This window comes from Paenibacillus sp. JNUCC-31 (genome assembly GCF_014844075.1).
Classification (GTDB): Bacteria; Bacillota; Bacilli; order Paenibacillales; family Paenibacillaceae; genus Paenibacillus.
Window position 1 is genome coordinate 2,996,787 of the sequence record NZ_CP062165.1, and the last position, 57,671, is coordinate 3,054,457.

Annotated in this window: 54 protein-coding genes and 1 pseudogene (1 of these 55 only partly in view); 9 read left to right on the forward strand and 46 right to left on the reverse strand. The window is 48.9% G+C overall.

Translation table 11 applies throughout. The annotated features are described in order from the left end of the window. From JNUCC31_RS12890 to JNUCC31_RS33815, 4 genes are all read right to left on the reverse strand, one after another. Positions 1–495 carry the 5' portion of a carbohydrate ABC transporter permease gene (locus JNUCC31_RS12890; RefSeq protein WP_192271655.1) on the reverse strand. It extends 372 nt beyond the left edge of the window, so 495 of the gene's 867 nt are visible here — the first part of the coding sequence; it begins with the start codon at positions 493–495; its stop codon lies beyond the left edge, outside the window. 25 nt (positions 496–520) lie between these two features. Next, positions 521–1,759 (reverse strand): ABC transporter substrate-binding protein, encoded by a 1,239-nt coding sequence (locus JNUCC31_RS12895; protein ID WP_228469640.1) that lies wholly within the window; start codon positions 1,757–1,759, stop codon positions 521–523. 260 nt (positions 1,760–2,019) lie between these two features. Then, positions 2,020–2,514, reverse strand: coding sequence for a signal peptidase II (gene lspA, locus JNUCC31_RS12900; RefSeq protein WP_192271656.1), 495 nt, complete (start codon positions 2,512–2,514; stop codon positions 2,020–2,022). Between the two features lie 76 nt (positions 2,515–2,590). After that, positions 2,591–2,719: a hypothetical protein gene (locus JNUCC31_RS33815; RefSeq protein WP_267132509.1), complete on the reverse strand. Its 129-nt coding sequence runs from the start codon at positions 2,717–2,719 to the stop codon at positions 2,591–2,593. A 41-nt stretch (positions 2,720–2,760) separates the two neighbouring features. Between JNUCC31_RS33815 and JNUCC31_RS12905 the strand changes: the two genes are divergently transcribed. Beyond that, the gene (locus JNUCC31_RS12905; RefSeq protein WP_192272973.1) at positions 2,761–3,228 is read left to right on the forward strand and encodes a heme-degrading domain-containing protein; all 468 of its coding nucleotides are present in this window, start codon (positions 2,761–2,763) and stop codon (positions 3,226–3,228) included. Positions 3,229–3,299: 71 nt separating this feature from the next. Here the strand turns inward: JNUCC31_RS12905 and JNUCC31_RS12910 are convergent, their stop codons facing one another. The 15 genes from JNUCC31_RS12910 to JNUCC31_RS12980 form a co-directional block, all read right to left on the reverse strand. Continuing rightward, positions 3,300–4,247 carry a nucleoside hydrolase gene (locus tag JNUCC31_RS12910; RefSeq protein ID WP_192271658.1) on the reverse strand — a complete coding sequence of 316 codons (948 nt, stop codon included), beginning with the start codon at positions 4,245–4,247 and terminating at the stop codon, positions 3,300–3,302. A 60-nt stretch (positions 4,248–4,307) separates the two neighbouring features. Then, a complete protein-coding gene (locus tag JNUCC31_RS12915; RefSeq protein ID WP_192271659.1) occupies positions 4,308–4,712 on the reverse strand; it encodes a DUF350 domain-containing protein in 405 nt (134 codons plus the stop codon). After that, positions 4,712–6,091 carry a glutathionylspermidine synthase family protein gene (locus JNUCC31_RS12920; RefSeq protein ID WP_192271661.1) on the reverse strand — a complete coding sequence of 460 codons (1,380 nt, stop codon included), beginning with the start codon at positions 6,089–6,091 and terminating at the stop codon, positions 4,712–4,714. Before JNUCC31_RS12920 ends, JNUCC31_RS12915 begins: the two co-directional genes overlap by 1 nt. Positions 6,092–6,096: 5 nt before the next feature. Further along, the gene (locus JNUCC31_RS12925; protein WP_192271663.1) at positions 6,097–6,372 is read right to left on the reverse strand and encodes a hypothetical protein; all 276 of its coding nucleotides are present in this window, start codon (positions 6,370–6,372) and stop codon (positions 6,097–6,099) included. Further along, on the reverse strand, positions 6,372–6,839 hold the full coding sequence (locus JNUCC31_RS12930; protein ID WP_192272975.1) for a hypothetical protein: 468 nt from the start codon (positions 6,837–6,839) through the stop codon (positions 6,372–6,374). Before JNUCC31_RS12930 ends, JNUCC31_RS12925 begins: the two co-directional genes overlap by 1 nt. 547 nt (positions 6,840–7,386) lie before the next feature. Then, on the reverse strand, positions 7,387–9,378 hold the full coding sequence (abc-f, locus tag JNUCC31_RS12935) for a ribosomal protection-like ABC-F family protein (protein WP_192271665.1): 1,992 nt from the start codon (positions 9,376–9,378) through the stop codon (positions 7,387–7,389). Between the two features lie 98 nt (positions 9,379–9,476). Continuing rightward, complete coding sequence (locus tag JNUCC31_RS12940) at positions 9,477–9,638, reverse strand: hypothetical protein (protein ID WP_192271667.1); 162 nt, start codon at positions 9,636–9,638, stop codon at positions 9,477–9,479. Between the two features lie 109 nt (positions 9,639–9,747). Continuing rightward, on the reverse strand, positions 9,748–10,035 hold the full coding sequence (locus JNUCC31_RS12945) for a YesK family protein (RefSeq protein WP_192271669.1): 288 nt from the start codon (positions 10,033–10,035) through the stop codon (positions 9,748–9,750). 194 nt (positions 10,036–10,229) lie between these two features. Beyond that, positions 10,230–11,138 carry a ketose-bisphosphate aldolase gene (locus JNUCC31_RS12950; protein ID WP_192271671.1) on the reverse strand — a complete coding sequence of 303 codons (909 nt, stop codon included), beginning with the start codon at positions 11,136–11,138 and terminating at the stop codon, positions 10,230–10,232. Positions 11,139–11,202: 64 nt separating this feature from the next. Next, entirely contained in the window at positions 11,203–12,294 is a 1,092-nt protein-coding gene (locus JNUCC31_RS12955) for a PTS fructose transporter subunit IIC (RefSeq protein ID WP_192271673.1), read from the reverse strand. Positions 12,295–12,310: 16 nt separating this feature from the next. Further along, positions 12,311–12,628 (reverse strand): PTS fructose transporter subunit IIB, encoded by a 318-nt coding sequence (locus JNUCC31_RS12960; protein WP_192271675.1) that lies wholly within the window; start codon positions 12,626–12,628, stop codon positions 12,311–12,313. Positions 12,629–12,691: 63 nt separating this feature from the next. Then, the gene (locus JNUCC31_RS12965; RefSeq protein WP_228469641.1) at positions 12,692–13,159 is read right to left on the reverse strand and encodes a PTS sugar transporter subunit IIA; all 468 of its coding nucleotides are present in this window, start codon (positions 13,157–13,159) and stop codon (positions 12,692–12,694) included. Beyond that, positions 13,119–15,152 carry a BglG family transcription antiterminator gene (locus JNUCC31_RS12970; protein ID WP_192271677.1) on the reverse strand — a complete coding sequence of 678 codons (2,034 nt, stop codon included), beginning with the start codon at positions 15,150–15,152 and terminating at the stop codon, positions 13,119–13,121. The genes JNUCC31_RS12965 and JNUCC31_RS12970 overlap by 41 nt, the downstream gene beginning before the upstream one ends. A 294-nt stretch (positions 15,153–15,446) precedes the next feature. Next, positions 15,447–16,445 carry a glycosyltransferase gene (locus JNUCC31_RS12975; protein WP_192271679.1) on the reverse strand — a complete coding sequence of 333 codons (999 nt, stop codon included), beginning with the start codon at positions 16,443–16,445 and terminating at the stop codon, positions 15,447–15,449. Positions 16,446–16,514: 69 nt separating this feature from the next. Further along, entirely contained in the window at positions 16,515–17,675 is a 1,161-nt protein-coding gene (locus tag JNUCC31_RS12980) for a phosphotransferase family protein (protein ID WP_192271681.1), read from the reverse strand. A 114-nt stretch (positions 17,676–17,789) separates the two neighbouring features. Between JNUCC31_RS12980 and JNUCC31_RS12985 the strand changes: the two genes are divergently transcribed. Together JNUCC31_RS12985 and JNUCC31_RS12990 are read left to right on the forward strand one after the other, a co-directional pair. Further along, positions 17,790–18,386, forward strand: coding sequence for a TetR/AcrR family transcriptional regulator (locus JNUCC31_RS12985; protein WP_192271683.1), 597 nt, complete (start codon positions 17,790–17,792; stop codon positions 18,384–18,386). A 222-nt stretch (positions 18,387–18,608) separates the two neighbouring features. Continuing rightward, positions 18,609–19,190: an NAD(P)H-dependent oxidoreductase gene (locus tag JNUCC31_RS12990; RefSeq protein ID WP_192272979.1), complete on the forward strand. Its 582-nt coding sequence runs from the start codon at positions 18,609–18,611 to the stop codon at positions 19,188–19,190. Between the two features lie 561 nt (positions 19,191–19,751). Here the strand turns inward: JNUCC31_RS12990 and nikE are convergent. The 11 genes from nikE to JNUCC31_RS13045 all read right to left on the reverse strand — a co-directional run bounded on the left by nikE (position 19,752) and on the right by JNUCC31_RS13045 (position 31,837). Further along, positions 19,752–20,549 (reverse strand): nickel import ATP-binding protein NikE, encoded by a 798-nt coding sequence (nikE, locus tag JNUCC31_RS12995; protein WP_192271685.1) that lies wholly within the window; start codon positions 20,547–20,549, stop codon positions 19,752–19,754. Between the two features lie 161 nt (positions 20,550–20,710). Beyond that, positions 20,711–21,517: an ABC transporter ATP-binding protein gene (locus JNUCC31_RS13000; protein ID WP_192271687.1), complete on the reverse strand. Its 807-nt coding sequence runs from the start codon at positions 21,515–21,517 to the stop codon at positions 20,711–20,713. A gap of 38 nt (positions 21,518–21,555) precedes the next feature. Beyond that, a complete protein-coding gene (gene nikC / locus JNUCC31_RS13005; protein ID WP_192271689.1) occupies positions 21,556–22,386 on the reverse strand; it encodes a nickel ABC transporter permease subunit NikC in 831 nt (276 codons plus the stop codon). Then, positions 22,383–23,327 carry a nickel ABC transporter permease subunit NikB gene (gene nikB / locus JNUCC31_RS13010; protein WP_192271691.1) on the reverse strand — a complete coding sequence of 315 codons (945 nt, stop codon included), beginning with the start codon at positions 23,325–23,327 and terminating at the stop codon, positions 22,383–22,385. The genes nikC and nikB overlap by 4 nt, the downstream gene beginning before the upstream one ends. 36 nt (positions 23,328–23,363) lie before the next feature. Next, positions 23,364–24,998, reverse strand: a complete 1,635-nt coding sequence (nikA, locus tag JNUCC31_RS13015; protein ID WP_192271693.1) for a nickel ABC transporter substrate-binding protein — start codon at positions 24,996–24,998, stop codon at positions 23,364–23,366. 220 nt (positions 24,999–25,218) lie between these two features. After that, on the reverse strand, positions 25,219–26,181 hold the full coding sequence (locus JNUCC31_RS13020) for an acetylxylan esterase (protein WP_192271695.1): 963 nt from the start codon (positions 26,179–26,181) through the stop codon (positions 25,219–25,221). A gap of 197 nt (positions 26,182–26,378) precedes the next feature. Next, positions 26,379–27,320, reverse strand: a complete 942-nt coding sequence (locus JNUCC31_RS13025) for a glycoside hydrolase family 113 (protein ID WP_192272981.1) — start codon at positions 27,318–27,320, stop codon at positions 26,379–26,381. 240 nt (positions 27,321–27,560) lie between these two features. Next, a complete protein-coding gene (locus JNUCC31_RS13030; protein WP_192271697.1) occupies positions 27,561–28,598 on the reverse strand; it encodes a glycoside hydrolase family 130 protein in 1,038 nt (345 codons plus the stop codon). A 23-nt stretch (positions 28,599–28,621) separates the two neighbouring features. After that, complete coding sequence (locus JNUCC31_RS13035) at positions 28,622–29,461, reverse strand: carbohydrate ABC transporter permease (protein ID WP_416234406.1); 840 nt, start codon at positions 29,459–29,461, stop codon at positions 28,622–28,624. After that, on the reverse strand, positions 29,458–30,345 hold the full coding sequence (locus JNUCC31_RS13040) for a carbohydrate ABC transporter permease (RefSeq protein ID WP_192271700.1): 888 nt from the start codon (positions 30,343–30,345) through the stop codon (positions 29,458–29,460). The genes JNUCC31_RS13035 and JNUCC31_RS13040 overlap by 4 nt, the downstream gene beginning before the upstream one ends. A gap of 178 nt (positions 30,346–30,523) precedes the next feature. Continuing rightward, a complete protein-coding gene (locus JNUCC31_RS13045; protein WP_192271702.1) occupies positions 30,524–31,837 on the reverse strand; it encodes an ABC transporter substrate-binding protein in 1,314 nt (437 codons plus the stop codon). A gap of 221 nt (positions 31,838–32,058) precedes the next feature. On the opposite strand from JNUCC31_RS13045, the gene JNUCC31_RS13050 reads away from it, so the two are divergent. From JNUCC31_RS13050 to JNUCC31_RS13060, 3 genes are all read left to right on the forward strand, one after another. Then, positions 32,059–33,240, forward strand: a complete 1,182-nt coding sequence (locus tag JNUCC31_RS13050; RefSeq protein ID WP_192271704.1) for an AGE family epimerase/isomerase — start codon at positions 32,059–32,061, stop codon at positions 33,238–33,240. 2 nt (positions 33,241–33,242) lie between these two features. Continuing rightward, positions 33,243–34,427, forward strand: coding sequence for a glycoside hydrolase family 130 protein (locus tag JNUCC31_RS13055; protein ID WP_192271706.1), 1,185 nt, complete (start codon positions 33,243–33,245; stop codon positions 34,425–34,427). A 203-nt stretch (positions 34,428–34,630) separates the two neighbouring features. Beyond that, on the forward strand, positions 34,631–35,644 hold the full coding sequence (locus JNUCC31_RS13060; RefSeq protein ID WP_192271708.1) for a LacI family DNA-binding transcriptional regulator: 1,014 nt from the start codon (positions 34,631–34,633) through the stop codon (positions 35,642–35,644). A 156-nt stretch (positions 35,645–35,800) separates the two neighbouring features. On the opposite strand, the gene JNUCC31_RS13065 is transcribed toward JNUCC31_RS13060, so the two are convergent. Together JNUCC31_RS13065 and JNUCC31_RS13070 are read right to left on the reverse strand one after the other, a co-directional pair. Beyond that, entirely contained in the window at positions 35,801–37,228 is a 1,428-nt protein-coding gene (locus JNUCC31_RS13065) for a pectate lyase family protein (protein WP_192271710.1), read from the reverse strand. A gap of 246 nt (positions 37,229–37,474) precedes the next feature. Next, complete coding sequence (locus JNUCC31_RS13070; protein ID WP_079348022.1) at positions 37,475–37,990, reverse strand: DUF2179 domain-containing protein; 516 nt, start codon at positions 37,988–37,990, stop codon at positions 37,475–37,477. Between the two features lie 344 nt (positions 37,991–38,334). On the opposite strand from JNUCC31_RS13070, the gene JNUCC31_RS13075 reads away from it, so the two are divergent. Continuing rightward, positions 38,335–39,543, forward strand: a complete 1,209-nt coding sequence (locus tag JNUCC31_RS13075) for a Leu/Phe/Val dehydrogenase (RefSeq protein WP_192271712.1) — start codon at positions 38,335–38,337, stop codon at positions 39,541–39,543. A 52-nt stretch (positions 39,544–39,595) separates the two neighbouring features. Here JNUCC31_RS13075 and JNUCC31_RS13080 read toward each other — a convergent pair whose 3' ends face one another. The 12 genes and pseudogenes from JNUCC31_RS13080 to JNUCC31_RS13135 form a co-directional block, all read right to left on the reverse strand. Further along, complete coding sequence (locus JNUCC31_RS13080; protein ID WP_192271714.1) at positions 39,596–41,254, reverse strand: hypothetical protein; 1,659 nt, start codon at positions 41,252–41,254, stop codon at positions 39,596–39,598. A 1-nt stretch (position 41,255) separates the two neighbouring features. After that, complete coding sequence (locus JNUCC31_RS13085) at positions 41,256–42,041, reverse strand: ABC transporter ATP-binding protein (RefSeq protein ID WP_192271716.1); 786 nt, start codon at positions 42,039–42,041, stop codon at positions 41,256–41,258. Between the two features lie 235 nt (positions 42,042–42,276). Then, positions 42,277–43,682: pseudogene (locus tag JNUCC31_RS13090) on the reverse strand (RICIN domain-containing protein). A gap of 449 nt (positions 43,683–44,131) precedes the next feature. Then, positions 44,132–44,758: a PepSY domain-containing protein gene (locus tag JNUCC31_RS13095; RefSeq protein ID WP_192271718.1), complete on the reverse strand. Its 627-nt coding sequence runs from the start codon at positions 44,756–44,758 to the stop codon at positions 44,132–44,134. A 181-nt stretch (positions 44,759–44,939) separates the two neighbouring features. Next, the gene (locus tag JNUCC31_RS13100) at positions 44,940–45,740 is read right to left on the reverse strand and encodes a PepSY domain-containing protein (protein WP_192271720.1); all 801 of its coding nucleotides are present in this window, start codon (positions 45,738–45,740) and stop codon (positions 44,940–44,942) included. Between the two features lie 75 nt (positions 45,741–45,815). Then, the gene (locus tag JNUCC31_RS13105; RefSeq protein ID WP_192271722.1) at positions 45,816–47,192 is read right to left on the reverse strand and encodes a sensor histidine kinase; all 1,377 of its coding nucleotides are present in this window, start codon (positions 47,190–47,192) and stop codon (positions 45,816–45,818) included. Beyond that, positions 47,189–47,938, reverse strand: coding sequence for a response regulator transcription factor (locus tag JNUCC31_RS13110; protein ID WP_192271724.1), 750 nt, complete (start codon positions 47,936–47,938; stop codon positions 47,189–47,191). The genes JNUCC31_RS13105 and JNUCC31_RS13110 overlap by 4 nt, the downstream gene beginning before the upstream one ends. 54 nt (positions 47,939–47,992) lie before the next feature. Then, positions 47,993–48,637: an SDR family oxidoreductase gene (locus JNUCC31_RS13115; RefSeq protein ID WP_192271726.1), complete on the reverse strand. Its 645-nt coding sequence runs from the start codon at positions 48,635–48,637 to the stop codon at positions 47,993–47,995. Positions 48,638–48,976: 339 nt separating this feature from the next. Beyond that, positions 48,977–50,158 carry an NAD(P)/FAD-dependent oxidoreductase gene (locus tag JNUCC31_RS13120; RefSeq protein WP_062322892.1) on the reverse strand — a complete coding sequence of 394 codons (1,182 nt, stop codon included), beginning with the start codon at positions 50,156–50,158 and terminating at the stop codon, positions 48,977–48,979. A 23-nt stretch (positions 50,159–50,181) separates the two neighbouring features. Further along, the gene (locus tag JNUCC31_RS13125; RefSeq protein ID WP_192271728.1) at positions 50,182–50,628 is read right to left on the reverse strand and encodes a DUF1641 domain-containing protein; all 447 of its coding nucleotides are present in this window, start codon (positions 50,626–50,628) and stop codon (positions 50,182–50,184) included. 667 nt (positions 50,629–51,295) lie between these two features. Further along, positions 51,296–53,107 (reverse strand): RNA polymerase sigma factor, encoded by a 1,812-nt coding sequence (locus JNUCC31_RS13130; protein ID WP_192271730.1) that lies wholly within the window; start codon positions 53,105–53,107, stop codon positions 51,296–51,298. A 37-nt stretch (positions 53,108–53,144) separates the two neighbouring features. After that, complete coding sequence (locus tag JNUCC31_RS13135; protein WP_192271732.1) at positions 53,145–54,077, reverse strand: hypothetical protein; 933 nt, start codon at positions 54,075–54,077, stop codon at positions 53,145–53,147. Between the two features lie 191 nt (positions 54,078–54,268). On the opposite strand from JNUCC31_RS13135, the gene JNUCC31_RS13140 reads away from it, so the two are divergent. Further along, positions 54,269–54,442, forward strand: a complete 174-nt coding sequence (locus JNUCC31_RS13140) for a CsbD family protein (protein WP_192271734.1) — start codon at positions 54,269–54,271, stop codon at positions 54,440–54,442. Between the two features lie 149 nt (positions 54,443–54,591). Here JNUCC31_RS13140 and JNUCC31_RS13145 read toward each other — a convergent pair whose 3' ends face one another. Further along, positions 54,592–55,608, reverse strand: a complete 1,017-nt coding sequence (locus JNUCC31_RS13145) for an NAD-dependent epimerase/dehydratase family protein (RefSeq protein WP_192271736.1) — start codon at positions 55,606–55,608, stop codon at positions 54,592–54,594. Positions 55,609–55,757: 149 nt separating this feature from the next. Here JNUCC31_RS13145 and JNUCC31_RS13150 point away from each other — a divergent pair, with 149 nt between their 5' ends. Beyond that, positions 55,758–56,276, forward strand: coding sequence for a cupin domain-containing protein (locus tag JNUCC31_RS13150; protein ID WP_228469644.1), 519 nt, complete (start codon positions 55,758–55,760; stop codon positions 56,274–56,276). Between the two features lie 306 nt (positions 56,277–56,582). On the opposite strand, the gene JNUCC31_RS13155 is transcribed toward JNUCC31_RS13150, so the two are convergent. After that, positions 56,583–57,656 carry a DUF1835 domain-containing protein gene (locus JNUCC31_RS13155; protein WP_192271738.1) on the reverse strand — a complete coding sequence of 358 codons (1,074 nt, stop codon included), beginning with the start codon at positions 57,654–57,656 and terminating at the stop codon, positions 56,583–56,585. Between the last annotated feature and the right edge of the window lie 15 nt (positions 57,657–57,671).

A 57,671-nucleotide genomic window follows, 5' to 3' on the forward strand; every position in this document is an offset into this window, starting at 1 on the left:
CGCGACCGATTGCCACACCGCCACAATGACGATTCCGATCCATGCCAGGCTTTCGCTGCCCAGAATGTTGGTGGATAGGGCGCTGATCCCCAGGTTCTGTCCCCAGATCGGGAACACATTGGAGAACAGGTAGTTAAATATGTAACCTACAATCAATACACTCAGAATATTCGGCAAAAAGTAGATGCCACGGAAAAAGTTACGGAACTTGATCTTGGCATTCAGCCCCAGTGCAATGAGCAGGCTCAGAATATTCGTCAGGATCGTCACAACGATCGCAAATTTGAAGGTAAACCAGTAGGCGTTGCCCACATTGTCATCCTGAAAGAGATTGAAATAGTTTTTGAATCCAACAAAATCATAGCCTTTTCCGAAACCATTGTAATTCGTAAATGAATAATAGATCCCCTGAAGGGCCGGCAGCGTCATAAATATGAAGAACAATACTACCGCCGGAACCGTCATCCAGTAATAAGGCGCGATGCGCTTGTTCATACTCCATCCTCCTTCAGACAAGGCATTATCGCCGATTCGCTACCTTGTCCCATTCTTTGTCGAGTGTATTCAGATAGTTGTCGATGTTCTTGTTTTGTAAAAAGGACTGTACGATGGAATTCAGCTGCACCGCAGCCGGAATGTAGTGATCGGCGAAGTCGATAACCTTGCCCTGCTCAATGTAAGGGGTTAGTTCCTGTACAGCAGGATCGTCCTGTTTTACACCTTCCACCGCAGAGAACAGCGTCTGTTCCTTGATATACTTGCCTATATGTTCAGGCTCCACCAGAAACGCCAGGAACTGCTCTGCCTGCTCTTTATGCGGCGTGTCGGCTGCAATGGTAAACAGGGAGTCGATTCCATTTACCAGCTTGATCTGGCTTGGATCGTTGCCCGTCGGGAACGGGAAGAAACCAATGTCCACATTCGGGTTCGCTTTGCGAATCTCGGAGATCGCCCAGGTTCCCTGGATGTACATAAATGCTTCACCATTGGCAAAGGCCCGGTTACCATCCGAATACGCCTTACCAAAGTTATCGCCGTGACCGTAATTCATCAGCTCCAGCTGTTTCTCGGCGACCTCGCGATATTTCTCCTTGAAGGTCACCTTGTTCTCGCGGCGCTCCAGATAGAAATCAATACCGACCAAGTTAGGTCCGAGTGCATTGAACGGCAGATTCGTTTGCCAGTCATCCTTGTATGTGAAGTAAAACGGAATTTTACCCGCATCCTTAATTTTTTGGGCTGTAGCAATCAGCTCGTCCCAGGTCTTGGGTACATCCAGGCCCATTTCCTTAAACAACGTTTTGTTGTACATGATGCCGTTTGCATTTGTTGCGTAAGGTACGCCCGTCACTTTATCCATACCCGTGACATCCTTCAGCATCTGTATGTAGTTGGGATCGATCGTTTTTAACAATGGACTGTCTGTCAGATCCGCGAAAATATCACTCTGTGCAAGAATGGAATAGGTATCCGTTGCCCCCATCGCCATAATATCGGGCACATCATTCTTCACCACACGTGTCTTCAGCACCGTCTCCGCGTCTGGTGGATTCACCTGAGTGACTTGAATATCGGCGTGTTCGGCGTTGAATGTTTTGATTAACTCGTCAAAGGTTCCTTTGGCTTCGGGTTTGTTCTGAAAAAATTCAATCTGTACTTTGCCGTTGGCGCTTTTCCCGCTTGTACAGGAAGATAGAAGCACAGCCGTTATTCCACAAAGCAGCATAATCCCGAGTGCCTTGGTAAGCGATGTTCTCATGTTGTACCTCCCTCAGCTTATATACGTAAAGATTTACCCATTAAATTAGTGAATTAACCATATGGTTAATCCTTCCACAAACTCATACTATGAGCGTTGACTATAATGTACTCTATTATTCCTAAAACGATTTCGACAAAATTGAATCAAGCCCCCTGACCATGCATCCGGTTATCCGCATAACAAAAAAGGACATCGGAAAATGTCCAATGTCCCTCATTTTTTCAATTACGATTACTCACAGCAAAGCTGTGATTGCCTCATGATGAACGCCCGATTTTCGGCAAAGTATTGCGTGAACGCTTGGCCCGATAACTCTGAAATGCGCGAATCAGCATGCCAATTACCAGTAGAACAACACCCACATTGATCGCAACATCCGCCAAATTGAGTATCCCGCGTCCTGACGGAAATACGAGGAAATCCGTTACGCGTGCGTATATAAAACGGTCAATCGCATTCCCCAGCGCACCTCCAACCATGAAGCCGGCACCCGCCTGCATCCAAAAACCGCGAATTTCACCTTTTCTCCGATAATACATCATGCCCGCTATAAATAGAATGGCGACTACGCCGAACAGACGCGCATTCCCTTGGAACAGGCTGCCGGCCATCCCGCTGTTCTCATAATGCTGCAACTGCATTCCCGAGTCGCCAAGTCTCATCGTGTCGCCAACTTCCATATACATCCTCACCGCCATCTTAGTTCCCTGATCAACCAAGGTAACCAGCAGTGCTATAAAATAAAACAGCATATCGCCTCTCCTCCTGCCTGACTGCGCCATAACCTATGTATACCTCAAAGGATTCTGTTGTAACGTTACTTTCACTTTAACACACCCGAAGCAATGTCTCCAAATGATTGACCGTATAAGAACGAGTAAACGGGTAAAAACCCGGCTTATCGTCCTGCCTGCACGCAGCAGCAGGTACTTCATGATGCACGTCGAATGTAGACATGAACCACACACGCAAAGGAGCTGCCTAATTTGAACCTAACGATGACAGAAAAATTAAAGGAAATGCAGCAGGAAGAAAAGGACTTGATATTTCAGACATTCGATGCTGAAATGGCGCTCACACTCGGACTACATTTGGTCGAGGAAGCGAAACTTCGTTCCAAGGCGGTTACCCTGGATATCACCGTCAAGGGACATCGTCTTTTTTTGCATGCCATGGAAGGGACTCATCCCGACAACGAAGACTGGATTCGACGCAAGAACAACGTTGTGAATCACTTTTCCTCCAGCTCTTGGCACACAGCCCTTCGATTGAGAAGCGAGAATAAAACGCTTGAACATGATTTTAACCTGCCTTCCTCGGACTATGTGCTGGCTGGTGGTGCTTTTCCACTGATTGTGGAGGATGAGGGGCTAATCGGCACCATTACCGTATCCGGCCTGCCAGATGAGGAAGACCATGATCTGGTCACCTCCGGAATTCGCTCTTTTTTACTGCAGCAAGGCTAGATTGAGCAAACGAAAAAGCCCCCCTGATCTCATATGGATCAGGGAGGCTACACCTTCCAGCAAGCTTGAACCTATTGGATAGCTGAAAGCACATCCAGCAGCATGGACTTGAACTTCGGCCGGTCAATGGCCTCGCAGACACGTACGTTTGGCTCTTTGCCGAGACGTCCGTTGATATCCACAACGCTGTATCCGCGCGTTAATTCTCCTGCTGCTTCCACATCCACATAATACTGACCGGATTGGGTCATGAGCGACTCATCTGCGGCAACAGCCATTAACAAGGTGTCCGGGTGAGTGGTGCCATTCAGTTTATGTACCGATTTGTTGAACTGCATAACCACTTTGTTGATGGCGGTGAAGAAATCAGCGCCCGATGTGCCGAGAGCTGCAATCTCTGCATGATCGTCATCATCCATAACGGAGTATTGGGTACACATCTCCCAGCCTACCATGGTGATCGGAATGCCCGCGTGCAATACAATTTTGGCTGCTTCCGGGTCCACATAGAAATTGTACTCTGCGGCTGGCGTAATATTGCCCAGTGCATTATTCGTTCCGCCCATGATGTAGAGGTGAGCGATCTCCGGAATAATGGTTGGGTCCTTCTGAATGGCCATCGCAATGTTGGTCAGGGGTGCAATGGCCAGAAGCGAGATCTCGCCAGGCTGTGCGTGGACCTTTTCAATGATAAAATCAACCGCATGCCCTGCCTCGGGACGCTGGTCTGCCTTCGGGAAGTGGGCTCCACCCATACCGTCATCACCATGTACGTCTTCCACCGTGCGGTGTTGGGACTTTCCGTAGGCCATTAACGGACGTTCGCACCCTTTGTATACAGGCACCTTGCCGCCATGTCCAGCAACCTGTACGGTGTACAGGGCGTTTTCAACCTCTTGGTCAAACTGTACGTTTCCGCCTGTAATTGTAATGCCCTCCACCTGGAAATGGTGCAGTGCCGTCAGAATCGCAATCGTATCGTCTCCAGCTGTATCTGTATCGATGATGACTTTTCTCATGATGCCGCGCTCCTTCTTCGTTGGATTAATATTCATTCCAATTAAACACTAGGGTTCATTTTACATCAAAAACGTACCGATGACGATGGAAACGCCGATGATAATGGAACGCAGCAGCTGTGCAACCGCCATATTGCCTCGTGCGATTTCGTCACATACCCGCATTTTTGGCGTCAGGAAGTCAAATATAATATAGACCAGACACAAAATAATGATCCCCATCGCTGACCACAGCAGCATATCCAGCCACGAATGTGTGGAGAAGGACACCATGCCCACAATGATACACAGTCCCAGCAATTTACTGCCCATATACATACCCGCTGCCTCGTTGCCTTTCGCAATTTCCTCACTATCGTTATACCGGGTCAACTGGCTAAAAGCAAAATACCCACACACCAATACAACCAGCAGAATGCCAATACCTATCGCTACATTCAGCAGATTCAATCCCAAATTGTCCATTATTTCTCCTCCTCATCTTCCATCCGTTCATTGACCACAGCCGCACAATAATAGGCCATATCTCCGGTGACCTTCTCCCCGATCCGGGGCAGCACTCCGGCAAAGCGTCCACCAATGACAAACACCCCTGTAAGCAAATAGCCGCTGTACTCGCCATCCTCTGTCTGAATCACAGCTTGCTCCATCGGAACCAGCTGCTGATAAATTTTAGGCTGGTTATTATAATAGGCTGCAATCTCTTCATCTTCGTGCATTTCAGCTGTTATATTGGATTTTATGTGGACGTCCAGCTGATTAGAGACATCAGTTTGGCCAGCATTATGAACCGACTCCTCACCCAGCAGCGAGGTGCCCCGACCTTCGCGGCCCCAATAACTTTTGGCCACATAAGGCATCGCACTTAATTCAAATGGTCCAGCTTCAAAATAGGTAGGTAGCAGATACCGGGAGATCGCAGCCAACTCTGCATCGTTAAACAGCCGAAACCCGCAATATTCGGGGGTTTGTTCATTGCGTTCATAGAGCGACCAGATCGCAGCCATGAAGCCCTTGCTCTGCATCAGCACATGCTGTGCAGGATTCATCAGCCCTAAGCGCCCATCCTGTACCAGCCCAAGCAGCGCTGCACCGATGTCCACCCCCGTCGTTTCATCTCGATCATCGATCAGATACTCCAGAGGATAGAGACGGTACAGAAGGTTAATTTCACGCCCTTGATGGTAGAGCGCCTCCCCCGGAATAATCTCCAGCTCCTCCAGTGGAGCGTAGAACGTTTCAAATCCCGCTTCCTGACACCGTTTCATCAGGTACTCTGTATTGGTCCGATCCTCCACATGTTCACCAAATGACGTAAATGTCACCGGTCCCTTTAATCCCTGTTGAGCATAGGCGTCCAACCAGCTGTGAAAGCATTCCCGGAGACACCCATCCATCTCGGCAGACGGCGCAGTGAATGCTTCTTCCCCGGCCATGCCCACAAGTATGCCTTCCAGCGCAGCCGCTTCCGGAATCCCCGTTGGGGTATCCGTGTTATTTTCAATACATTTAATCCCGGCTTCCCCAATAATCCAGTCCTGCCGAGTGATTCCCCCTGTCACCATCTCCATACGTGCCGCTGGAATAAGGCCTGGATGTATACCCAACTGGTGCTCCAGAAAGGAGTCGGGCATGTACTGCTGGATAAAACGCATGACTTTGCAATAAATCCCGTCTACAGCCTCAACTGCTGTACGCAGTTCCCGCATCTCTGCAGGAGTATAAACCGTTAATGCAGGCACAGCATATTGCTTGCCATACATTCGGTGATAGGGAACCTGTTGCCCTGTTTCGCCCCTAAATACTTCTTCATGACTGAACGGCAGTTGGTAAACATGCCTCATCGGTTCTACCCTCCCGAACTGCGGAAGAAGCTGCCAAAGCCGCTCGATTTTGAACTGGATTTGCTGTAAGAGCTGCTGTCCTTATTGCTCCGATAGGATGATCCGCCACCGTAGTAATAGTGCCCACTGCTGGAGTCATATTCGCATCCGGTATCGTATTCCGGGTCACATTCGTCGCTATTGCTGCTACAACCGGCTAATACAGCTGGAACCGCAAGCATTAGCGAGAAGGCAACCAGCTTGGCGCGTGATCCGGGTTTGGGTTTGGGATTTTCTTCCATTACAGATCCACCTCCTTCATAAAAAACAACACTTTCTTGCGATCCGCATCCAGCACGGAATACACAAATTCATAGGTCGTACCGCCCCGGACCATGTAATGGTCCAGCAGCTGCTCGGCAAGCTCCATCGTGTACGATGAGGATTCTGCCAAATCCAATTCCTGAAATGCACTCCCATTCCACAGCATATATTCCGCACTGTACATAGAGGACATTTTGCACATTGCCAGTGCAGCATCCGCAATCGCTGTACCGTATTCTGCAGGTTTTTGATTGTCATACTCGGTCACGTAGACTGCATGCTCCCGACGATCCCCACATTCATTGGACAGATGCGCCCATAGCTTATTTTTCATCAGGGTAGCATCGACCAGCTTGCGCATGAACAGCTCATCGCGAGTAACCGACACCTGCTCCAGTACCCCCGTCTCCACCTGCCGGTCATCCGACCAGTTCCGATAAGTCAATGAATAATAAATAACGATAACCTGCCTTTCTGTGAGCTCTAAGAGGAGCCGTTTCAATACACACAAACGTATTTAACGCATGAGAAGGAAAAAAGTTACACTATTCCCGATGACATGTAAAAAAGAACAGGTTACCGATCTCGTTCCCAGAGTATGGGACTCAAGCGTTAACGAATCTCACCAGCCTTACATGGTGATTACATGTGAAATACAGATTTTAGCGAACCTGAGAGATGCTATTACGGAAAAAAAACGGCCTAAAACAACGATAATATCCACTTCATGAGGGATTAACATCTCTGTGGTTCATTAGATATTCGATGTGTGGATTTTGAAGCCAATAGGATCTCCTCGGTTCGTTAGAATGTCGGATACTTGAATCCGTTGAATCATTGGGAGTCGTCCCTGAAGCGCAAAAAAACTGTCCCAAAGCCAATGCATGACTTATGAGACAGCCTCCTTGCTTGCTCAAGATGCTAGCTCCTATTCTATTCCTATTGCTATTGCTGTTTCTGTTGCCAATGCCCTTCCAGCTTACACGTATGGTTTATAATTCGGCCCACTGGGCGAGCAGTTCATTGTATTCCGCCGACAGTTGCTCTCGCTCATTCCACATCTGTTCCAAAGCAAGCGGATCATTCGCCACCGTTTCGAGCTGTTGATCCAGTTCCCGGAGCCGGGTCTCCAGGTGTGCCATGACCTGCTCCAGTTTCTCCGCAGTACGCTCGCTGTCACGGCTCTTTCCAGTGTTCCCAGCCTGGAAGAAGGATGGATTGTTCAGCTTGCCTGATCCCGCCGCAGCCGCAGTCCCGTGAGAAGAAACTCCTGATCCTGCCCCAGCGGCAGTGCCCCGGGGTGACGCCTCGGCTCCTGCTGTAGCCTGATTTGCCGCGGCTGCGTGGGCTTGCAGATCAAGCTTCTTCTCCCGATAGGCTTCATAATCTCCAAGATAAGCAGTCATCCGCCCATTCTCCAGTTCCCACACACGGGAAGCGAGTCGATTGACGAAGTAACGATCATGGGAAATGGCAAGCACCGTGCCCTCAAAATCAACCAGCGAATCTTCGAGTGCTTCCCTTGAAGCAATATCCAGATGGTTGGTCGGTTCATCCAGCAGCAGCACATTCGGCTTGCGCTGCACCAGCAGTGCCAGCCTTAGCCGTGTCCATTCCCCACCAGATAACTGTCCTACCGAGCGAAATACATCTGCTCCATAGAATAGATATCGGGCCAAAATGCCGCGTGCTTCTCCTTCTTCCACGCCCGCTTCCAGACGGAAGTACTCCAGCACATTCAGCTTCGGATTGGAAGGCTCCTCCTGCTGGGCCAGATAGCCAACATCTACACGCGCACCCCACTCCAGGTTACCTGCACTTGGTTGTTCCTCGCCCAACAGCAGCTTGAACAACGTTGTTTTGCCTGAACCATTGCGTCCAATAAGGGCAATTTTGTCGCCATATTCAAGTAATCCCGAGACACCGCGCAGAATCTGGCGTTCTCCATAAGCCTTTTCGACTTGTTCTATCACAGCCACACGTTTTCCCGTACGGTCTGTAGGACGTACATCGAAGTCGGCGTTACGCCGCTCCAGTACCGGGCGCTTCACCTGTTCCATCCGTTCGATTGCTTTACGCATGGAAGCCGCACGCCGGAAGAACTTTTCATTGCCCCCGACTCGGCCCCATTCTTCCAGTTGGCGGATCGTTTCTTTCATTTTTTTGATCACCTTCTGCTGCTCCTTGAACGCCTCGAATTGCTGCAGCAGTCGTTGTTCCTTCACTTTCATATATTCCGTATAACCACCAGCTGACGTCTGCGCTTCTCCATCTTCCAGCTCCAACGTCCGGGATGCTACACGGTCCAAAAAGTAGCGATCATGTGAGATCAGGACAATCGTGCCTGTGTACTCTCTCAAAAATCCTTCCAGCCATTCCACCCGCTCCAGATCAAGGTGGTTGGTCGGCTCATCCAGCAATAACAGATCAGGCCTTACAATTAGCTGTGAAGCCAGCACAACCCGGGTCTGTTCACCACCAGACAACGAACCAAAACGCCATCCGTAATGCTCCTTCGCAATATCCAGACCGTCCGCCACCTGATCGATCCGGGCATCCATTTCGTATCCACCCTCACGCTCAAAATGGTCTTGCAGCGCTGCATAGCGTTTCAGCAATCGCTCCAATTGATCTGGATCGGCTGCACAGTCTGGATCGGACATCTGCTGCTCCATATCATTCATTTGACTCCGGCACGCCATAAGCTCCCTGAATCCAAGACTCAGCACATCCAGTACCGTGTAATCATCCATTCCCTCCGGCACCTGAGCCACGTAACCGATTCGTGTATCCTTCTTGATCATCAATTGTCCTTCATCTGGCTGGCTCAGTCGTGCCAACAGCCGCATTAATGTCGTTTTGCCGCTTCCGTTGCGGCCGATCAAGGCGACCTTGTCGCCTTCCATAATTTCAAACGTAATGCCGTCCAGCACCAAATGTGCTCCGTGGTATTGGGTCAGTTGTTGTGCGCTAATCATCATCATAATAAGGTTCCTCCTATAGGTTGGAAGATCCTGACCGCAACACAAAAAGAGCCGCAGGAGGTTAGCTCCGCGGCTCTTCAGAATTCAAGCAATATCGCTTATCGTCCGAATGAGGTCAAGGCAGGCATCTTCTCGCAAATGTTAACTTCCGTATATTCAAAATTGGACAGACTTCTCCCGTTGGTTGGAAAAGTATGAACAATGCCAGCCATAGCAATCGGCAGCTGGCTAATACGGTTGTTAAGCATCTCGTGATTCACCTGTCTTCACCTCCCTTGTCATAATTAATGTCAATATATCACAGACGAATGTATTCCTGCAACCGTCTGATCGCCCAATTCACTCTTTGTAGGGTAAAACCCATTCGTTCTATTCGTTCCTTCTGCGCCGCCGCATAACCAGGTCCACAATAATGACCGTGATCAGGGTAAGCAAGCCGGAAGTTACAATCGATACTCCCAGCAGAGCGTAGCCGATTCCGTTCCAGCCGCCAATATCGACGCTGATCATGATAACGATGGCTCCACCCAGCAAGGCCACACAAGGCAAAATATATTGAGCCCTTTTCATCTGCCGACCTTGCAATCGATAGATGAGCCATTCAATAAGCAGCAATGCGAGCCAAATAAGGAGTATCAATATAATAAGACCTTTCACTTATACGCCCCCTTCTCCTCCATACATTCCTCCGAATGACCACTGACACTCAGCATTCTGGATACGTGTAGAGTTTATCACATAATGAAGCCCTCCATTCACGATAAATCGAATTCGTGAATGAGGGCTTCAAGGAGGTTTCATGATATCAAATTGGCATATTTCTTAGGGATGCCTTGTTCCCTCCAACAGACTCAGTAAAGGCTTACACTTTCAGCCTGGCGTTGTTCATAACGCAGTCCCTTGTATAAATCCGCTTTGCCGATCGAATTGAACAGATTCATTTTATAGCGAATGACGCTTTGGGCCTCGGCAATGCATTCCGGATAAATGGCATTAGGGTCCCATAACTCCGTTGTACTCAAAATTTCACGAGCTTTTTTGAAGTATGAATATTTCATATCGCTGGAAATATTGATTTTACAAATACCCAGCTGAACCGAGTCGGAAACCTCCTGATCCGGGTTAGCGGACCCCCCGTGAAGAACGAGAGGGATGTCTACCAATTGATTGATTTCTCTCAGGATATCCATTTGCAGCTCCGGTTTAATATGCTTGGGATAGATACCATGGGCTGTACCGATGGCTACTGCTAACGTGTCGATCCCCGTACGTGCCACAAAATCTTCCGCCTGAGCCGGGTCCGTGTAAGTTACTACCGATACGCCGCCTTCGATAGAGTTACCGGTCTGCCCAATTGTTCCCAATTCCCCTTCAACAGAGACGCCGACGGCGTGTGCAATTTCCACCGCCTGTTTTGTAATAGCCACATTGTCTTCATAAGGGAGCAGGGAACCGTCAATCATGACGGAGGTGAATCCACACTTGATCGCCCGGATGATATCAGCAATGGACCCGCCATGATCAAGATGGATCACCAGTGGGACATGGCTGGCATGTGCACGCTGGCGGGCATATGCGAAAAACTCATCCGTCAAAAATTCAAGTTCCGTGGGGTGGATGGCGATGATAGCCGGTGAATTGGAATGTTCGGCCTCCTCAATCACCGCTCTCAAAAATGTACTGTCTGCCACGTTAAATGCGCCTACCGCAAATTTGTGTTCCTTGGCTACCTGTAGCAATTCCTTCATCGTAATCAACATAAGTTCACATCTCCTTTGGATTAGTGTATAGATTTAGTGGTAAGCGCTCTCATCTTGGTGGGCCTTACTCCACTTTGAACACAATGTCATCGAAGCTTACGCTTTCATCTTCCGTGTCGTCGAATTCTTCATCTATAGCCGTTACTGGCTTCTTTAATAGGGACAAGGTTATTCCACAGATTCCGGTACCAATGAGAAGAGACAGCATAAACAGCCATGGATGCGTAAAAAGGGGGACAACGAACAATCCGCCGTGCGGCACCGGAGCCTCAACGCCCCAGATCATAATCAGACCACCTGCTATCGCTGAGCCGATGACACAGGAAGTCACCACCCGGACCAGATCCCTTGCCGCAATCGGAATCACTCCCTCCGTAACCATACAGATTCCCATCGGAAATGCAGCCTTTAACGATTCCTTTTCCGCTGCTGTGTATTTGTTTCTCGTCAGGAAGTACGATAGGGTGATCCCCAGTGGTGGAATAATCGAGCCGACAAACTTGACAGCCTCAGGCCCATAGATACCTTGGACCAGCATTCCATCGGCAAACAGCGACATCGTTTTATTAACAGGTCCTCCAAAGTCAAAGGTAGCCATCAAGCCCAGAATGGCCCCGAGCGCAAATTTGGAACCCCCCTGCATCGATTCAAGCACATGGGTGAGGCTGTCCTGCAGCCAGACAATCGGCTGACCAATAACAAGGAAGATACATAACCCGGAAATCAATGTGGCCAGAAACGGAATAACGAGGACGGGCATTAGTCCCTGCATGGACTTTGGCAGCTTTACATATTTTCGGATGCCAAGAACGACATAACCCACGAGGAATCCTCCCAACATCCCACCGATGAACCCCGCCTGAATCTGACTGCATATAAAACCAACAATTAATCCTGGAGCAATTCCGGGACGGTCGGAGATCGAATAAGCAATCGCTGCGCAAATTAAAGGTACAACCAGCCCCATTCCCCAACCGCCGATCTGGTTAATCATATACGGAATGGTTCCTTCCGCCTTGCCCACATCGGCTCCTCCCAATATTTGACCCAGCGCGATACACAGCCCTGAAGCAACGATCAAAGGAATCATATAGGAAATTCCCGTTAACAAATGGCCTTTGATCACTGAACCTGCGTTATTGGATTTAGCGCTCATCGTCTCGCCTCCCTTTTTATGAGGATACCCCTAAAGACTGCTCCACCTTTTCAATGAATTTAATCGGCGCTTTAATAACCGTTTCGGTTTTCACCCGAATGATCCGCTTGCCTTTGAACCGTTCTTCTCCGCCGATCTTGATATCTGCGGCCACAATAACAACATCAGCAGCTCTGATCTCTTCCCTGGAAAGCTCGTTTTCAGTTCCTATAGTGCCTTGGGTCTCCACTTTAATCTCATGTCCACGGGCTTTCGCACCTTTGATCAATTTTTCCTTGGCAATATACGTGTGGGCAATACCAGCAGTGCATGCGGCTACAGCTACAATGTTCATCAGTATCCCTCCAAATGATGTAGGTGTGATCCATTTAATCGAAGCCAGAAAAGTGCCTTTTTCCTACGATACGCTTTCCCTACGGGCAAACAGATCCATAATCCGGGCCGGATCAGGCTCATGCATCAAACGTTCCAATACCTCCTCATCAGCAAGCATGCTGGCAACCTGGACCAACAGTTTCATGTGGGTTGTATTCCGGTCCACAAGTCGTACGGCAAACAAGATAACAACATGGACAGGTTTGCCGTCCAGGGTTTCCCATTCAAGCGGGTGCTTTGTCCGCCCGATGGTGAGCGAGGTTTTGAGAACAGCAGCCGACTTGCCATGAGGAATGGCAACATGATTCTCCAGACCGGTCTGACCTTCTCCCTCTCTTACATAAACGTCCTTGATAAACTCCTCCTTGGAGGAAAGAGCGCCATCCTTTTCCAGCAAATCTGCCAGTTCCTCAATAGCTTCATCCTTGGTCCGAGCTTGTAGATCCAGCTTAATCAACCGTTCGTTGATAATCTTGGTTATATCCATCATGGTCCTCCTCCTGATCGTGCTTCGACTGTAATATCCCGACAAGCTCCATAGGTGTAGTCACTCTCTTGATCTGTTCATACATACGCCTGCACATCAACAGACTCTGTATTTCGATCAGCAATTCAGTTATTGGTTCATCTTTCGAGAAAGCGATTACAATTTCCAGTTTGCTATTTGCCGTTTCACCTTGAACAATATTAAAACCGACGACTGGATTAACGTTCACATCACTACGGATCAGAAAAACCGACAAATGATTGTTCAGCTTGGCCTCGGCAAACGCCCGATTCTCCATGTTAGCGCCCACATGTTTGAGTATGGATGTAAACAACTTCAGACGGGACGCTGTCCCTTCTGCAAACGGTGCCTTCGTATTCGTTTCAATCTGCAAACAAGAAGGGTGAACATACGCCCCGAGCAGCGGAAATGAAAACACCTTGTTTTGATGCTGATTCAACTTCTCCTCGTTAAACTTGGCCTTGATTAAGCTGACATCCGTATCATTTAAGAGCGCCGAGACATACACAACCGGCAGATCCTGATGCTCCAGTTTAACGGTAGATATGATCAGATCAATGTCCGTCCAATCCTCCATACGCTTGAACCAGCTTGCCGAAATGACATCAACGACTTCCCATTCGGGAAATGTACGGTTGATCCGGTTTTTCAGCAAATGAGAGGTGCCTATTCCAGTAGAGCAGACCAGGATAACTCTTTTCTTTTTACTGCTTTTCTCAATGGATGCCTGAAAATAAAGTACCAGGTAGCTTATCTCATCATCACTAAACGAATTCAACCCGCAGGCTTGGGCAATGGGCAGCATCCCCAAACGGACCAGGGAGAAGATCTCGGCATACTCCTTGCGTATATCCTCCAGCAGAGGATTATTAATGGAAATGTTGTATTTTAGACGGTTCAGCATCGGTTTAAAATGAATAATCAGACCCTTGTACAACTGTTCGTCTTTTGTAAGATCACGTCGGATCATACCGGATACGGTCTGAATCAATTCCTTGACCATCACTTTGGACTCCGGACAAGCTTTGTCCATCAGACCTGACAACTCATGGTTAAGGGACGGAACACTCATTCCTGACGAAATCAGATATTGATAGATGAAATAGATCTCTTCACTTGGCAATTCCAATCCATATTGTTCCCTGATTCTGTTGGCCATGGCTTTCGCGATCGAATGCACAGTTGGGTCGGTTACTGGATGTTCAGAAATTCCGTCAGCCAGGCGAATGACTTTGCCACTCTTCAGTCTGCGGATACAAATCAGCAGGTGAGTCAGCATGTTGATATAATATGGGTCGCCTATGGTATATCCTAATTGCTGCTCGGTTTCTTCCAGAATGCATTGAATTCCTTTTACCGGATCGTAGCCAAAATGCTCGATCAACTCACCCAGTGTGTTTCCATCAATTCGGGACTGATGCTCTTGCTCTTGTTCTTGCCTCCGGTCTTCACTCACAAGCTCATGAATGAGAGAAGCCATGGCTTTGCGGATATCAATCTCCGAACCGATCAGACGGGTGCCGAGTTGGCTTTTTTCCAGTCGCAGATGAAAAGGTTCAATTCGTTCTTCAATAGCCTTGAGATCATTCACAATCGACGCTTTGCCAATAAAGTATTCTTCTGATAGCTTGTTAATCGAGGTTTCCTCAGGAGAATCATATAATAAATTCGTCAATATTTTGATTCTCCTCGCCTCTACGGAGAGGGTCGTCACCACCTTTTTTCCCGGAATGCATTGCGTGCTCCTCAGTTCCATCGTCTGTTCCTGGGTTAAAGCCAGCGCAATACCTGTTCCCGGCTTCCGTTCAAGGCGAATTCCGCGGGTATCCAAATTGTGCTCCAGAGCATTTAGCTCCCTGTAAATGGTTTTTTCGGACCAGTTCATGTGACTGGCTATTTCTTTGACCGGAACGAAATCCCTACGCTCCAATAGAAAATGCAAAATCTGATATTCTCTCGCAGACAGCGCCTTCATTTGGGAATCACTCCTTCCTTACGCTCACAGCATAACACCCCTATTTTTTTTGATAAATACTAAAATATGTCCATTTCATTCGGGTCAAATTAATATACCTCCTGTTCAGCGCTAGTGGAACACCCGTTGATTCAGGCACAAAAAAAGGCTTCTGATCGGATTCCCTACCCGATTAGAAGCCTTTTCCTCTCCGTTTTCGATCTACCGTCTGGATGCTGTGGCTGCGCGTCCTGCCGTTATTACTCAGATTAATCCATCGGAACCTCACACCGTTTATACCTGCATCTATATGGGTTACTTCAACCAGTTGGCGAAAAACTCCTGGTATCCCTCTTTCATGATCGTGCGTGAGAAAGCACCAAACGCATACTCCCGGTTGTCTTCCGACACACTGCGCGGCGCTGCAGCCGCCATGTTCACCAATTCAAACCAGTTATCCTCATTACCTGCAAAGGCATGGGTAGATCGAATGTGTCCGTAGCAGGCATGCTCTGGCTTCACAACCATTTTGCCCATCGCCATCGCTTCGGTCAGCGGCATCGCAAACGTATCAAAGGCTGAACAGCTCCAATATACCTTGGACGAGTTCATCAGGGTGAATACTTCATCCTGTGTCAGCGCAAATTGCAATTTTACATTGTCCGGAATGTTGTATTTCTTCATGCTTTCCTCATAGCGGCGGCCGCCGAATACCATGTATACTTCCTTGTCCGGGTTCTGCCGGGCATATTCCAGCACCAGATCCGGGCGACGATTCGCTTCATCCCGACCGATCCAGAGCACCCGATTATGCACAACCTGACTCGGGTCATAGTGCCGGTTCGCCAGTTCTTCGCTGAAACCAATCGGGATGACGTTCACGTCATGTACGCCAAAATTGCGGCCCAGTTCTGTTTTTAGGAACTCCGTCTGCACAATCGCTTTATCCACCATCGTATAAAATGGCTTCATCATCTCATACCCCGTCAGTGCCGGGTCGGGAAAACTGTGCGGGAACAACACACTCTTCGGTAGAAACATCTTCAGGAACGTAAACCCGGATACGGTGTAGATGACATGCTCTATATTTTGGCTATAGATCTGGTCCAGTACGATATCATAGTTCACCAGGTCACCTTTCTCATGCTCATAGCCCGGCAACCAGTCATACCCACTAACATGGCGCTCCGGCGAGATGAACACAATCTCCACACCCAGCTCCAGCCCAATCTGCTTCAAACGATCCGCAAATACACGCGGGCCCTGTGCTTCCGTGAATTGAATTTTACGCATGACGAGTCCAACTTTACGCATGTTCTGCCCCCTCATTTCTATTCCGCAAATTAGAGCGTTTTGCATAATTCGATTCCTGCCGCCTCTGATTTATGCAAAATCCCCAAATAACCGGTTCATGCACTGCCCTAGCGTCGCTGCCGTCTCATTCCACTGATTCCGCAGCTGTTCCTCCGGCCATACACAGTCTGCACTTCTCAGATCCCCATCAATCAGACGCAGCATCCAGAGCGAGAATACAATGGCATATGCACGGTACCACCTTTTAAAAGTAACCCGGTCAACCTGAACGCTATGCCGCTCCAGCCCGTCCAGATAAACATCAATAATCCGCTCCCGCAGCTCTGGCATAACGGTTCTCGGGAACAGCGGATGCGATAGATCCACCAGATGGTACATGTCCCAGAGAGCCGTATTCAGATGCGCATGCTCCCAATCGATAATGACCAGCCTGCCGTTCACATCCGCCATGTTGCCGGGATGCAGGTCACCGTGACACAAGACACGAGGCAACTCCTCCTCTGCCGTATGGATTAGTGCGGCGATGTTGTCCCAATCCGATGGAGAGAGCGTGATCTCCAGTTTGGTCAACAAATCAGCGGCGGATTCCTTCTGCACAAGCAAATCATCCAGCATGTCCCGGATTGGCGGTTTCTGACCCACGCAGGGCAGCTCACCCCAATCAGCAACAGATAACGTGTGCCACTCCGTCATATGTACAGCAGCAGCTAGCATGATCTCTTCCCGCGAGTCATGCACCAGTTCGCCCAGATCCTCATAGATGATCCAGCTCTGATCCGGTGTAGCTTCTCTGACCGATGAAGCGATGAGCCGGGGATAGATCGGCGGTAAATGCGCCAGCACATGTTCTGCCATCCACAGTTCACGCCCATGCTGCCCTTGATGGGTCAAAGGCTTAAAAATATAGCTCTCTCCGCCCGGGGCTGTGAATCGCTCGACATATCTGCCGTTCATGCCTTTGTACAGCCGTTCACGCTTGTATACATAACGGTCATTCAACATTCCTTGCGGGGTCACCCAGCAAGAAACATGTAATTCTGCATTCCCCTGGTCCACCATACTCCGTGTCCTCCGTAATTTCTCCGAATGAAAACGCCGGCATTTTGCATCATTAGCTTCCGCCACACCCGCAGGGACAAACTCCCGTTGAGCAGAGACGACTTGCTCTATATCGTTCAGTTTGTAAAGCGCACTCGGCAATGATGTAAAATGCTCATTTCTATCCATCATACGTTGACACTCATCAGGCTGCAAGCTTTTGAACAGAAGCGCTCTGGATGCAGGATATAAGGCAATTCATAAATTTTCGTTGCAATTTAGTTAGTAATCACTTACTATACAATCATGAAGAACAAACCTCATGTAGATAGCAAAAAGAAAGACATCCTACAAGCGGCGATGCGCTTGTTTGCAACCAAAGGCGTTGACGGCATTTCCGTCAAAGAGATCGGTGACGCCGCCGGAGTAACGGATGCGGCGATTTACAAACATTTTAAAAACAAAGATGCCGTTGCCCTTGAGGCCTTCACCCAATATTGCGCGGACTATACTGCATTAATTGACGGGTATGTTCGCCAGGATGGTCCGGTGCCGGAACGCTTTCGGCAACTGATTACCGAAGTTCTCCACTTGCACGATGAAGATCCTTACGGACTGCTGTTGATTTCACAGAATCACGAAATTTTCATTGAAGCTGGAAGCAGTGAAGATTACCGTCAGCCGCTGGATGCGTTAGTTGACCTGATTGATCAGGGGATTATACGGGGGGAGCTGCCGGATCAGGATTCACAACTCACGGCGGTTCTGGTCATCGGCGCCATAACACGCATGGCCGTCTCCAGTATGCAGGGTGAACTGCCCGAACTGCTTGTTCCGTACACCGGGGAAACCGTTCACCGCCTTGTTTCGATGTTGGGACAGGTATCGGCTGAATTGGGATAGAATCGACGACTATAGGCATTGCGAAGCCGTTCCGTTCTCGCAGTCTTGAAGAGACGGCTCTGATCAAGATGGGTTCCGTTGTAATATCATTCGTTTAAATGATACAAACCAGGTTCAACTACCTTCAGGAAAATTCCTGAACAGTTATCAGGTCATTCGTGACCTTTTCTTTTTACACATGAGGTTAGTGTTCATTAACTAAAATAGACAGGACGTGTCGTCATCATGAAGAAAATATTAATTATCCAAGGCAACCCCGTTTCTCCAAGTTACAATGGTGCAATCGCCGAAGCTTATCAAAAAGGGGCAGTTGCATCTGGTGCAGAAGTACGCATGCTTACCCTAAACGAGCTGGAATTCAACATGAATTTAGAGGGAGGCTATCGTAATAAACTGCCGCTTGAACCGGACTTGCTGGAAGCACAAGAGGCGATTAAATGGGCCGAGCATTTGGTATGGGTATTCCCGATTTGGTGGGGAGGACCACCAGCTTTGTTCAAAGGATTCATCGACCGCATCTTCATGCCAGGTTATGCCTTCAAATATCACAAAGGTAAACTTTTCCCGGATCAGCTGCTCAAAGGCCGTACGGCTCGCATGATTACCACTATGGATGGTCCGAATTGGTACTACAAATGGTTCCAGGGTGAGCCCGCACACAAAATGATGAAGATCTCCACCTTTGCTCTGATAGGCATCAAGCCTGTGCGCATAACACCTGTAGATCAAGTGGGGAAACAGTCCGAGGAACAGAGAAAGAAATGGCTGGAGAAGATTGAGCAGCTTGGGCGGAAGATGGGGTAAAAGCTTTTTTGAAAGGAAGCCTTCATCGGAAGTATGCTTCTCTCCAGATTTTCACCTTTGTAAAGTAAATCAAAAAATTTGGGGATAACCGCGATCGGAAGGTATATTTAATCCTAGTGGCGAGTGTGTTCTTAGTTTTCCAACTTATTTATGAAAGCAGAATAGTGCCTATTTCCAGATACAAAAAAGGGATGTCCTCACGTCAAGTTCAAGACGGGACACCCCTTTTAGCATTCATGCTGCTCTGACGAACCGTACGCACGCTATTAGCCCTAAATTGGACATATTCTCAATTTAACGAATCGTAGACGCATTATTTCCTCGGTCTGTATGTCATTTAGCAGTTTTCCCCTGGTTTTTACCAGGATAACTTCGCTGGGGTTCGTTACACTTTGCATTCCACACAATTCGCCATTTAACACTCACTCGGTTCATTAGCGACTTCCACGTTGAGAGACAGGAACCCGCCTCTGAATGGTCGCTTTTACATCAGTAATGCAATGGAACAACCATGGTAAGCAGCTCCAACGAACAGCCATCTACAACCATACAAGCAACCCATTACCCAAACGAAATACGACCCGATGGATGCTCAGGCAAAATAGATGTTACCAGCTGCTGGACAGCCGGATGATCCGACTGCATCACCGAATCCCCATCACCGCTATAGACAATCCTGCCCTGATCCATCACGGCAATGCGGTCACAGATCGTCATGGCGGCCCGAATGTCATGCGTGATAAATAGGTACGACAACCCGTAGGACGCTCTTAACTCCGCCAATAAGGATAGGATTTGCGTCTGGTGCACCATATCTAGGCTGCTGATTGATTCGTCCAGTACGATTAACTTTGGCTTGAGCGCGATAGCTCGTGCGATGTTAACTCGCTGTAATTGCCCACCGCTGAACTGGTGCGGAAGCTTGCTCCCATCCTCAGTTGTAAGTCCAACCTGCTCAAGCAGTTGTCCGATCTCACGAAGTTGTTCTTTTGCCGACAATCGCTCGTAATTATCCAGCGGCTCACCGATGATCTGCGCGGCAGTCATAAGTGGATTCACAGCCGAATAACAGTCTTGGAACACAACTTGCAGATCACGTCGTAATCCCTTAAGCACGGGTTTGCTGGATCGGTAGATATCCTGTCCTTGAAATAAAACCTGACCCTGGCTGGGCTTCTCCAGACCAAGAATAATTTTGCCCAAGGTACTTTTACCTGCTCCACTCGTACCTAACAGTCCCAGACAAACACCCTTTTCAATCGTAAGTGAGATGTCTGCCAGCACAGGAGGACGCGCTCCCGAACGATCCAGCCAATTGCGTTTGCCATAACTATGGCTTACTTCACGTACCTGAAGCATCAGGTCATCCCCCTCTCTTGTACTTGGCAGAAGCAATCTCCGAAGAAGCTGAAATTACACATCACCCTGCCCATTCCACCTCTACGACTACCCACTCAAAATACAGTTCATACCCGCTCTACATATACTCTCACTGAACGATTCATCTCATCTGTCATTCGCTATCGTCCCAAAGACATACTGGGTCTGGCATTTAACAACATCCGGGTATACTCATGCTGCGGGTGATCGAACAGTTGGTAAACATCTGCTTGCTCCACAATTCGACCCTTCTGCATGACCGCGACTTCATCCGCCATTTGCGAAATCACGCCCAGATCGTGGGAGATGAGCAAGATGGATGTGCCATATTCCATACGTAGCCGATCCAATTCCTGAAGCACCTTCAACTGATTCACGACATCCAGTGCCGTCGTTGGTTCATCAGCAATAACCAAGGCGGGTCGCAGGCACATCGATATGGCAATCATCACCCGCTGCAACATTCCACCACTCAGTTGGAAGGGATATCGTTTCATCAGTTTGGCCGGCTCGGGCAGGTTCATATCTACCAAGGCAGCAATAGCCCGCTCTCGGGCCACTGCTTTGGACATTTGCGTATGCGTACGCAAGGTTTCAATGAATTGAGATCCAATCGTATATACGGGTGTAAAAGCATTCATCGGATTCTGCATAATAAATCCGATGTCCTTGCCCCGGATGCGTCGCATCTCCTCACCTGACAACGAGCCAAGCTCCCGTCCATTCAGACGGATGCTACCCGTTACCTCCATCCTGCGCGGATCAAGCAGATGGAGCAGCGCGTTACACGTAACGGTCTTACCGCTGCCACTCTCGCCGACCAGACCGAATACACGCCCTTTTTTTAATTCGAAATCAATGGGCGCAAGTAACGGGACTGAACCCTCCGCTGTTCTAAGATTCACTTGCAGACCACGAACTTCGAGTACCTTCGCTGCATCATCCATCGTTACGTTCACCTCCATATGCCTTCGGTTTCGAACCACTACCTTTTTGCAATGCCATAACGCTCGGATAACGCTTCTCCTAAGATGTTGAACGTAATGACTACCAGCAGAATCAATGTACCCGGGTAGATCATTAACTCCGGATGACTGCGAATATAACCCGTTCCTTCATGAATCATGGCCCCCCACTCTGCATTCGGTGGTTGAATACCAAGCCCCAGGAAGGACAGAGCGGATATATCCATAATCGCCCAGCCCATCTCCAGTGTGCCCATCACAACAATGGGACGCTGCACGTTAGGAATGATATGTCTGCGGATTATCATCCATGAAGAGGAACCGCTAATCCGCGCCGCTGCAATGAAGTTCCGTTCCTTCAGACTAACGACCATATTCCGGCAGATACGTGCGTAATACACCCACTGCACCATCATGAGGGCTAGAAGTACCTGCATCAGACCTGGACCAAAGATCCCCACAATGCCCAGCACCAGCACCAGATTCGGAAACGCCATAATGCCTTCACAGAAGCGCATCAGCAGACTGTCCACCCAGCCACCAAGGTAACCGGAGATTGAGCCTACAATGACACCTATAAGCAAAGAAGAAAGAAAGATCAGGGTAGCAAATCCGAGCGACACCCGCGCTCCGTACATCAGCCTGGTGAGATTGTCGCGTCCCAGATGATCCGTTCCCAACCAATGCTCAAGCGATGGACTCGCCAGCTTCTGCAACAGATTCACCTTCACAGGGTCATGAGGAGCAATCCACGGAGCAAGTATAGCAATCACGAAGAAAAGTAATATAATCACCGAGCATATCTGGATGGCTCTCTGTCCTTTAAATACCGCACGCCATTTGTTTATCAATGTTCAGCCCGTCCTTTCGCTGAAATCCGTGGGTCCATAACGAGCTGCACCAGATCAACGAGCAGATTGCATACGATGAAAAGGCAGGCCGCCAGGAAGACATAACATTGTATTACAGGGATATCCCGGTTAAATATCGCATCGACAAAATATCGTCCGAAACCCGGCCAGGAAAACACCTGCTCCACAATAATGGTGCCTGTGAGCAGCTTGCCCATACTCATCCCCATCCCCGTAATGAGGGGTGATATAGCGATCTTCAGGACATGCTTGAGCATAATAACTCGTTCGCGAATCCCGCGTGTTCTCGCGTACTGTACATACGTCTCCCGCAATTGCTCCAGTACACTGGAACGCAATAATCGGGTGTAGATCGCAATAAGAATCAAGGAGAGTGTAATCGTAGGCAGAACCAGATTCTCCCACGATCCACGTCCTTCCACAGGCAGCCAATCCAGCTTCACCGAGAAAAAGAAGATCAACAGATAACCGAGCCAGAATTGCGGAATAGATGCTCCAAAGTAGGAAATCGCCCGGCTGACCATGTCAATCCAGCTATTCTTGTACACCGCCGCCAGTATTCCCAAAGGAATGCTCACCAAAGCCGATAACAACATACTCCAGAAGGCCAGTTCAGCCGTAGCCGGAAGCCTTAATTTCACTTCATCCCATACGGGTTTATTGGTGAGATACGAGGTGCCGAAGTCAAGCTTGGCAATCTTCTGAATCGTATGCCCATATTGGGTTAACAAAGGCTGATCCAGACCGAACTCATGCCGCTTTTGCGCAAGCAGCTCCGGTGTTGGATAGATATGAGCGGCCGTCAGATAAGCCTCGGCCGGATCAACCGGAGAGATATGAATAAGTGCAAAGGTAACGAGTGTAGCGATAAAAACGATAGGAATGATCGCGATCATTCGTTTACCAATATAACCGATCACCAAACGTTCCTCCCTTTTATCAAGCTACATGGATCATTATTGATTGCTCAATTCAATTCCCACAAACGGATTTTCATCACGGTTCGCCGGGAAAATAAAGTTGGAGATTTTCTTCTGATATACAGCTGTTTTCTTAATATAAGAGATTGGTACGATCGCCGATTGCTCCTGAAGTGTTTTCAGGATAGAGCCATATAACTCCTGGCGTTTCGTCTCGTCTGTGGATGACAGTGCTGCATGAACCTGATCGTCCAGTTCCTTTTTCATCGGCAACGCACTCAAGGTCTCGGAAATCCCGAATCCAGGGCTCGCTACAACGTTAATGAAGGAATGTGGATCATACGGAGCACCATAGTTGTACCAGAAATACAGGTCGAAATCATTGGCTTTCAAACGTTTGATCTGAACCGTCAGTTCCAGCCCAGTGAGGTTTACTTTAACCCCAAGCTCGCTCCATTCTGCCTGAATGGTCTCAGCCATCGCTTTCTGAATCGGGTCCGTTTTGTCAAAAATCATCTCAAAATCAAGCTGCTGACCGTCTTTTTCACGAACCGTACCACCGGCCGGAAGCTTCCAGCCCGCTTCATCCAGTAAAGCTTTGGATTTCTCCACGTCATACGTGATCGGTTCCAAGTCTACATTGGTGTACGGATAGTTTTTGGACAATACGGTATCGGCCGGTTCTTCCAATCCGGAAGTCACGCCTTCCACCATCGCCTTTTTGTTAAACCCTTGCTGAAGCGCCATCCGTACTCTGACATCGGACAGCTTTGGATTGGAAGAGTTCAGCAGCAAGCTGCGAGTACCCACCGGATCAGACAATTGGGTCACATATTTATCATTGTCACGCAGCTCTTGGAACGCATCCAGACTGATCATACCTTCACCATAGATCAGGTCGAGATCGCCTTTTTCAAAAGCAAGAACACGGGTTTCACCGTCAGGAATGATTTTGACCGTAATCTGATCTACCTTTGGTGCTGTTCCCCAATAATTCGGGTTGCGTTTGAAAACAGCATATTCGTCCTGCTTGTAATCCGCCAGCATCCACGGGCCTGTTCCAACTGGCTCTTTGATGCCTTGGGAAGTATCTCCGTCATCCGGGAATCCGGCTTCACCCAGGAAGCGGAACGGACGGACCACAGACAAGTCCTGAAGAACCGGATAATACGGCTCTGTGAGTGTCAATCGGAAAGTCTGGTCGTCCACAACCTCCGTCTTGTCGAGCACGCCTACAATGCCCAGCCAGCTATGTGTATCTTTATTTTTCATTACAGCATCAAAATTCTTTTTCACAATTTCAGCATTAAAGGGCGTACCATCTGAGAATTTCACACCTTGGCGAAGCTTGAATGTATATACTTTGCCGTCATCGGAGATGGTCCATGATTCTGCCAGCGCAGGTTCCAGTTTTCCGTCCTTCTGGTAACTGATCAGTGGTTCATAGAGCATGGATTGGGCAAATAATTGCGAAGGATTGTACGTATGCGGATTCATTGTACCGATATCACGTGGCCATGACATCGTAATCGACTTCGTAGATGTTTGATTCGAAGCAGCAGATGAGGATTCATCTCCACTTCCTGTATTGCTGCAACCCACAATAACGAATAGCAACAAGAGCATAGTTGCCAGCGTAAGGGCCGAAGATTTGCGATGTTGTACAGACATGGATGTAGAACCCCTTTTCTCTATTTTATGATAATGATTATCATATTCATCCATTAAGAATAGGCAGGAGCCCTCCTTTTGTCAACATAATTCGACATTGTATGTATTGTTATTAAAATAGCCAAAAAAGCCCTACCTACGGGAGGAAGAGCCACTTGACCTGAAATGCCTACATATACACGATACTGCATATCCGCCTCTTTCTAGAGATTAGTATGATCTAAAGGTCCAAAAACGCCTGTAACGTTCGATCAGATAAACCCGGAATGTACTCATGTCCGTACTCGTGATAGACCACCAACTCTTTTTCCGAATTAATCCGGTTGTACGTTGCAAACTGGGTGGATGGCGGGCAGATTGTGTCCGCAAGCCCGGTAACAAACATAACCTTGGCCTGAATCCGGTCAGCCAGATTGGAGATATCGATGTATCCCAGCTTGTTGAAGATGGCATTCTCCCGCTCATGATTCGGATCAAATAACCGGAAGTAATACACCAGTTCCTCATAGGCAGAGGTTGAGGCCCCTAATTCCCAGGCATGTCTGTAATCTGATAAAAAAGGATATACCGGCACCGCCAACTTCACGCGCGGTTCAAGTGAAGCACACGCCGTGGCTAATGCCCCACCCTGTGAACAGCCATATACGCCCACCCGCTCTGGATCCACGTGTGGCATGGACATCAGGATGCGTACCGTCTGCACCGTATCGAGGAAGACGTTGCGGAAATAAAGCTTGTCAGGGTTGGGATCATCGATACCCCGAATAATATGCCCGCGAATCGTCGTGCCCTGGACTTGCAGATTATCTTCAGAGGGGCCACCCTGCCCGCGGCAATCCATAGCCAGTACCGTAATACCATGGGCTGCATAGGCAATCTTGTCAAACCAGTCGCCGCTATCACCGGAATATCCATGAAACATCGCCATGGCTGGACCCTTCGCATCGGCCTTACTTGCTTTGGGCCGAACCAGCTTGCCATGTACGCGGGCACCGCCTACCCCTGTGAAGTAGAGGTGGAAGCACTCGGCGAGCGGCGATGTGAAGGCCGCGGGTACTAATTCATATTCGAGCGATTGTGCATCAAGTTCCGCGAGCGCACGGCTCCAATAAGCATCGAAATCATCCGGTTTCGGACTGCTTCCGTTGTATTCTTTTAACTGTTCCAAAGGCATATCGCCCATAAGACTCACTCCTGTCTGTACGTTCACGGGACACTCCGCTACATGCGCCATGTTCAACTCAAATATCATAAATACATAAAAAAGAGACGCATATGAGGATATCCCTGAGAATTCGTCTTCACATACGTCTCATTGCCTGTCACTCCACCTGTATCCATTGGTCATACAATGCCTGGCTTCAAGCAGTCCAGGGCAGTTTAAGCCTTCACGGCAACTCCTTCATAGAACCGGCGGATGACCTTCTCTGCTGGTTTGCCGTAAACCCCGTAACCGTCATCGGTCAGAGCATCGCTATCCTGGTACAGGTGCGCGCTCCAGTCCCACAGACCAAAGCCCCGTACCCATTCACGCTGGCTGGCATGCCGAAACATGGCCTCATAGAACCGCTCCTGTTCCTCCGCGCTAACTTCACCTTCAAGTCCCCAATCGTTTGGCACCTGTGCGGAACCGCTGCGGCTCGGACAGCCCGCTTCTGCAAAGAAAAAAGGTTTGCCGTATGGCGCGATCTCTTGCTCAATGCGATCCAGCTGCGCTTCCCAATCGCCGATGGGATAGTATCCGCTCGACGAGATGACGTCCACGGCATCCCACCATTTCACATGGCCTTCCTGATACTTGTCGGTGTTATACGATACGAGTCCGGAGTACACTTCACGAACAGCAGTGATAACCTCGCGCCACTCCTGATCCCGACGTTCGGACTGCACCATCTCACAGCCTGCGATGAACATCTCGCATTTTTCGCGCTCTGCAATCTCTGCATAGTGCTTCTGATACGCCGTATAACTGCGGAACCAGTCCTTCCATTTCGGTTCACACGGTACATCGATATCAAAAAAGTTAATGTGTGCACGCCATGTGCCATCGGTGCAGTTGACGGTTGGTTTCAAAATGACACGCAACCCGAGCGTGCGGGCATAACGCATCATGTCTACCAATTCATCGTCTTCCACCATATGTTTACCCTGATACTTGACCTCTACAGCCTGCGGATGATCCTGTTGTGCCGCCAGTGCAAAAATGACATGCGAACTGCCTGTGCGTTCAGCCATCAGGCGCAAAGATTCTTTTGCTTCCGGCTTGCGGAAGTCTCCCCTTCGGCTCATCCAGCCAAATGTAAATCCCTTGATGTACTCCATATGCATTGCGCTGTAGAGCCCCTTTCATGTTCAACATATTTCTAAAATGAACAGACGATCTTTCCACTCGTCACTTCGATTGCAGGACCATCTTCCGATCGCCGTTATCCCCAGATTTTTTTGAATCCCTTATGAAGGGAAAATCCGAGGATAAATGCGAACACTTCGTTTCTTCAGATCGGTTCTGCGCTCTCCGTTATTGTGTAAATTTCAGCTTTATTTAAAATTGTTTCACTTCAATCACAACTTGCCTTCCTCACGGTCTCCGGCAATGACTTCGTCGGTCTGGATCACATAGTTCACGATCTCCTCAGCGGTGGTATAAGCCACTCCCACGTAGGTGTCGGCTGCGCCATAATAGATGGCGATTCGTCCTGTCTCCGCATCATGCAATGTGGCGCACGGGAAGATAACATTGTCCACAAAGCCTTGCTCCTCGTACCATTTTTCCGGTGTCAGTACAAAGTTGGAGGAACGATATTTCACTTTCGATGGCTCATCCAGATCCAGAATGACCGCACCCATGCTGTATACAAAACCGTTGCACGTACCCGTTACGCCGTGGTAGAACATCAGCCATCCTTCGGACGTTTCAATCGGAGCAGGACCGCCGCCAATTTTGACCGATTGCCACCAACCTTGGCCGCCTTTGCTCATGACATGACGATGTTTGCCCCAATATACAAGGTCTGGACTTTCACTCAGGAAGATGTCCCCGAACGGTGTATGTCCACTGTCGCTTGGTCTCGACAACATCACATAGTTGTCATTGATTTTGCGCGGGAACAATACGCCATTGCGGTTGAACGGCAGCATTGGATTTTCCAGACGTACAAACGTTTTGAAATCATCCGTTTTGGCCAGGCCGAGGGCAGCGCCATAGAAATCCGTACACCAGATGATGTAATAGGTGTCCTCCACTTTGACCAGACGCGGGTCGTACGCATAGTTCGGCATGAAGGGATCGCCTTTCTCATCCACAAAGGCAATGCGTTCCTCTTCAATTGTCCATGAAAGTCCATCTTCACTGGAACCCATATGCAGATGCGGGCGGCCATTAATCGTTTCGGCGCGAAATACACCAATGAATTTCCCTTCATATGGAACAACGGCACTGTTGAAAATGCGGGCAACGCCCTTCACCGGGTTACGCGGAACGACCGGATTCGCCGAATGTCTCCATACCGGTGCATCCAAGCCCTCCGGTTTGTCCTCCCAAGGCATGTTTGGCAAAGCATCCCCAACAATGTGTACGTTTTTCGTTTCAGCAACTGTCATTTTTCATTTCTCCTTTCGTTTTTTTATTTAACAGATCCTTGCGCGAAGCCATTGTAGATGTACTTCTGTAGCAGCAGGAAGACGATCATCGTTGGAATAATGGCGATCATGATCCCCGCGCTGATGACTTCCCACTGTGATCCGAATGGCCCCTTGAATTTGAACAGAGCGGTGGATATGACCTGAAGATCGGTCTTCGGCATATACAGGAACGGCGTGTAGAAATCGTTATAGATGTTGACCCCCTTCACGATAATGACCGTAACAATCGCCGGTTTCAGCAGGGGCAGAATGATTCGCCAGTAGATGGTGAAATACGATGCGCCGTCCAGCATGGCGGATTCATCAAGCGCGCTGGAGATGGAGCCCAGGAATTGCAGGAAAATGTATACCGCAATGATATCTGTACCCAGATACATCACGATGGCTGCCCAGCGTGTATTGAACAGGTCGAGGGCATTGATGATCTGGAAGGTGGCGACTTGTGTCGTTACGCTTGGGATCAGGGTAGCCAGCAGGAATGCTGCGACCATGATCTTCTTGCCTTTGAATTTGAATCGATCCAGAACATACGCGATCATGGAGCCTGTTAACGTGGCGCCCACAATGGAGATGATCAGAATAATAATCGTATTTTTGAAACCGACCAGCATGTTTCCATCCACAAAAGCCTTGGTATAGTTCGCAAAGTTCAGCCAGTTGGCTGGTGGCGCAAGCGGACTGCTGGTCGCGTATTCAGCATTGGTTTTGAGCGATGCAAACAGCACCACAACGATGGGTACAAGCGCAATGAACGCTGCAAGAATGAGTGAAGCATATTTGAATATGCTCGCAAGGGTGTATTTGAGTTGGTGCACGTTCATTCCTCCCCTTTCATGGTGACACGCTGAACGAGCGTAACGAGAATGACGATAAACAGCAGCACAACCGCCATTGCCGATGCCAATCCCAGCTTGCCGTACTTAAATGCCAAGTGAACGGTCTGGATCACAAAGGTCTCACTGCCGTTGGAACCATCGGTCATAATGTATGGAATATCGAACGCACTGATTGCGCCGCTAATCGCCAAAATCAGATTGAGTTGCAGGATGCGTGTAATGCTCGGCAGGATGATATGGCGGAACTGCTGCCAACGATTGGCCCCGTCAATGTCCGACGCTTCATAGACATCCTTTTGAATGGAAGAGATCGCACCCAGAAAGATGATGAAGTTGAAACCCATGTATCTCCATACGGATGCCCCTGCGAGCGACACGTTAATAATGTTCGGATTCCCAAGCCAGAGCTGGGTGTACTGCCCAAGCCCCACGGCCTGCATAAGTGTATCGAGAGTACCGTCCGGTTTGAAGAAAAAGAGGAAGATAAATCCGATGGCTACACCATTAAGCAGATAAGGGAAGAACAATATGCCTTTGAAAAAGTTTTTGCCTCGAATTTTAAAACTCAGTATGGTTGCAAAGTAGAGGGCCAGGCCCATTTGCAGGAAAGTAGCAACAAAGTAGTACAAACTGACAATAAAGACTTTAAAATATTCAGGGTCACTGAATATCCGCGTGTAGTTCTCAAATCCGACATAGTCGAACCTTTTGCTGTATCCGTTCCAATCGGTGAAGCTGTATTTGAACATGTTAATGACAGGTAAATAAGCAAACGTGAACAGCAGTGCCAGCGGAATGATCGAGAAGGCACAGATGATAAATATGCGCTGCGCTGAGTAACCCCAATTCGAAATCTTCAAGTATTTCATGCTCTCCACACCTCCAAGCGGTTCTGCCGCTTTGTATCAGAAAACTCTATTTAACCAATTTGCAAAATAACCGCGGGGTGGGGCATCTGAACGATCCACTTTCCGACACCCAGCTAGTTAACCTTAGCCATGTGCTCCCCGCAGTACATCTGCTGTGCAATGCACTCGCCTTATCTAATTATTTCGCAAGTTCTGCACGTGCTTTTACCCATTTGTCATTCAGGTCCTTCATGATGTCGTCATACGATTCGCTGCGGTTACCGATGCCTGCTTCGATAATGCGTTTCTTAAAGTCAGGCTGCCAGAGGCCGATCTCGCCTTCGTTGTCGATTTTGTCAACGAGACCTTCCTGTCCTTCTTTGGCAGGAGTCAATGTGGAGAATGTAACGTCTTTGTATTGATCCAAGATCGGTGGCAATTCTGCATTTTTGTCTGCGCTCATACCTCCACCTTGCTCAACCGCATAGTTTGATTTCGCAAGGAACCAGTCAATCCACGCTTTTGCAGCAGGTTTGTTCTCACTGTTCACGTTCATGCCGATGTTATAGTCTGCAGCGAGTGGAACGACTACATCACTTGCATTGGTAGGGAATGGCAAGAATCCGATATTATCCGGTGTATCCGTCAAGCCTTGAATTTGCGTAATCGCCCATGATCCAAGAGCCATCGTTGCAATTTTGCCGTTCGCAAGGTCAGCCTTGGAGCTTTCCCAGTCGGTTGTGGTTGGATCTTTCTCGATCAGGCCATTTTTGGCAGCGTCATAAAGCACTTTGTACAATTCATAGTGCGGCTTGCCAGCCACAAAGTTCTCATCTGTGTTCGGTTGATCAATGTTAACGTAGTCCACGCTGCCTGCAACCGTCGGCAGATCCGCTTCCCACTGCGTCAAAGCCCAACCGGAGGCATAGTTGGTGTACAGTGGAATTGCCTCCGTATTGTCTTTCACCAGTTGGAGCGCAGCCTGGAATTGCTCAGGTGTTTTTGGCACTTCCGTAATGCCAGCGTCCTTGAATACCTGTTTGTTATAGATAATTCCGGAGAACGTGATGACCGTAGGGATACCATAAACTTGGCCGTCTACCATGCGTTCTTCAATCCCTGTGTACTTGTCTTTCAACTCATCATACGTACCCAGCGGTTCGAAAAAGTCCGGGATGTCGGCAATGGGTACGCTGGTAGGGATCATCAGCACATCCCCGTAATCTTTGGTGCTCATACGGATTTTCACTTGTCCTTCGTAGTCGGCCAGTGCCTGGAAGTTTACTTTTACATCAGGGTATTCCTTATTGAACTCCGCAGCGTAATCTTTGAATACGGTATCAACTATATCCGTCCGTTGAGTTAGAACAGTAATTTCACCCTTGATATCCGCCGGGTCCGTGCTAATCTCCTCTCCTGCTTGTGAAGAGCCACCTCCGGAAGAGCAAGCTGCGAGCAGAGAAGTAATGAGCAGCAGGGTAAGCAGAAGCATCCAACCTTTGTTTTTTCTCAATTGATTCGACCCCTTTTCTAAGTTAATTTAAGTTATCGTTAAGGTTACAAAATGAATTTTATTATGGTAACGCTTACCTGTCAATCAAATTATTTATTACTTAACAAAAAGTTTTTCTCTGAGGACTCGTTGACAATACTTATATCCGACACTAATATTATTAAATAAAGTTAACGATAACTTAAATAAATTGATCCTGTACCTCAAAGGGGCGCTTACTTATGACTCACACCAATGACATCAAGACTGAAATAAAGGAACACTGGGAAGGACATATTTTGCCATTCTGGTCTGCCCTCAAAGATCATACCAACGGCGGTTTCTACGGCTGGGTCGGCAATGACCTTCAGGTCGATCCACTCGCCCCCAAAGGCGGAATCGCTACGGCACGACAATTATGGTCCTTTGCAGCAGCATACCGGGTGACCGGAGATGAAATCTGGCGTGATCATGCGGAGCACGCTTACCGTTTTCTCGTAGATCATGTGATGGATACGGAGTATGGCGGCATGTACTGGATGGTGGATGCCAAAGGAGAACCACTGGACACGAGCAAACATGTATACACGCAATCCTTCGGCGTGTATTCACTCAGCGAGTACTATCGCGCAACTGGCGATGCATCGGCATTGGAGTTAGCGAAAACGCTTTTTGCCCTGATTGAGGATCAAGGCCTGAATGCCGAACTACCTGCATACAAGGAACAATTCGACCGCTGCTGGAATGAACAGGCCAATGAAATGCTGAGCGAAAACGGCGTAATTGCGGATTATACGATGAATACGCATATTCATGTGCTGGAGGCTTACACCTCGCTCTACCGCGTATGGCCGGATCAGCAAGTGAAAGCAGCATTGGAACGCCTGCTTGGGATTTTGTATAAACGGGTGTATGACATAAACACCAAGTTTCTGGGGGTGTTTTTCAACAAGGATTGGGAATCCATCATCGATCTACGCTCGTTCGGACATGACATTGAAGCCAGCTGGCTGATTGACGAAGCATTGAAAACACTGGGTTTGGAGCAGCATCCGGAGTATTCAGCGATGGTTACAGATATTGCCTATAACATTTCCAACGTGGCCGTGCAGACCGATGGCTCTCTGATAAATGAGCAAGAGGGTGAACACGTCGATGAGACGCGGATATGGTGGGTTCAGGCAGAGGCGATGGTCGGCTTCTATAACGCGTATCAGCGTACAGGTGATCCATTGTTTCTGGAGAGAGTGGAGCGTTTGTGGACGTATACGAAGGAACATATTATCGATCATCGCGCTGGTGGGGAATGGTACTGGTCGGTAGACGGGGACGGCACACCGGATCAAAGCGAAATCGCTGGACCGTGGAAATGTCCGTATCACAATAGCAGGTTTTGCATCGAACTAATCGAGAGGATGGGATAACCATGATACACCCTAAATACAATGCATTGCTGGAGCAGCAGGAGCAACTTCTTACGCGCCAAAATGAAATTGATTCTTCTTTCTACAACGGCGTATATGATCGGTACCGTTATCCGGTGATCACACGCCATCATGTGCCGCTGCACTGGAGATTTGATCTGGACGAATCGACTAACCCCCATTTCATGGAGCGTCTGGGTATTAACGCTACGCTGAATCCGGGTGCCATCTATTTCAATGGAAAATATGTGATGGTCATCCGAACCGAGGGCTTGGACCGCAAATCCATCTTTGCCCTGGCTGAGAGTGATAACGGCATTGACGGATTCCGTTTCACAGGCAAGCCATTGGTATGGGAAGATATCGATGCTGACGAAACCAACCAGTATGATATGCGATTGGTTCAGCATGAAGATGGCTGGGTCTATGGTATCTACTGCTCGGAGCGCAAAGACCCGAAAGCTCCGGCATTCGATACATCCAGTGCCGTAGCCCAGGCTGGGCTTGTCCGGACTCGCGATCTGGTCAGCTGGGAACGTCTGCCCAACATTGCGACCAACTCACCACAACAACGGAATGTGGTATTGCATCCGGAATTTGTGGATGGCAAATATGCGTTCTATACACGCCCACAGGACGGATTCATCTCCACAGGCAGCGGCGGCGGGATCGCCTTCGGTCTGTGTGAGGATATTCTGAATCCGGTCATTGCAGAAGAAACCATTATCGATGAACGCAAATACCATACCGTATATGAAGTGAAAAATGGTCAGGGTCCTGCTCCGCTCAAAACGGAACGCGGCTGGATTCACATTGCCCACGGAGTACGCAACACAGCAGCTGGGCTGCGTTATGTGCTGTACACGTTCGCCACGGATCTGAATGATCCGGCACGCATCATCGCCAAACCGGGCGGGCATTTCATTGCGCCTTATGACGACGAGCGTGTAGGCGATGTGTCCAATGTTATTTTCTGCAACGGTGCGGTAGTCAATGAACAGGGTGAGGTCTTCATCTATTATGCATCCAGCGATACCCGCTGCCATGTGGCAACAACGACGCTTGATAAACTGGTCGATTACACCTTCAATACCCCGGCCGATCCGTATCGTTCCCTGGATTGCGCCAGCCAGCGCGGTGACCTCATCGAGCGGAATGAGAAGCTTTTGCACAAACAATTGGTTTAATTCGAAGAGTAACTTTCGACGGAAAAATGCAGCATGCTGAAAAATTAGCGTAACCCCTGCCAGAATTTCTTTATTCCATGTGGGTAACGATGTATACTAATATGGATTGTTGTTATGCTTGAAGGAAGCGCTAACCATAATGACAGCACATTGTACGTAAACCGGCTTGAAGGAGGCGACCAAAGCTGAAGAACAATATCACCATGCGGGATATCGCCGACAAGCTCGGAGTTAGCAGTGTGACGGTCTCGAAAGCATTAAATGATAAAGATGGCGTCAGTGGCGAATTAAAGGAAAAAATTAAAGTGCTTGCCGTTCAGATGGGCTATCGGTATAACGCCGCTGCCCGTTCAATGAAGGAAGGCTTGACTCATAATATTGGCGTTATTATCCCGGAGCGTTTTACCGGACCTACACAATCGTTCTACGTACGTGTATTCCAGCGCATCACCAAACATCTGGAGGACCAGGGGTACTACGGCATTCTGCACATTCTGAATGTTCAGGATGAAGAGGAATTAACACTACCCAAACTGTACAGCGACAGCAAAGTGGATGGTTTCATCGTGCTTGGACAGATCAGCAAAGAGTATATCGAGCTGGTCCAGTCGATGGACGTTCCCAAAATGTTTCTCGATTTCTACGACGAACATTCCGATATCGATTCTGTCGTAACCGATAACTTTTACGCTGCTTATGAGCTGACGAACTACCTGGTTCAACAAGGACATCGCCGCATCGCCTATGTGGGAAATCTCTATTCGACAAGCAGCATTCAGGATCGGTTCCTCGGTTATTACAAATCATTGCTGGAACATCGATTACCGATGAATCCGGATCTTATTCTTAATGACCGCGATGATCGGGGTACATTTATTGAAATTGATCTGCCAGAACAGCTGCCTACGGCTTTTGTATGCAACTGTGATCAGGTCGCTCATCTGCTCGTCCAGAAGCTGACCTCTCTGGGTATACAGGTACCTGCACAATGCTCCGTGGTTGGATTCGATAACGATATCTATGCCACGCTTTCCGATCCCAAATTAACTACGGTTGAGGTTGATGTGGAACAGATGGCGCGTACTGCAGTTCAGTCCATGCTCAAAAAGATTGATAACCCGAGTCGCAGCTTCGGCCGCGTACACGTGAAGGGCAACATCATTTATCGCGAATCGGTGAGCGCTGCACCCGCCTCTTCGGATGACGCGTCGAACTAGACGAGGAACAAGGTTTCTTGTTCCATAAAAAGAGTGCTCCCGGCCATTACGGCTGCAGGAGCACTCTTTGCTTATGAAAAAACGATGAAATGGCTTGGGATCCCTGTAGATTGCAGCCACAAGCCACTCGTTTCAACACCCGATTCGTGTTGCTGCCTAGTAGTTTGTCTTCAGCCAGTTGTCTTTGGACCAAGTCAGTTTGCCTGCACCTGCTCCACTTGTTCCGGTAAGACGTGCATTCAGCGTCGCTGGATCATCGGTTGTGTAACTGTAAGGAAGTGAAGAGAATCCGTTCCAGGAGAAGGCTTTGATGGCAGCGGGAACTGGACTAAGCGGACTGCCAGACGTATCACTGTTTCCACGGAATGAGCTTCCATCCAGGGAATACATCGTGTCGCTTACCTGAATTTTACCGGTATACGTTGCATCGGCCGGGTCGGTCTGGTTGTTGCGGACCGGGAACAGTACGTCTTTGATCACCGACTTTTCGACCAGCACTGCACCGCTTTCGGTGGAGATCGCTCCATTGCCGATAATATCAAAATGGTACCCTTTGGACGAGATCGCGGTTGCCATCGCCGAAGTGATTCTGTCCTTGGCTGCACGTGCCCCTGTCGCATCCATCACGATATTGTAGGCATGCGCGTTCCCTCCGCGCAGGCGCGGCATGCGATCCTGGATATCCCTGTACAGGTTATGGTGCAAGGTCATGGACAGATTGGCATTGGCTGATTCGAAGCTGGTCGATCCAACCAGATGGCCTTTTTTCTGAGGAGACGAAATGGCAATGATATCAGCTTTGCTGAGCCCAACCGCGCTGCTGCGCAGGTAATTGTACATCGGATAGGAAGCCTTGTTCGCTTCCAACTCATTGATTTGCTGGGTAACCCAGCTGTTCGAGCTGCCGTCATCGCCTCTGAAGAGGGACCAAGAGATGGTCACGCCGCTGGTTCCTTTTTTGGAATCGACGAGCCCGTCATACGCTTTATTGAATGTACAGTGGTCAATCCACACGTTGTTGTTCTCTTCCAGGGTAATGTAATCCCAGTCGTTTTTATCGTAATCGCCTTTGGTCGACTCATCCCATTCCCATAACTCATCGAATTCAAGGTTACGGATAATCACGTTGGAACTGCGTTTAACGCTAATGGCCGCATGTTTGATCTTGGACCCGTTGGCTGAGAAAATGGTCAGGCCATTGAAGCTGTCAATCGTCAGCTTGCTCACGCCCGTTTGTTTTAGTACGGGGTGAGTCAGCGCATCATTATGCTTGGCAAAAGGAGATGTCTGAGCAGCGCTCGGAATTTCGTTCCATCCCAGATTCAGGTCGTTCATAATCTCGACGACTTTGACCCCGGAGTTCTTTTTCAGCGCGGCAGCCAGATCCGTTGCATTGTACACCTTCTTATACTTGGACGTATCCGATTCGCTGATGGTGCCCCCACCCGTGTTTCCTTGGGAGAAACCTGTAAGATTGTAATCTGCATTACCCGCTGCCTGTACACTTGTCGGTCCAGACAGTAGGGTAAGGCCCAGTGTCAGAGCCAGTGCAGCACTGCACCATGTTCTAATTTTGCTTTTCATAAAACCATTCCTCCCTAATTATAATGATTACGTCCGTCCATCTCTGCCATCGCATGTCACGAAGGACTTGTCCTCAATGTAAATGTTGGAAGCGATTACAACAATAATCCTTATCTCAGGTAGTTTCGTGATTCTAACATCGACCCATAAATAACACCCGATTTAACCAGGAGCAGTCCAATTTCAACTTATGCCCATGAAAAAAAGCCCCCGAAGGAGCTTACTATTATCTCGAATATTCCTTATTTATCTTTTGATGGAACGTGTCCAGAACCCGCCATGGAACTGTTTGGGCTCGACGGTAATGACAAATGCTTTGGGATCCAGCGCCAGAATGGTCTGATAGAGCAGTTTCTGGTTTTTGCGTTTCGCCAGAATTTCCATAACCAGCCGGTCTCCGTCACGTCCACTGCCAACCCAGGCGGTAACGCCGTAACCTTTATCGCGCAGGGCATTCGCCACATCCCCGCCCATCTGATTACATATAACTTTAACGGTAACGTAACCGAGTGCAATCTTCTCCTCAATCCAGGCACCGAGTAAGACACCCAGCCCGTAACCAACGGCGTACACAATCAACGCAGAAGGCTGGGTCAGATATTTGAGTACCAGATTCAGACCGAGAACATAGATTACAATCTCACCCATACTGATGAGCGCAGCAATATATTTTTGTCCTTTGAGCGTCAAGATCATCCGAAGTGTATACGCGGATACATACACAATCTGGATCAAAAAGATAAATACCAATATTTTAAACAATCGCAATCCCTCTTTCCTGACTTTCACACCGGAATGGCCGTTTGTTACGTGCCTTCGTTCCGCTTCCCCTGCATGTCATTTACGCTTCTGTACGTTTACTCTATCTCCATCATTGGACGTTATGTGGTCACTTTAAACGGGTTGGACATAAATCGGGCTATATTTTCTGCCCATAGGCATGCCGGAACTGCCATTATAGAGCCCTTTCCGCTCATTATCAACCCGGCGAGAGATCCAGGGGCGAAAACCTGCATGTCTGAATATGCTGAACTATCAACAACGAGATTGAGGCGTACAGGCAAACAGGTTCGGGATACCAGGGTTACCAAAAAGGGGGAACCGCCATGCAGGTGTGGCACGAGATGGAGCGGGAAGGTATGGAAGAACTCATATTTTGCCATGATCCCCGCAGCGGGCTCAAGGCCGTCATTGCCATTCATAGTACAGTTCTCGGTCCCGCACTTGGGGGTTGCCGCTGCTGGACGTATGCGTCGGAAGAGGAAGCGGTTCGGGATGCCATCAAACTCGCCAAGGGCATGACCTACAAATCGGCGGTCTCCGGTCTGCCCTATGGCGGGGGGAAAGTTGTGGTGTGGGATGTACCAGCCGGGCTGGGGGATATAACAATTGGTAGCAGTCCAGGTGGTAAAATCCTTAAGAAAACGAACGCGAATCCCAAGGGGCAAACACACGGGGATCAAGAAGCGGGGGAACGCGAAGCGGAAACGACCGGGAACATCAACGCCTTGAGCTTGCAAGCCTCCAAACGCGCAGCGATTTTCCGTGCGCTTGGTCGTTTCCTGGAAAGACTGAACGGCCGCTATGTCACTGGTCTGGATCTGGGCACTACGGCGGCAGACATGGACCAGATTAGGCTGGAGACGGCATACGTGACGGATACCACCGGATCGCTTGGCGCACAGGATGACTTCACGGCCGATATGACCGCCTATGGTGTATACACTGGCATTGTGACATCGCTGCGTCACCTGGGCATTGGTGCCTTGCAGGGCATTTCCGTTGCCGTCCAGGGACTGGGCAAGGTCGGGCATGCCCTGTGCCGTTACCTGCATGCAGCCGGGGCACGGCTCATTGTGGCAGACGTTGTACCGGAACGTGTACAACGTGCCCTTATGCAGTTCAGCGGCGCCACCCCGGCCGATCCGGCCCGTATTCACGCCGCTGACTGCAAGGTGTTCGCCCCCTGTGCCCTAGGGGGCGTATTGACCCTGGCAACGGTGGAGGAGCTGCGCTGCTCCATCGTTGCCGGGGCGGCGAACAACCAGCTCAGCCATCGTGAGCTGGTTGTCCGCCGCATGCAGGCGCGCGGCATCCTGTACGCGCCTGACTATGTGCTCAATGCAGGCGGAATCATCAGCACCGCCTGCGAGCTGGAGGGCGCAGGGCCCGACCTGATCCGCCAAAAGGTGGCGGGGATTGCGGGCACGCTGTCCAAGGTCTATGCGAGAGCGGAACAAGCTGCCATCTCCACGGCAAATGCAGCCGATCAACTCGCAGAGGCTGTCCTGCAAAGCGGAAAATCCCACACTTAACTTACCCGTTAAGTATTCCGGTTCCATGTTCCCGTTCACTTTTCCTGGCTCCTCATCCTTCAACCGTTAGAGACACTCGCTTTACCCGGTGCAGCATCGTCCAGAGCAGCACATTGGCCACTATCAGCAATGCTGCATAGATCCAGATGCCTGCCGGTATGGTGCGGATGAAAACATGTAATCCCCATAACAATGCCATGAGCGGAAAGAAGGCAAATACGAGCCAACCATCACTCTGCCCGGCCACACTAAAGGATTGGGAGAACGGCGGTTTTCGCAGCAACAGTTTTCCAGACAAGGGGATAAGTGCGGTTGCCACCAACAGTATAATGATCATATCCGGGAGAATCCGCAGACCAAAGGTCCACACAAATACGATGGCGTTCAGTATCAATACGGGCAGAAACATATTGCATAAGAAAGCCTTCAGCGCTCCGCTATATAACACGTTCTCATTAGCCAGAGGAGCCGCCCGGAATGTCCAAAACGCCTTGTATTGTCCGGAGTACTTCAGCATGGTTACCACCGTCACAATCAACAAGAGCACAATATACAGCGTGTAAAAGAAGGAGCTTCCCCTGAATTCTACCCATGTGGAACTCTGTAGTTGGGTGAACCAGAACACATATGGCAAGACGAAGGATAATCCCATGGACGGATACACCTTGAGCTTGAATTCCCGCTCATTTCGCATCATACTGGCAGACAAACGAAAGCACGCCTGCTCTTCTCTGGAACGGGAGAATATCTTAGCCATGATGCGATCCCATCCCCCACGTCTTCGTCCAGAAGCCTGACCTGCATGTGCCATTTTCTCCAAATACAATTCGAAGGAAGGCATCAGCTTCACGTACACCAACAGACTTACAAAAGGGACGATCAACGCAAGCGCCGAGAAAACATACAGCCAGGTATCTCCCCCACCGCCGAACAGCAGCTCAAATGCCGCGGCATACCATACCGGAGGCAGCAGTAACTGCCACCAGGCAGGCGTAAACACCATATTAAAATCGATAATGCTGAACGAACGTATGACCAGCTGATATCCTACAGCAATCCCGATCGAGAGCAGGATCTGCACCATATTAATCATGTCCTTCAGCTTCTCGCCATCCAGAAACTTCATCATGAATAGATAGATCAGGGACGTGGTCACCAGAATCAACATATTTATCAGAATCAGCTCCACCAGAAAAAGCAGGAAAAAGCCGATTCCGTGGGCAATCAATCCCGCTATCAGCGGCCCAGCCGTCAGGGAACCTGTCAGCAGCAGCAGATAGACTCCTGCGTGGATGGCACGAGCCATGCCAACGGTACGTCCGTTTACCGGCTTGGTCATGATGATATTACGGTCCCGGATATCGAGCAATACCGAAGAAAAATCAGAGATCATGGAGGTCATAATCATAAACATCAGCATGGCGGTCACTAGACCCATCTGAAGCATATAGTGTCCCGTATCCCAGACCACAAACGGAACCAGAATCAGCCCCATCAGTGCGTATAACCAGAGGGAACGCAGGTACAGATTGCCTTCTTTCTGCTCCTTATTATTGCGTGTCGACAAAACCGTCGGCACCCTGCGCTGATCCATCTGGAATTTCACCCGTAAAATCAAACGCAGCACATCATAATCCGCTCCCGTTTTGGTGATGATAGGCCGAAAATGATCCAGAATCTTCAGTGTGCGAAAGTCGGAGGAATCCGCCATATCAGTACACCTCCTGCACAATGGACACAAAGCGTTCCGCAATGGCCTGATGCTCATTAAAGCCCGTCAGCTGATTGAATACTTCCTCCAGTGAGCCCTCCATGGACTGCTGCTGGAGCTGCCTGAACGTACCATCCGCCATCACGCGTCCTTCGGCAATCAGGACGATACGGCTGCTGATCTTCTCCACCACATCCATGATGTGTGACGAATAGAATATGGTCGTACCTTTGGCCGACAGCTGTGTCAAAATCTCCTTCACCACCATTACACTATTGGCATCCAGACCGCTGAGTGGTTCATCCAGGAACAACAGATCCGGGTCATGTAACAGTGCGGAGATCAACAGCACTTTCTGGCGCATGCCTTTGGAGAAGGAAGCAATGCGGGAATGATATGATTTCTCCAGTCCAAAACAGTCCATCAGCAATTTCGCCTTATAATCGGCATCTTCGTAGGATAACCCGTACAATTCTCCGGTGAACGTCAGATACTCTGCCGGGGTTAATTGTTCATATAGCTCCGCAACTTCCGGTACATAACCGATTCTGCGTTTATATTCCACGTCACCGTCTGCGATATCCTTGCCAAAGATGCGAACCGTACCCACATATCCCTCAACCAGTCCGAGCAAAATCTTGACCGTGGTGCTTTTACCCGCACCATTCGGACCAATGTATCCGATCATCTCGCCCCGATTCACTTCCAGATCAATACCATTCAGCACATAACGCCCGTTATATCTCATACGCAAGCCTTCAATTGAAAGTACTTGTTTTTCACTCACTTCGTTTTCCAGCCCCTGTCCTATATATTTCTACAATTCTACTAGTTTACCACAGATTGGGATGGAAATGATCGGAAATACTTCACAACACGAGAAATCATCTGGGTATCATCCCAGTTCATATAGTTCACGTAACAATGGTGAAAACATCACAAACCCCTTGTCTCACCTATAGGTGCGGGACAAGGGGTTTCTATGGTCATTTTTGATCATAACGCTACCTTAAAATAAATCCTTATTGAACCTTAACCATCTGGAAGTGTTGATTCGTACCGCCGTTATCCGTCCACTGGATTGCGGCAGCCCCGTCTGCCAGGGATTGCGAAGAAATATCAAGCAGCTTGCCTGTGCTGCGATTCTTCAATTTATAGTAACCACCACCCACACTAACCAACTGCCATTGCTGACTGGCCCAGCCGCCATCGTTCCACTGTTCAATAACAGCTCCATCTGCTGTGGAGCCATTTTCCACACCGATCAGCTTGCCACTGGATCGGTTGATGATTTTGACATAACCGCCACCTGCATCGGTAATCTGCCACTGCTGACTGATCGTGCCGCCATCTGCCCGCTGCTCCAGATCGGCACCATTATCCGCAGAACCACCGATGACATTCAGCAATTTATTGCTTTTGCGACTAATCAACTGGTACGAAGCATTGGGGTCCCATACATCGGGCGTATCCACTCCTGTTACGAAACCCGTAGCTGCATCAATGGTAACACTGCTTGCCCAGTTCATCGCCAGACTGGTTGCACTCGGGAAAGACAAGGGTAGCCAGACATACTTGGAATCCTGCACGGGCCCGCTCCAGGCACCCGCCCAACGATCGCCCATGTAGAGATAGGAGGTTGTCTGTGAGCCTTCCACCGGAAGGACGTAAGTCGATTGGGAACCATAGGTTGTGCTATCTCCAAAGTTGCTCAGACCGCTCCATGTGCCAGTTATGCTAGTAGCAGTCGCATATTTGGCCTGATTCGGATTCCAACCCGTAGCCCCGGATGTAATCAGGAAGTAGACGCCTCCTTTTTTGAACAGGGCAGGTGCCTCACGATACTGACCCGGCCACAGCGTCGTTACGAGCGATTCTACTCCAAGAAAATCAGGAGTAAGCTTGTAGATATTCAGGTCGGCATTCACTTTGGTCGCTGAGATGAGATAAGCCGTTCCGTTGTCGTTGTATACCGTCATATCTCTCGAGTCATAGCCAAGCGGACGATAGCTGCCCACATACGTATAATTGCCATCCACCGTACTTGAAGTCGCTACAGCCACTCGGGCTTCACCGTAATCGACTCCGTTTTCCTTGTGCATCCAAAGGACATACTTGCCTGTTGCACTGTTATATATCACTTTCGGGCGTTCGATATTGGAAATGTTCAACTCGGCAGCCGAGCTGCTGGTGAGCACATCATTGCGATACTCCCAGTTTTTCAGATCTGCTGAACGATATACGGAAACCGCCTTGAACGTTCCATTGGGGTTACGGTTCTCTCCAAACCAGTAACAGTACCCGTTAGCCTTAATCATTCCGCCCCCATGGGCATGAATGACATTGCCGTTTGTATCTCCTTAAACTGTACCCCGTTGGTTACACTAAGGGGAGCAGCGGAAGCCTGTGGTCCTGAAGCAACCAGCATACCTAGCGATTGCAGCGCTAAGATTAGGACGAGCAGATAACAAAGTCGATGAGTAAAACGATGCGGATTTGTTTTCTTTTCCAACCGGCCCTCATTCATAGAACATGGCACCTCCGTAATTTATTAATAAAGCGCTTACAATAAAATCGATACGTCTCTTCTTCCTCCGATCGATGATGCATTTCATCAATTACCTATCTCTCAGACTGGCTCGGCACTCACCTCCTGATTACGATTGTATCCGCCATCCCCATGCTCGAATAGTGAACAATCCTGCGGAACATGTACGATTACACACTGAACTTACGGAGTGAACAGCAAAAAGACGCCTCATTTGAAGCGTCCCCGCTATATCTAGCCTATCGCCTATAATGTAAGCTCTCTAGCTCTTGAGGCACGTACAGATATATGTTGCTGATATCCGTTTCCTTGCCTGTTAACGCTGCTTCTTAATCTTCGTGGTCAAAGTCCTGATCAAACGACAGCACTTTACCCGTGTTGGCATCGACGTCAACATCGGCTTCGCCGCCTGCTGTTCTCAGTTCCACTTCATAAACATAGCGGCCGTTATCATGATCCAGTTCGATTTTGGTTACTTTTCCACCTGTCACCTGTTTCAGGGCAATGTTCGAAGCTTGGGTCTCTGTCAGTTTAACTTGTTTGGAAGCGGCTTGATTGGAAGAAGCGCCTGCCACAGTGCCATTATAATCATCGTCGTCATCATAATCTTCATCATCGACTATTGCGAGGATTTTACCTGTATAGGCTTCCAAACGAACGACAACGTCGTTGCTTCCTTTTTTGTCGATTTCAACTTCATAGAACGTTTGTCCGTTTCTGCGCTCCAGATCCACATCATCCACTTTACCATCCGTTGCTTTCAGGGCTGCTTCCTTGGCCTGTGCGACCGTCAGCAATTTACCTGTGTTCTGGGTCTGTGTTACTGACTGTGTAGTGGACGTTTGCGCAGGCTGTACCGATTGTCCGTTCACACTCCCACTAGCCAGAGCGGCTGATCCTCCGAGCAATACCGCTGCCGACAAGCTGCCAATCCATAGTTTATGTTTGTTCATCATTATCATCATCTCCTCGTTGTTGTTCTCGTTCTCGTCTACAGTTATAGATTAACCTGGACGAATGAGAGTTCAGCGAGAGCCAGATTAGAATTTGATGAGAAAACGAGGAGAACACTCACATTATTCCTTGAATAGCAATGTGCATGGTTTCATGCAGGGCTTTTGAACCTACTCGGAGTCCTTAATCTTCGGCCTCATCCCAGGTCACGGACCGAATCGCCCCCGAAATGGCATTCACCTGCACGATGGCTTCCCGACCATCCTCCAGGTCGATTTCCACCAGATAGTACGGATTGCCGCTATTTGTTCCACGAAGCTCGATATCATCCACTTCCCCGGGAACCTTAGCCAGTGCCTTCCGCTCTGCTTCTTTCTCGCTCAGAAATGGCGTCTTGGTGCCTTCCCCTGTCGTCTCATCGGATGAAGATGCTTCCAGTGTCTTTGAAGACTGTTTCTCTCCGGTATACGGATCAATGGTCCATTGCTCCCGGCCTTTGTCCTTCATCTTTAATACCGCCACATAAACCGGGCTTCCCTGCTGCTCGACGAGCTCAAGCGATACCAGCTCGGCATCCGTTTGTTTCAGCAATTCCGTCTTGATCTGTTCCCGGCTCCATAACGTCTTCTCCTCGGCTTGCGGATTGGACTCCAGCCGTTTAATGGAATTCACGGTCGCCGTAACCGCATCAATTTGTACGTCATACAGTCCGGTTTCTGAGCGGAGCTGCATGATATAGGTCCCATCCTTCAATGTGGAATTCACGATTTCTCCCGGATATTGATCCAAAACCGATCGGGCCGCTGCATCTGCTGTTAACATCACGCGATCTGATTGCCACGGCTTCCACCACATGACTGCTATAACGACAAGGAACGCCAGGAGCCCCGCAACCCACCAAAATGAACGTCTCGGATTTGCCCATCCTTTGCGTCGCTGTTCTTCCCGTTTCATTTCTGGACGCCCCTCATGCTCCTCCATCATGGTCCCCCCTTATGCACTCTCTTATGATCCGAAATTGTACCGTGTTCACCAGTATATAAGAGAAGAATGAGATTTTCATGAGAGTGGCCCGTTCTGTACGGATGTGGGCAAAATAATCGAAGCTTCGGTTCCCCTGCCCTCGGTGCTGTTCAGTTCAATACGCGCGCCCACGGCTTCTGCGATATCTTTGGCCAGGGAAAGTCCCAAGCCCGAACCGCTTGCTCCGCCGCTGCGTGTTCTGGCCTGATCTACGCGATAGAAACGGTCAAACACCTTGGACAATTCCCCTTCACACATGCCGATTCCCTTATCCACAATACGTATCCGACATTCCTGCCCCTTTGCTTCCAGCCGGACTTCAATGGCATCCTCACTATACTTGCGAGCATTGTCCAGCAAAATAAAAAGCATCTGCTTCAGCTTGCTCACATCGCTAACCGCCCATATACTACCCGGATCATCGCAGTGGACTTCCCGATGATAGGCTTCGCGAAACGCACGGGTGGAATCCAGCGCAAGCCGGGTAATATCCACCCGCTCCAGCTGCACATTCCACTGCTCTGGCTGCTTTGCCAGCAATAACAGCTGCTCGGTCATCTCCCGCATGCGCACGGATTCGGACAGAATGGCCTCCACCGCTTCGTCGAATACCTCGGGTCGATCCTTGCCGCGTCGTTGCAGCAGACTGGCATAGCTCTCAATAATGGTGAGTGGTGTTTTCAGTTCATGTGAAGCATCAGAAACAAAGCGCTCCTGCCGCTCGAAGTTGGATTCGAGCAGGTCCATCATGCGGTTGAACGTCTGTCCCATTGTTTTCAGCTCATCTTTCGATCTTTCATCCAGCGAAAGTCGCTTGAACTGACCACTGGACTGGATATCGCTCATTGTGCGAGTCATCTGCTGAATCGGCCGTGTCATCCGGTTCGCCAGAATACGGCTGGAGATGATGGCCGGAATCAGCGCAATGATGGTCACGGCAACAAGAACTGTACGGAGCACAGACAGGCTATTCTCGGTATCTTCAATGCTCTCGGTGACTTGTACATTCACCACTTCACCGTCCGGCCAGATGACGGGCACAGAAACCCAGACATATCCGATTTGTCCAACCTGGATATATTCGGATTTCTTTTCGCTTTCGTACTTGAAAGACAGCTTGCTCAGCTGCTCCTCTGCGGAGGTTGTCACCGGCGGGGAGCTGGTGCCGTCTTCGTTGACGATCCGCAGCATGCCGTCCAGCGGCGCGTAGGCTCGTAACAAGTCATCCGGCGGAATGGAGCCGGCAGACTGCCGCACTCCTTTTACAATAGACTCGGCCTCGGCTTCGACCCGCTTGATCTCATTATCGATCGACATTCGTTCAAATACGATGTATACCGACAGGTTCACGGCAATCAATAGCACGGCGAACAATACGGACGAGTATCCGTAAATTTTGCTGCGCAGACTCATACTTGCTCCTTCAGGACGTAACCAACGCCCCGAACGGTATGTATTAAGGGTGGTGTGAATCCGCTATCCACTTTTTTGCGCACATAACGGATATACACATCCACCACATTCGTATCTCCATAATAATCGTATCCCCAGACGGCCTGAACAATCTGGTCCCGGCTGAGCACCTGGCGCTGATTTTGCATCAGATATACCAACAGATCGAACTCACGCGGGGTAAGCTCAATTGGTTGACCATCCCTAGATACCTCACGGGTTCCTTCATTCAGCTTCAAGTCACCTGCGGTAAGCCAACCTGTCTCGTTTTCCGCCGTGTGCTCCATAGATTGCGCCGTATCCCGTGTGACCGAAGAGGCAGAATGGGCAGCAGCCGAGGCTGCACTCAGACGCAGTGCAGCCCGTACTCTCGCGAGCAGCTCCTCAATCCGGAACGGCTTGGTGATGTAATCGTTGGCCCCGAGATCAAGTCCCGATACTTTGTCTTCCACAGAGTCTTTGGCTGTAAGCATCAGAATGGGCACCGTGGCATCCTTGACTCGAATCCGCCGTAATACCTCAATTCCACTCAGACCCGGCAGCATGATATCCAGCAGAATCAGATCCCATTGACCATCGATATACATCTCCAGCCCTTCCGTTCCGCTGCCTGCCTTGCCTACCTGATATCCTTCGTATTGTAATTCCAGTTCAAGCAGGCGTGCAATTTTGGGCTCATCCTCGATCACCAGTACGGCTTCATTCATGCAGAGCTCCCCCTCATCCCGTCATTCCATTCTCCCGTTATATTACAATACGAATTACAATTTACCTAAGGCATCCTCTACCAAGTCATCCCCTGCGATCAGATCAAAAGCCATTCGATACGTCTTCTCCTCCTGGAGGGAAGCAGCGATTACACGAGCGACATCTTCACGCGGGATACTTCCCGGTTTCAGGTCTGTTCCTACGGAAATCTTGCCGGTGCCCGGCTCATTTTTCAAACCACCAGGACGGATAATGGTGTAATTCAGTTCACTTGCGAACAACGCCCGATCCGCATAATGCTTCGCCACATAATACGGCTTGATGGCATCCGACCATTTCTCCCGCTGATCTGCCCCAAACGCACTGACCAGAATATATCTGGTAATCCCCTGCTGCTGCGCTGCCTCCATCGTTTTCACCGCACCATCCAGATCAATGAGCAATGTTTTGTCTGCACCCGTAGATCCACCGGAACCCGCTGTAAAGACAATGGCATTATGATCCTTCATTGCCTCGGCCAGATCATCCACACTGCCTTCCAAATCGCCAATTACGACATTGGCTCCCAGCTCTTTTAGTGCGTCTGCCTGTTCCGGTTTGCGAATCATTGCGGTGACCTGATGTTTCCCTTCCTGCGCCAGCTGCTGCACCAGAAATTTGCCAATTTGTCCGTTCGCTCCAATGACTAATACGTTCATATGTCGTTCTCCTCTCGGTTTGCCTTTTATAAAACCAGCTTTTTATAAAACAGACTTGTCTTTAATTTAAACGAAAGCCGACGCTTCTAAGCGCCGGCTGCTATGTATTACTACTGTTCAGCGCATCTGGTGTGATGCAGATAACACGTCTTTCCTTTAATATACCATACGCCCCATATGCTTTATACCGAGCGCCTTTGACCCACAATATACGATAACAACATGGGATACACCTAAGTCAGGAAATGCATAATATGCCCCTGGGCTAATCATGGTTACAACAAAAAAGGCACCCCAATTGAATTGGGGTACCCTTTTGTGCTGCATGACGTACAGATCTTAGTAAGCCAGTGCAAACAAACCGTGAATATGAGCAAGGTAACGAATGTTACTTGCTTCTTTCATCATAGTTGCAGGCAGACCTTTCAGACGAGTCTGGTTGCCACCGATCATGCCGACAGCATCCTTACGACCCAGACTTCCCAGTGTACCAGAGAATACTGGTGTGAAAGATTCCATTGCGCCACCTTTGAACATTACGCCCAGGTTGTGACCAATGGTTTCACCCATTTGCCAAGCCAATTGTGCTGTTGGAGGGTATGGACGAGCGCCTTCGCTAGGGAAGACCACTGCGCTGTCACCAGCAACAAACACGTCTTTATGAGATGTGGATTGCAGTACTTCCGTAACTTTCGCACGGCCACGATCCACTTCAATTCCGCTATTGGCAACAACTGCATTACCTTGAACGCCGCCTGTCCATACGAGTGTGTTCGTAGGGATTGAGCTTCCGTCTTTCAGCAGAACTTCATTTTCTTTCATTTCGGTAATCGCTACGCCAACGATGAAGTTAACGCCACGTTTTTCCAGACTCGATTTGGCACGCTCAACCAGTTCTGGCGGGAATCCTGCCAGGATGGAAGGACCTGCTTCAACCGTGTACAGGGAAACTTCTTTGAAGTCGATCCCTTTTTCCTGGCATACAGCCGGAAGAAGGTCAGCGAATTCACCAACAAGCTCGATACCTGTCAAACCACCGCCACCGATAACAAACGTAGCGTCTGCTTTGTTGCCGGATTGTTTGTAAGCATCCAGACGAGCTTCCACGTGTGCACGAATGCGGTTAGCATCGCTAACGGATTTCAGCGTGAAGCTGTACTCCTGCAATCCCGGAATTCCGAAGAATGCCGTTTCACTGCCCAAGGCAACAACGAGTGCATCGTAAGAGTAAGTAGAACCGCTGGTCATGAGAACTTTTTTCTCGTCCGGCTTGATTGTATCCACCGTATCGATTTTCAGGTTCACATTTTTGCCACGCAGCAATTTTTCGAGTGGAAGGGCAACTGCTTTTTCAGCAATGCTTCCCGCTGCAAGACGGTGCAGTTCCGTAATAATTTGGTGCGTAGGGTAACGGTTCACGACTGTAATAGTCGCTTCTTCCGGTGTCAGGTATTGACGCGCTGTCAGCGCAGTCAACAGACCTCCATAACCTCCGCCCAAGATCAAGATTTGCTTCGACATATCCATCCTCCGTTCTTCTAATCTTAACGTTGCTGTTGTTGACGCTCGTTCAGGATGCTCAAGAATGATTGAGCAAAACGCAGCGTTTGTTGTACGTTTGGATCTTTAAGCATTTTGAGCATAGCGAACAAACCAACCGAAGTTTGCTCGGCTTGCGCACGATCACTCGCTTCGATGGCAGCAGAAGCTACACCTTTAGCTTTGTCTACAACAGGCTTAGCAAACTCGCCCATTGCGCTCATTGTGTCGCTGATCAGAACTTTGTCTGTAGCTACGCTTTGTGCAAAGTCATAAGCTTTGGTCATTGCAGTGACCATTTCAGCCAGTTTAGGCAGGTTCTCCACCAGAACGGTCAGAGACTCCTGTACCTCAGGCTTCATCAGTTGATCCAGTACGTCCAAGGACTGGCGCTCGGAAACGTCGGCACCTTCTGTAACCGGCACCTCTTGTTGAGTAGGCGATTGTGACATAAGAGAAAGTCCTCCTTTACTTTGGGATAGAAGTCCGCGACTTTCATGATGCCTGTCAAGCAGAGTCGAACCACAAATACATCCAATACAACTAAATGTACCAAATTTCACACAATAGAATGAGCACAGCCCAAAGGCCGCTCCCACATCATGTATTGTATCTTGGGTCTATTGCGGACAACATGTGTTGACGCAAAACGACAAGCAGGCCGAAACCGAACTCTATACCCCTATATTACACCTCTTACACATGAACATGAAAAAGAAATTTTTTACACTTGTGAAGATATTGTGAACATTGTAACAAAATCGATTTTTTTGTCAAGCTTTGAGCCACGTTAAAACGGCTTACCCTCCTGTCTGGAGATCTGTGTTCCTACCACATGTGGTATTAAGACAAGATCACATATGACCATATGTGCGATATGTACACAAAGAGGGATTTTTTCGATCCAAATATACAGGAATTGTTTTCCAAAATCATGAAATTCATGCAACGAATTTGGTCACTGTCGTTATTATGCAGCTAGGAGTGCAGCCTTATTCCTGAAATGACATCATTTCTTGTTCAAGTATGAACCTATCGCGGCATGAAAGCAAAAAAAGACAGAAAGAAGGCCTGACGGATCGTCCTGCCTCCTGATATTTCTTTCACTGTTCGCCAGATCTAATCGTTACATTTCGGCCACACCATAACGATTTCTGGGGAATGCTGATCCATTTCTTCAAGCAACGCTTTTATTGCAACGACAACAGCTCGCTCCAATTCCTCCACCTCTAGCAGTAACAATATGGCTTGATCGGCATGGAGCTTATCATTCGGCTTTCCTCCTTCGGGGAAAGGAAAACATTGTTTGAGCATGTTCAACCTTTGCGTCATGATCCGATATATCTCTTCCGCCTGGAGACAGAATGGAATCAAACTCGTATAGCGGGGAGTCGAAGCCCACTTTAGAGAAAGCTCTTCGAAAAACTCACCTGCATAACGTCTTGCATCCCACAAAACAGCAATGTTATAGGCGTTACCGTTTGGTTCTACCTGTCTGTATTCCAGGGCTTCTCTCCAAACTGCATAGGCAGCCAGACCACTGACTGTGTTCGGCAAGGTATACGGGTCCTCCCCACGGTAATGAGCCAAAACAGCTGTCAGCGCTTCGCGCAAGTTCATTTCTCGTATCATGCCATCTGATTCCGCTGCCAGTACAAATACTTCCTGATTCACACCCCGGCCTACATGATCATAGGGAATTGACCCTGATTTAATAAAATCAGTACCGTATAAGGTCCGTGCGGCATCATCATAGCCATAGATCAATCCGAATTCGGGAATGTTCAGATCCCATACCACAGCCGGAATTCCCCGATGAATGGAGGTACGAATCAAGGAGAGGGCCCGAACAAGCCTTGGATTCAGCAACCTTTTCCCCTTCGCTTTCTCCTCTAGCATCGAAGGATCGACCAGATTGGCATTGAGCCCCGCTTCGCTCGCCAAAGCCTCAACCGCTTGGGAACGATAACCCAGATACTGCAATCCTCTGGTAAGCACCTCTTTGAAATTATAGGCGGTGGGTCCAGCGATATGTATATCCTGAGGCAGGATGGTCAGACGAAAAGAAAGCCCAGTCATCCCCATAACCATGGGGAGGGACGGAGATGGACCGATATAACCTAACATCTCGTGAATGGCCGCTGCTGCCGAGTTCCAGGTTTGCGGGTCCCGAAAAGAAAGGGGCTCCTCCAGAATCACTCGATCTTGCCCGATTGAATTCCACTCTGCCAGCATTTCTTCTACAGATAAATGAATATGAAGCTGCGACACTTTTTTACGTGAACGGGACAGGATTTGATACACATTGGCACTCGTCAGATTGAATCGGCAGGCCATTTCTTGCGTTGAGAGCTGCTCCATCCAATACGATGTAAAGACCTGTTGCTCTCTCTCATTCAGACAACCCAGCAGCTTGTGGAGATTATTCCTCATTTCCTGCTGAGCAACAGCTTGATACGGGTCATCGTGTGTTTCCTGCGATCTCCGATCGGTTTGGTTCAACAGATGATTCAGCGTCATGTCGAGAGAGTCTCGATCGCTCCATGAGTCATCATCGGCTCCAAATGCAAAGAACGAAGAAAAATGTTGTTCCCGCTGCTGCTCTCGGCGTTGCATATGTGAGTACGCCTGATTACGCACAATGCGCTGCATCCAGGCCATAAAACGCTCGGCATTCTGAAGCTGTCCCATATGAATGAACGCACGAATAAGCCCATCCTGTATAATGTCCTCGGCGAGATAAGAATCATGCGTAAGTGCTCGCACATAACGGAACAATTGCCCCCGGTAACGGCGAATCAACTCACCAAAGGCCTCTGTATCCCCAGTTTGGGCTCGTTGGACAAGCGCAATGTCCGGCTCCTTTTGCCGATTCTCGAATGTCTCATCTTCCTCTGTCCTGATATGACGATTATCAGCTAATTTATCCATGTGTATCTCCCTTTCTCCTAGCCTTGCTTCACTTCCATTACTCCATCTTCAAAATAGCAGCTTCGATCATGGCTTCCGTCTCCGCGAGTGTCACCATAATTGTCGCAGCAGCCTCCCAGTTCCGGGAGACAAGACGGGATTGGCATTCCCCGAATTGGCGGGATTGTGCGTATTTCAAAGCAGAAAGGTCAGGATGGATTGTTTTAAAAAACAAGCCATAATCATGGGCACGACGCGCGCCTACGGGCAGAGCAAAATACACATAATGAGCCCACTCATTACCATCGATTGCCCCAGCACGAACCTGTTCCGCTTTATGCAGAATCGCTGAAGCTCCGGTTCTCCCCTCCTGTGCAGCAATATCATGGATCTGTTCTGTAAGGTTTGATTTGAACCAAGTAAAAGCGCGGCGGTGAATCTCCTCCAGATCAGGCTGTTCAATGCGTTCCGGACTCCACCATCGTCGATACACACCGCTACTCCACGGGAATTCAGACTTCCATGCTTCCTCAAGTTTATCCAATGTCAGGAAGACATTCGGGAATCCAGCCGGGTCATGCAGGCATAATTCATCGCCTTCCATGCTCAATGCCACTACATAATGATCACAACCACCCAGGTTAGGAGAGTTGGGATTGTAGACGAGTTTGCCCATATCCAGCGGCCCCATCATCACAGGACCCTGCTTCAAAACCTCTCTTAGCTCATCTACAGGCATCTCTGTACCCCGTGATTGCACACTTTCGCGCACACTAAATCCCAGAATGCTCATTGCCTTGCTGATGGCCAAATCAGGACTAGAAGTACAATTATCAAAAAAAAGAATATCTTCCAACGTTCGAAAGGCCCCTAGTGAAAAGCCACCGATAGTTTCAAGCAGACCAGGGTCTACCTTCTCTCCAATGGACGACAGCAATATGGCTGCTGAATTAGCGTAGCAATACGCACCATTTCCAATATAATTGCTCATATCATAACATCCTCTCGTTCGGTTAATGAAGCACGCCGTGTAGCAATGCCTATATTAATACTGACTCTTTCTACGGAGTATTTCTGACAGATAATCCAGAAGTAATTTCTGCCCGCAAGAAAAAGCGAACGTTTAGAAAACGGACATCCCGGTTAATAAGGACTACACCAGAAACGAAGGAGATGTTCGATATGAGTAATTCAACTAGCGATAAAATCAAAGCAGGCGTAAACAAGGCCAAAGGCGAAGTGAAGGATCAGATCGGTAATGCAACAAACAACAGATCCCTTCAGGCTGAGGGCAAGAAAGACAAAGCCAAAGGTGCTGTGCAGGACAAAATTGCTGATATCAAAGATCATCACTAGGTTCATCCGTTTATCGTAAACCGCACGACGATTCGTGCAGCAAATATAGGTGAATGCCTTCCCGTACATGGTGGAATAAACTCCAAAGTGTACGGGGGCGCAAAAAAGCCAAGGAAGGTGTTATTTAATACTCCCTTCCCTGGCTTTTTTTATCTGTCCTTGGCGGTTGAAACGGCGTATCTGGCCATATCGATAATAAAACCCCGCGTTTCTCTTGTCGTATGATATTCACGGCTGAATTGTCTTACCCAATCGGGATGTTCCTGATACCAACGAAAGGTTCGCTCCAGTCCCTGTTCCAATGTGATTTGCGGGAACCAGCCTAACTCTGCCCGTAACTTACCGGAGTGAACCACCAGGCTTGAACCTCTGGACTGAGTGGGTTCCTGCTCCCGAATCTCCTTCGCTCGAATCGTACTGTGAAGGGATTGCAATAGCTCTCCAATCTCTTGCATGGTCGTTCCATGACCTGTGGAAATGTTATAGATCTGCTGATCTTGTCCATTCAGCATAATCAGTTCAATCGCACGCAGTGCATCGTCTACATACAGGAAGTCACGTACAGCTGATCCCTGAATGTCCAACGGCAGGCCGTCCATCATTCGGCCAAAGTTACGTGGAATAATCCGATCTGGCAACTGCCAAGGGCCATAAAGATTGGTCAACCGAAATATTTTGACAGGAAGTTGATAACATTTCGCGTAGGATAGCGCTAGCGTCTCACAGGCTACTTTGGATGCGGAATAAGGGGATACCGGAGCATATTCATCTGATTCGTGATACACTCTGCCCATCGCCCCTCCATACACCTCTACGGATGAGGCCAGTGCCACGGGGATGTGATGCTCCGAAGCATATTGCAAAATCGCCTGTGTACTCAGGGTGTTGTTACGAAACACTTCTCTAGGGTGATGATACGAGTAGTCTACGTGCGGCATCGCTGCCAGATGAATGATATAATCCGTTTCGTGTGGCAGGTTAAACCTGCCCTCGGCAAGGTCACAGCAGATAAAGGACATCTCATGAAGTGGGGACCTATGAAGAAGTCTCTGACAATAATCATCCTGATCCACCAGGGTGATCCGATGTCCTTTTTGAGCCAAATACTGAGAGAGGTTAAAACCAACAAATCCAGAAGCCCCGGTAATGACAATATTCAAGCACATTCCCCCTTGCGATTTATACAACAAGTTCACTAAAGAGAGTCTATGTTCTGAGTATAACCTTAAAGAGATACATTTTGTAGCATTTCACAACTGTTTTTTGTTCTTCTTCCGCATTAAACGGGTAATGTCATAGGGAGGTGATATTTACGATGAAGGATGAAATGAACAATGTGCAGATGCTGCTATTCCAGGATGATGGAGTGATTCCCAATCATCCGAGCCTGCCTGTACTTCTGTATAAGGGGACTTGGGCAACTGATTTCTCTCGTGCAGAGACCATGCTGAACCGAAACGGCTGGGGAAACAGCTGGATTAACGGTGTGTTTGACTATCATCATTATCATAGCAATGCTCATGAAGTACTTGCGGTGGTCAGTGGGTTCGTGCAGCTCATTTTGGGTGGGGAGAAAGGACAGAAGGTTTATTTGCAAACGGGAGACGTTGTCGTGCTTCCTGCGGGAACAGGACATAAACGGTTGGAGGCCAGCCCTGATTTTCGTATTGCGGGCGCCTATCCTGCTGGGATGAGCTACAACACACGCACGGGCGAACCAGGGGAACGGCCAAAGGTGCTTCGGGAGATACAAGACGTTCCCATCCCTGATACCGATCCGGTCTATGGAAAAGAAGGGCCCCTGTTAGAATTATGGAATCAAAATAAGACATGAAAGAATCAATGAGGCTATCTCGAAGGGACTCCCTCTCCCTTCCGGGCTAACGAACCTACCGCATCCTAAACTGCGAATTTTCAAGAAATGCAAATTTTAACGAACTTCAGTCACGTAAATTCGGTGCAAAACATTGTAAGGCCTTAAAAATCGCCACAATCGAAGAAATAACTGCTCTGTGATTCGTTACATCTCAGAACTGTGCAATTGGGAGCGAATAGCGTGTACTAGGTTCATTAGAACAAAATCTCATTAACAAGAGGCATTCCCCATCCTGCCATGACTTATGGGAAAGCCCCATTTCAGTTACTGGGGAAGCCGCACGCTGTAAAATCGCATGGCATGTGGCCTTCCCTCCATCTCAAGCCGTCCCTGTATGATCAGTTGTCGAATACGGTATTCAATGAATGCGTCTCCAAGAGCTTGTTCAAGATGACCCAGCACCTCACCTACGACACGGGCTGCTTTTATGAATTCACCGGGCTGTCTGGTCAACGTAATCTCTCTGGCTTTCTGCATAATGTATTCATCAATCGCGTCTTCGGGTACGCTCTGAATCTCGCCATTCTTCATTAAGCGCAGAAGCCCAGGCTGTACAGCCAAATTCATCCACTCTTGCTCCATGTGTCTGCGTTCCTCCAAAGACAATGGCTCGGCACCCACGCAGTGTCGCCACATGGATATCAACTTCTCGGAAATAATCTCACCTGTTCTAAGAACATCATGCTGCACTTCAGAAGTATTGAATAATTCTTGGTACAATGCACTTGTCTCGATTAAATAGACAGGGCCCAGCCGGTTACGCAGCAAATACATGGCATATAAAAGTCCCGTTTTCTCATGAGCATTATTCGCATACCAGATCGTTATTCGCGTATCTTCATCAATTGCACTCAATACATTGTTTAATCGAAGCAGCTCATCCATGTCTTGGACGGCATAACTTCCATGTTCACTCAAATAGAGTTTATCGAGTAGCCAGAGGTGCCTGCGGTATAAATCCGCTTGGTTAGTCAAATCTCCCAATGGACCGATGGCATAGTAGTCATTCATTGAAAAAAAACGCCGATCTGATCGACCGGGAACCTTGCCCATCGCAACCTTAATGCTGCCTAGTGGCGATTCACCAATCGCTATATGAATTTCACGTGGTTTCTGTGCCTCCAATGCCTGCTGCTCCGCTTTCTTCCGATTCCGATCCTTGTCCACCGTCTTGAATATCGACTGTAATTTCGTTGCAAAATGAACAGAATGTTCTTCCGCTGACTGAACACTGACCGCCATATCTGTCCTGAGATAGAGCAAACGCAATAACGAACGCAGCTCTTCCTCATTCATACGGTGCAGCTCTTTATCAAAGTCAAAGACATTTTCAATCATGCTTATCCTCCTCTA

Excerpts from the sequence above, each read along its gene's own strand:
- JNUCC31_RS13155 (WP_192271738.1), bottom strand. The coding sequence starts at position 57,656 with ATGATTGAAAATGTCTTTGACTTTGATAAAGAGCTGCACCGTATGAAT.
- JNUCC31_RS12905 (WP_192272973.1), top strand. The coding sequence starts at position 2,761 with ATGACAGAAAAATTAAAGGAAATGCAGCAGGAAGAAAAGGACTTGATA.
- JNUCC31_RS12970 (WP_192271677.1), bottom strand. The coding sequence starts at position 15,152 with ATGAAGGCGCTGTCTGCGAGAGAATATCAGATTTTGCATTTTCTATTG.
- JNUCC31_RS13075 (WP_192271712.1), top strand. The coding sequence starts at position 38,335 with ATGCAGGTGTGGCACGAGATGGAGCGGGAAGGTATGGAAGAACTCATA.
- JNUCC31_RS13135 (WP_192271732.1), bottom strand. The coding sequence starts at position 54,077 with ATGAGCAATTATATTGGAAATGGTGCGTATTGCTACGCTAATTCAGCA.
- JNUCC31_RS12950 (WP_192271671.1), bottom strand. The coding sequence starts at position 11,138 with ATGTTGATTACGATGAAGGAATTGCTACAGGTAGCCAAGGAACACAAA.
- JNUCC31_RS13145 (WP_192271736.1), bottom strand. The coding sequence starts at position 55,608 with ATGTGCTTGAATATTGTCATTACCGGGGCTTCTGGATTTGTTGGTTTT.
- JNUCC31_RS13020 (WP_192271695.1), bottom strand. The coding sequence starts at position 26,181 with ATGGGCGATATGCCTTTGGAACAGTTAAAAGAATACAACGGAAGCAGT.
- JNUCC31_RS13130 (WP_192271730.1), bottom strand. The coding sequence starts at position 53,107 with ATGGATAAATTAGCTGATAATCGTCATATCAGGACAGAGGAAGATGAG.
- JNUCC31_RS13095 (WP_192271718.1), bottom strand. The coding sequence starts at position 44,758 with ATGATGAACAAACATAAACTATGGATTGGCAGCTTGTCGGCAGCGGTA.
- JNUCC31_RS13080 (WP_192271714.1), bottom strand. The coding sequence starts at position 41,254 with ATGGCGGATTCCTCCGACTTTCGCACACTGAAGATTCTGGATCATTTT.
- JNUCC31_RS33815 (WP_267132509.1), bottom strand. The coding sequence starts at position 2,719 with ATGTCTACATTCGACGTGCATCATGAAGTACCTGCTGCTGCGTGCAGG.
- JNUCC31_RS12965 (WP_228469641.1), bottom strand. The coding sequence starts at position 13,159 with ATGATGGATATAACCAAGATTATCAACGAACGGTTGATTAAGCTGGAT.
- JNUCC31_RS13025 (WP_192272981.1), bottom strand. The coding sequence starts at position 27,320 with ATGGAGTACATCAAGGGATTTACATTTGGCTGGATGAGCCGAAGGGGA.
- nikE (WP_192271685.1), bottom strand. The coding sequence starts at position 20,549 with ATGCTTCAGGTACGTGAAGTAAGCCATAGTTATGGCAAACGCAATTGG.
- JNUCC31_RS12985 (WP_192271683.1), top strand. The coding sequence starts at position 17,790 with ATGAAGAACAAACCTCATGTAGATAGCAAAAAGAAAGACATCCTACAA.
- JNUCC31_RS12920 (WP_192271661.1), bottom strand. The coding sequence starts at position 6,091 with ATGAGGCATGTTTACCAACTGCCGTTCAGTCATGAAGAAGTATTTAGG.
- JNUCC31_RS13125 (WP_192271728.1), bottom strand. The coding sequence starts at position 50,628 with ATGTCACAATCGCCTACTCAACAAGAGGTGCCGGTTACAGAAGGTGCC.
- JNUCC31_RS13110 (WP_192271724.1), bottom strand. The coding sequence starts at position 47,938 with ATGAATGAAGCCGTACTGGTGATCGAGGATGAGCCCAAAATTGCACGC.
- JNUCC31_RS13035 (WP_416234406.1), bottom strand. The coding sequence starts at position 29,461 with ATGAACGTGCACCAACTCAAATACACCCTTGCGAGCATATTCAAATAT.
- JNUCC31_RS12955 (WP_192271673.1), bottom strand. The coding sequence starts at position 12,294 with ATGAGCGCTAAATCCAATAACGCAGGTTCAGTGATCAAAGGCCATTTG.
- JNUCC31_RS13065 (WP_192271710.1), bottom strand. The coding sequence starts at position 37,228 with ATGAAAAGCAAAATTAGAACATGGTGCAGTGCTGCACTGGCTCTGACA.
- JNUCC31_RS12975 (WP_192271679.1), bottom strand. The coding sequence starts at position 16,445 with ATGCGTAAAGTTGGACTCGTCATGCGTAAAATTCAATTCACGGAAGCA.
- JNUCC31_RS13105 (WP_192271722.1), bottom strand. The coding sequence starts at position 47,192 with ATGAGTCTGCGCAGCAAAATTTACGGATACTCGTCCGTATTGTTCGCC.
- JNUCC31_RS12910 (WP_192271658.1), bottom strand. The coding sequence starts at position 4,247 with ATGAGAAAAGTCATCATCGATACAGATACAGCTGGAGACGATACGATT.
- JNUCC31_RS13050 (WP_192271704.1), top strand. The coding sequence starts at position 32,059 with ATGACTCACACCAATGACATCAAGACTGAAATAAAGGAACACTGGGAA.
- lspA (WP_192271656.1), bottom strand. The coding sequence starts at position 2,514 with ATGCTGTTTTATTTTATAGCACTGCTGGTTACCTTGGTTGATCAGGGA.
- JNUCC31_RS13055 (WP_192271706.1), top strand. The coding sequence starts at position 33,243 with ATGATACACCCTAAATACAATGCATTGCTGGAGCAGCAGGAGCAACTT.
- JNUCC31_RS12960 (WP_192271675.1), bottom strand. The coding sequence starts at position 12,628 with ATGAACATTGTAGCTGTAGCCGCATGCACTGCTGGTATTGCCCACACG.
- JNUCC31_RS12980 (WP_192271681.1), bottom strand. The coding sequence starts at position 17,675 with ATGATGGATAGAAATGAGCATTTTACATCATTGCCGAGTGCGCTTTAC.
- JNUCC31_RS13115 (WP_192271726.1), bottom strand. The coding sequence starts at position 48,637 with ATGAACGTATTAGTCATTGGAGCGAACGGACAAATTGGCAAATTTCTG.
- JNUCC31_RS13000 (WP_192271687.1), bottom strand. The coding sequence starts at position 21,517 with ATGGATGATGCAGCGAAGGTACTCGAAGTTCGTGGTCTGCAAGTGAAT.
- abc-f (WP_192271665.1), bottom strand. The coding sequence starts at position 9,378 with ATGATGATGATTAGCGCACAACAACTGACCCAATACCACGGAGCACAT.
- nikA (WP_192271693.1), bottom strand. The coding sequence starts at position 24,998 with ATGTCTGTACAACATCGCAAATCTTCGGCCCTTACGCTGGCAACTATG.
- JNUCC31_RS13100 (WP_192271720.1), bottom strand. The coding sequence starts at position 45,740 with ATGATGGAGGAGCATGAGGGGCGTCCAGAAATGAAACGGGAAGAACAG.
- JNUCC31_RS12915 (WP_192271659.1), bottom strand. The coding sequence starts at position 4,712 with ATGGACAATTTGGGATTGAATCTGCTGAATGTAGCGATAGGTATTGGC.
- JNUCC31_RS12895 (WP_228469640.1), bottom strand. The coding sequence starts at position 1,759 with ATGAGAACATCGCTTACCAAGGCACTCGGGATTATGCTGCTTTGTGGA.
- JNUCC31_RS12925 (WP_192271663.1), bottom strand. The coding sequence starts at position 6,372 with ATGGAAGAAAATCCCAAACCCAAACCCGGATCACGCGCCAAGCTGGTT.
- JNUCC31_RS13120 (WP_062322892.1), bottom strand. The coding sequence starts at position 50,158 with ATGTCGAAGCAAATCTTGATCTTGGGCGGAGGTTATGGAGGTCTGTTG.
- JNUCC31_RS13060 (WP_192271708.1), top strand. The coding sequence starts at position 34,631 with ATGCGGGATATCGCCGACAAGCTCGGAGTTAGCAGTGTGACGGTCTCG.
- JNUCC31_RS13150 (WP_228469644.1), top strand. The coding sequence starts at position 55,758 with ATGAAGGATGAAATGAACAATGTGCAGATGCTGCTATTCCAGGATGAT.
- JNUCC31_RS13040 (WP_192271700.1), bottom strand. The coding sequence starts at position 30,345 with ATGAAATACTTGAAGATTTCGAATTGGGGTTACTCAGCGCAGCGCATA.
- JNUCC31_RS13140 (WP_192271734.1), top strand. The coding sequence starts at position 54,269 with ATGAGTAATTCAACTAGCGATAAAATCAAAGCAGGCGTAAACAAGGCC.
- JNUCC31_RS13030 (WP_192271697.1), bottom strand. The coding sequence starts at position 28,598 with ATGACAGTTGCTGAAACGAAAAACGTACACATTGTTGGGGATGCTTTG.